We start from the raw sequence: 53,400 nt of genomic DNA on the forward strand, positions 1-53,400 counted from the left end.
ATGGGAGCGCCCGTCTCGTCGCGCACCACTTGCTGCCGGTCGTGAACCCAGAAATAGGAGCCGTCGGGCCGGCGGATGCGATATTCGATCGAGCGCGTATCGTTCTCGAACATCACGTCGACCCACGCATTGATGCGCTGAACATCGTCGGGGTGAACGAAGTCACGCCACAGATACGGGTCCGCGAGATACTCGCGCGGCGAGCAGCCGAACAACCGGCTGATGCTGTCGCTGACGAAAGTCGGTGCGTAATCGCCTTCGGCCGACCGGCAATAGATCACCGCGGGCGATGTATTGAGCAGGCGGCTGAGATGAGCGTGCGCCGAAGCCTGCACCTCGGCGATATGCTCCAAGCTGCGCTTTTCCTGCTCTTGGACCGCCTGGCAGAGCGCCTGCTCGATGAGCAGCGTCACCGACTCGGTGTCGGCTTGTGCCGAATCCCCGCCCAGCATACGCATGATCGCGGCGGCGACCGTCCCCGCTTGGTCCCGAGCGGCCGACATGACTGACACCCTCCAGGAGGCAACCTTCGGTAGCGCCTCTCCCGGCGAGTAGCCTAACGCCTTCTAGCGGTTGTGCAAACGGCATCGCGCCCCGGCGGAGCCGCCGGGCTGGACGCCACGGACGCCTTCCGCACCGGGAACTGCCCGTTTCCCGGGTTGCGGGCGCCTCTAGCCTCCTCTAAATCCAGAGAGAGCCATCCCAATGGCCCCGTAGCTCAGTCGGATAGAGCATCAGATTCCTAATCTGAGGGTCACAGGTTCGAATCCTGTCGGGGTCACCATTATCAATGACTCAGGCTCCGACCCGGGGAGGCCACTGATTGAGGGAGGCTCCCACCACGAGGCGCGGCGCATTGCCGTGAATGCTGCTAAGCTGGTGGGGCTGATTGGGGCGACCTAGACGGTCATCCAATCGGCGGCGGGGGTATCCGGTCTGGTTCGTTTTGGCATTTCGCGAAAAGGTCTGCGTAGGCCCTTTGCCGTCTATCCATGGCCGCACGCCATTCTAGATAGGCATTAACAAGCATGACGAAGCTGAAAAGGAACATCGCGGCGGTTAGCACTGCGACGCCGACTGCCCCCAAGATCACAATCCAGCTAACCAAGCCAGCGGGCGTGCCGATGACGGCGGACGCGGCAATCAAAATGCCGATTGCTGCAAGCAACAATACTGCCGAGACTGTCGCCGCCGCGGCCATCGCAAGCATGGCGGCGAAGGCGTCCGCAAGTTCAAGCTGTCGCAGCTGGTATTCCGCGAGAGCGGTATCGCAACTTTCGGACATCGTGACCCCACTCAATCTAGTAGGTTCCGTATGCCTTAGGACTATAGCATCGGCGAGAGCTTTTGCGAAGTTGAGGCTGGCGGCAAATCGAAATGCTCCAATGGAAGACCAAACCGACGCCGCACGCATGATTGGAGACGGGGCTTGATCTTACCCAGGCGTGCCTGCCGGCTCGGGCTTCTCTTCGCTACGGCGCCCTTCCTCGCTGGTGTCTTTAGCGCATACGAAACGGTCGCTCGGAAGTCGGAGCAGCAGGCGCTTGGCTGGTTCGACACCCTCGCCTACGAGGTTTTTCCTCGCGTGGGTCTCGGTCTTCTCCTGGCGGTCGCGGTCTACCTTCTCGTTCACGCAGCAAGTTCGTGGCTTTCAAGACTTGGCGACATTGCCTTGGCGGCTCAGACCGCGACCCGGGTCCAGTCGTGCAACCTTGCAACGCTCGGCGCTTACTTCCGATGAGGCGCGGCAAGCGGGCGCTCTCCCGGCTTTAAAACTCTCCTCTAGAGCAAGGCTGCGCGGCACCTCTTTGACGGACAACGGAGCCATGGACTTTTCCCATGGCAAAATGAGCAAGCCTGGCATCGCGGGGGCCCAGCGCCTCGTGTAGACGATGAGATCGTCCATCCCCCACGATGAGTTGCCCCGATGCGTTTTCAGATGAGTTCTCCCCTGTCGCCTCGCCTATCGCGCGTCCGGCCGCTCTCGCTGGCCTTCGCGCTCCTTCTGTCACTCGCCGCGCCCGCGGCGGCGCTGGCGCAAGCCGCGCCCGGCGGCGGCTTCGACCCTGCCGACATCGACAAGATCACCGCCTCCGTGCGTCAGGTGCCGTTGACCGCGGACATGGTCGACCGGCTGATCGCGTCCTTCCCCGACATGCGGCGCGTAGCCGCCAAGTTCGGCGGCACCGAGTTGCCCGCGCAGGCCGGCGCCGCCGGTATCGCCGCGATGCCGGCCGCCAAGCGGAAAGCTCTAGAGGCCGTCGCCGCCGAGCACGGCTTCGAGAGCCTCAACCAGTGGACCGACGTCGCCTCCTCGGTGACCATGACCTACGTCTATGCCATGCAGGGCAAGAAGCCCGGCTCGCTCGACGAGGCGGTCAAGGCGAACATCGCCCAAGCCGAACGCGACCCGACCCTGAGCGCCGAGCAGAAGCAGCAGACCGTCGCCCAGTATAAGTTGATCGGCGACAAGCTGGCGCGGCTCGAGCCGCTGCAGGAGAATTACACGCTGATCGTCGAGATGAAGGACAAGATCACGCCGCTCATGGACCCGAACTGAGCGGCGCGTAGCCGAGCGCCCGCGCCGTCTCCAAGATGAAGTCGCGATTGGCCGAGATCGCCGCGGCCGCGCTGCGCCGCGTCGACGCCAGGGCGAAAAGCTCAAGCGGCAGCCCTCGCCGCACCGAGATCACGCCCACGTAAGAGAGCTTCCCATCCGCCGCCTCGACGAGAAGCGCGCCGCCGCTATCGCCCGGCATGGCCGCCGATTCCATGCACCACATGGCCCCCGGAAGACCCGCCTCTCGCTCGCGGCGGCTGGGGAAACAGTCGGCGCCGTCCTTGATCACCACCGGCAGCACCCGGCGGACGCCCGCATCGTCGCATTGACTGTAGGAGGCGCAATGCTCGCCGCCGAACGCCACGAGCACGCCCCGTCGTGACGCCTCCGGAAGCGAAGGCTGCGTGTCCAACACGAGCTCGCTTTCCGGCGCTCCCACTTCGATCGGATCCTCCGTCACGAGCAGAGCTAGATCATATGGCAGCCGCTTGAACGCGCCCGCGCCCGCGCCATTCGCGAGCCAGCCCGGCGCGATCGCCGTCTTCGTCACCTTGTAAGACGTGTTGCGGCCCATCCGCACCACATCACGCCGAGCGTGCCCGGCTCCACATAGGAGTCCACGTAGATGCGCGTACCGCCCACGCTGACCGACTCTTGCAGGCAATGCGCGGCCGTCACCACGATGCGGGGATAGACGACCGTGCCAGAGCAGATGAGCCGGCCCTGATAGGTAATGGCCACCACGAAGGGAAAGCGGTCGGCGCCGTCGGTGGTGGCACCGGACAACGCCAGCGCGCCCGATGTTCCGAGCAGCGGCAGCAGCCAAAGCCCCAGCCTCCATTGCCAATGAAGATGCCTCGCCGCCTCGATCATCGCGCGAGCCCGCTAGCCGGAGGGAACGATCGCGAGGCCGCGCGCGCCCTCGCCGGCGTCGAGCCGCTTCAACTCCCGGCCGGTCTCGCCATCGAGCACGGAGATGTCCCCGGACATCCAGTTGACCACATAGGCCTTGCTGCCGTCGGGAAGCATGACGATGCTCTCGGGATAGCGCCCCACCTTGGCGCGATAGGTCGCCACCAGAGACGCGGCATCCACCACATTCACCGTGCCCGACTGCTGATTGGCGACGAAGATCCGGTCGCCGCCGGGCGCGACGGCGACGCCGTAGGGCATGGCGCCAACACGCACGGTTCCGATCCGCGCCAGGCTGTCGGCGCCCAGCACCGAAACGTCGCCACCCTGCACATTGGCCACATAGACTCTGTTGCCCGCCGGCGAGACGGCGAGCGCGAAAGGCGCATGGCCGACCGCGACCGTGGCGATCACGATCAACCGGTCGGTGTCGACCACGCTCAGGCTGTTGTCCTCGCGATTGGCGATGAAGGCACGCCGGCTCTGGGGCGCAGCGCCACATGCGCCGGCGCGTGTCCGACCGAGATCTCGGCGATCTTGCTGCCGGTCTCGCCGTCGAGCACGAGGAGCAGGTTTCGGTTCCAATCGCTGACGAACAAGCGGCCGTCGCTCGCCACGGCGATACCGAACGGCGCACCGCCCACGTCGAGCAGTCTCGGCACACCGAGCCGATGCCCATCGAGGATGGAGATCTGCCCAGCTTCGGGATGGGTGATGTAGATATGCCGTCCTCCGGGCGCGGCGGTGATCATGGCCGGCCCCGACGCCACGGCGAGCGTCGCCACCTTGGCGTCGCTGCCGGTATCGATCACCAAAACGCTGTTATCGGTCTGATTGGTGACATAGAGAAGCGGCGCCGCGGCCTGCGCTGAGGCGGCAATCGCGGACGCCAGGACCAGCGGCGCAACCGCCGCGGCCAACCTCTTGAGCGTCGCGAGCATGGCGTCCTCCTCTATTGCGCTTCGACCTGCTCCTTCAGGGTTTTCAGGCCTTCCTGAAAGTACCGCGTGACCGCCTCGATGGCCGCCTGGTCGTTCTGTGTCTCGGACGGGAAGTTGCCTGTGTCGGCGCGATAGAGCCGCGCGTCCCATATGACTTCGCTGCCGCCGTTGGCGCCCGGCTTCACCATGAGCGTCGACGAATAGAAGCTGGCGGGGAAGGACTCGATGTCTGGCGTAGCCAGGCGATAGGAGTAGGACATCTCGTCATCGAGATACTCGTCGAGACTGTCGATGAGCTGACCGCCCGATTTCAGCACCACGACGCGTGTGCCGTCCGCGGCGTTGCCGCCACTTCCCTTGCTTGACTCCACCAGCGGGTTCCACCCCGCGAGCCCGTCGAAATCCTTCACCGCCGCCCACACCGTCTCCGGCGGCGCGGCGATGGCGATCGACTGCTCGACCTTCTGGGGGGTCGGCCCATGCGCGGCGGCAGGCGTCACGGCAAGCAGGGTAAGGACGGCGAAACACGCCAAGACGTGGGACAGACTCATCAATGCGCCTCTTTCGGTTTGACGTTTGCGGAATGGAAGCGGGACTGCGGTGCGCTCGCGACGCGACGCGCCGCCAGACGGTCGCGCAGCGGCAAGGCGCCGTAGAGAAGAACGAGCAGCAACAGCGCCAGCGCCGCCGGGTAAGGCCTGATATCCGTGGCGACCACGACGGCGCGCGGACGGGCGACCGTCTCGAAGGCGCGGAGCAGCGGCCCGGCACCGTCGAGATGTGCGTAAGCGAGGCCCGTCTGGCTGGCCAATCCCTTCAGATGGTCCTCCTTCACCGAGGTCATGTGCTCGTTGTTGTTTGCGCGCATGTCGCCGAACGGCGCCCATTTCGGGTGCCAGCCCGGACGCGAGGACGCATCGGGCGGCGGCTGGCCGGAGCGATTCTCCTGGAGCACGTCGTCGACGCCGAGCACGCCGATCTCGCTTCCGGAATCGTCGAATTTCTGCAACGGCACCAATGTCTTACCGCCTACGCCGACAAGCAGTCCGGCGACCTCGCCGGGCTTTCCCTCGAAGGGCGGCATACCCGTCCAGGGAAGCGGCGGCGCCTCGTGCCCGTCGGTGAAGAACACAAGATCGGTGTCGAGCCCCTTTGCCACGGGGATGGCGTCATGCACGCCGGCCGTGATGTAGCTGTCGCCTTCCCAGGCCATGCGCCAGTCGAGCCCGCTGATCGCGGCGTCGATGCCGGCGAAGTTCTCGCAGACCTCGACCGGCTCGAACAACACGAACACGCGGCGCGCGGTGAAGATCCCAAGCCCGAACTTGGAGCGGCACGGCAGGCTCGCCACGAAGCCGCTCAAGCGCTCCTTGACGAGATCGAGCCGGCTCGCCGGCTTCCCGTCGAGCGAAACGTCGCGCGTGTTCATGCTTGAGGTGATGTCCACGAACGCATGACGTCATAGGCCTCGCGCGTGAGCTTGACGCGCGGCAATGCGAGCCCCGCGACGATCAGTAGGAGCGCGGCGACGAGGAGCCAGAACCGGAGCTCATGAAACGCAGGACGGTTCATGGCGCGCCCCTCGGCACGCCCGGCAGATCACTCCACAGATCCTTGCGCGGTTCCTGCTGAAGGGGCTCCTCGCTCGGCGCGATCTGCGGCAGGTCGCGGACAAGGCGCGCGGCCACGTCGAGATTGTATTTCACGTCCCAGGCTTGCGGATCGAGGCGAAGCGCCTGATTGTAGTCCTCCTTGGCGAGATTGACGAAGGACGTCGCCTTGTCGAACTTGCCGCGCTCGATGGCTTCGAAGCTGGCGCGAAGCCGTGTATTGCCGGCGTCGTAGAGCATCGCGACGCGCGTTTTCTTATCCGCGCGGAATTGGCCTGGTCGACAAGATCTGCGCCTCGTCGATCCGGTCGCGCCACAGGAGATAGTAGGCACGCGCAAACAACACCGCGGGCGATGCGCGCTCGGGATCGATCGCCACATTGTCCCCAGCGGCCAGCGCCTTGATCGTCGCATTGTCCCGCGTATCGGCATACCAGCGCCAACCGGATGCAATGGTCAGGGCGAGCCCCAAGGCGAGCAGGAACCACATGAAGACGACCCGCGCGGCGTAGAGCGAGCCGAGCACGCGGCGCGGAAGGCCCGGTCTTCCCAAAGGCTTCATCGCACGCCGCATCATTCCGCCTCCGGTAGGCCGACGGCGCTGTCCGCCCCTTTGAGATCGGACAGGGTAGCGCCCGACAAATCCGCATTGGCGAAGTCCGCGCCCGCCACGTCGGCGCCGTCGAGATGCGCGCCCGACATCTTGGCCCAGTTGAAGCGCGCCTTGACCAGCGTGGCGTTGCGCAAGCTCGCGAAGATGAGCACGGTATGGACCATGTTCGCGCCGGTGAGATCGGCGCCATCGAGCTCACGCCCGCCATGTCGAGCCGGACCGGCACCATGCCCTGGTTCGCCGGGTCCGCACCGAGATCGGCGTCGACAAGCTTGGCCCCGTCCATGCGCGCGTTACGCAGCTCGCCGATGATGCGGGTCTTGGAGAGGTCGGCGCCAGTGAGGTTCGATCCGTTCATCACCACGGCGAACATCTCCGCGCCGGTGAAATCCGCATCGGCGAAATCGGCCTCGTTGGCGACCATGCGATTGAGATTGGCACCGGCGAAGTTCGCCCCTTGCACGGCAGACCCGCTCAGATTGGCGGCGAAGAGATCGGCCCGCTTGAAGTCGATGCCGGACAGATCGAGGCCCGTCAGATCGCGGCGCGACAGATCGGGCCGGTCCTCGCCCGACGCACCGAGAATGACCAAGAGCTGCTCCCGGGTAATCTCTCCGGCGGCCGCGTTCTCCGGCAGCACCCCAAGCGCCGTCGAGAGAAGCAGGGCAAGTCCGAGGAGCGCGCGCCGCGAGACGCCGCGCCCGGAGACTTTCACCTCGGCAAGCTTGGCGAGAACCAAGAGAAGAAGGCCGACGCCCGCGATCCCATAGGCCACGCCCGACAAGTCCTTCTGCGGAATCCGCTCGTCGTAACGCATGGGCCGCCGCTCGAGCTTGTCGATCGCGGCGACCGCCTCGCCCACCGCGGCGGGGTTCTCCACCTCGAAGGCCTTGTAGGGGATCTTGAGATTCTCGAAGAACAGGTGGAGGTGCCGCTCGGGCATGGCGAAGGGCGTGTCGGTGTCGTCCGGCCCCGGCTTGTCGAAAATGCCGCGCGAATTCTCCGTGCGCAGGAATATCCAATAGAGATTGACCGGCCGCTTCAGGAAGGCGGCCTCCAGCTTCTGCTGGACCTTGCGATTGATCACCGCCGCGCCGTCGGACACCAGCACGATAGCGCGGCTGGCGATGCCGCCGTCCGCACCTTGCGTGGACAGGATGTCGGCGTCGTGCATGGAGAGCGCCATGGCGAGGCCCTTGCCCACATTGGTGAGGGCGAGGCCGGGCTGCTCGATGGCGTCGATCGCGCCGAGCGTCGCCTCCTTATGATCGGAGAGCGGCAGCACATACATCGGCGCGGTCGAGAAGGCGGCGACCCCGAAGCGGTCGTGCTCGCGACTGGTGACGAACTGCTTGAGGAAGCGCTTGGCCGCCGCCGACTTGGACTCTTCGCCGCTCTTCGTCGGTGCTTGGCCCGCGAAGGTGTCGTTCATGCTGGCCGAACGGTCGAACAGCAGCACGATATTGGCCCCCTCGCCCAAGCGCTCGATGCTTTGCCCAAGACGATGCAGTCCGGCGAGTCCGAGCACGAGCGACGCGATGGCAACGGCGCCAAGGAGCCTCAGCGCAAAATCGACGGCAACCGACAGCGGATCCGGCTTCCCGTCTCGCAACGAGGGATAGCCTTCGGCATCTTGCGCCATGGCAAGCAACGGCAGCACGGCAAGCGGGAGGAGAAGCAGCACATAGGGGTAGGTGACGGCGAGGTTCATGCGGCCCTCCGTTCGGCGGCGCCGAAGCTCCGCGCCGAGCGCGCAACGGGCGGAAGCGGCATGGCATCTGCCGCGCCCGCCATGTCATTGCCGAAGACGCGCGGCGCGAGCTGGCGAAGAACCGGCCGATTTCGGCTTCATAGGGTCGGAACTGAACTCGGCCTGAAAGGAAGTCCGGCACGTCCTCCGCGAGCAGCCTGCGACCGGCCGACGCATCGAATGCGCGATGGAGATCGAGGAGACCCGTGCGATAGGCGTCATCGTCCGGAACGCGCGACAAACGCCGTAGCCTACGCGCCGCTTCGGTGAAGGGGCGCGTGGCCCGCCTGCCGAACGGGCCCCAGGCATGGTGATAAGCGAGCAGTCCAATCCCAATCAGAATAGTGACGACCCCTGCGCCGAGGCCGGCACGCGCTTGGCGGGTCGAGATCGTGCGCGGCAGCGCATCGGGCCTCAGATAGCCCACCGGTCCCTCCTCCGGCTGCTCGGGCAACACCTCGCGTAATGGCGCCATGATGAAGCGGAAGGGCGGCACTTCGGCCGCGGCCGTCTTGTCGCCGGCGGCAAAGCGCAAGGTGATGGCCGGCAGGCTACGCGCCTCGGGCGACAGCGGCACATAGAGGGTCTGGTAGAGAAGCTTGAGACGGTAGCGGGTTTGCCCGTCCGCCTCGCGCGCCGAGACGTCGGCCGCACGCAAATCGAGCCAATAGGAAAGCCGCCGGGCTGTGGGCTGCGACGCGGGCTCGAGCTTGTAGGGTTCGGCCACCGTCACCACGATCTCGCGCGTCAGCAGATCACCGACGAAATATCCGAAACCGCGCGGGTCGATGGTGCCAACGGAAAGGACCGGCGAGTCCGCCGCCAGCGCCGCGAGCGGGGCCGCGAAGCAAAGGAGTACGGTGAGCAGCCGGATCACGCGGCTTCACCCATGAGATACGCCCCGAACTTGTCCCAATCGACCCGCCCCATGACTTGGAAGGGCGGACGGCCATAGCGCACGGCCAGCGCGCGCAAGGCCTTTGCCGCCATCGCCTCCTCGTGCATCAGCGCCGCGCGCAAAGAGGGCCGCATGACGTAGAGCCGCTGGCGTCCGGTCTCGAGATCGGCGAGCGACACCAGACCATAGCGCGGCAGGTCGCGCGTCTCCCGCGGATCGCGCAGCACGATGGAGATGACGTCGTGCGCCGACAGCGCCTCGAACACCGCCTCCATCAGATCGCGTGGCCAATAGAAATCGGAGATGACGAAGACCAGCTTGCGCCGCCCGGCGAGATAGGCGGCGCCTTCCAGCAGCCCCTCCGCGCCGTGGCCCGCGGGCAAGTAAGCCCGCAAGTCCGCCACCATGTCCGCTTCGGTGCCGCGCGAGCGCGTAGCCGGCAGCAAGAATTTCGGCAGAATGGTCTCGTCGCAGCCGATCAAACCGAAAGAATCGCCGATGCGACGGGCCGACGCGGCAAGCGCGCCGCAGAGATTCGCTACGACATCCATCTTGTCGACACTGCCCGCGAAGCCCATGGAGGCAGAGAGGTCGACCAGCGCATACACGGTGATCGAGGTCTTCTGCTCAAAGCGCTTGACGTAGAGATTGCCGAAAGGATCGCGCAACGACATGCGCAGATCGATACGGCGCGGGTCCTGCGAGCGCACGAGGAGGTCGTGGTCACGGAACAGCCCGCCCGCCCCCTCGACCTTGCCGCGATGGGCGCCAATCCGCACGCCGGCCGCGCGCCAGTCGAGCCGGTACGGCACATCGACTTGTGGAACGCTTGAGCCGGAGTGCGGGTCGCTCATGGGGCCGGCACCGTGGCGAACACTTGCTTGAACAATGCCGTGACCAGTGCGTCACGCCGAAGCTCATAGATCGGATCGAGGAAGACGCGATGCGACATGACCTCGGTGAACACCGCGCGCAGATCCTCCGGCACCACCATGTCGCGGCCTGCGAGCCACGCGGCCACGCGGCCCGCGCGGACGAGATAGGCCATACCGCGCGGCGAGGCGCCGCCCTGCACCAGCCGCGTCATGTCCACGCCGTCAATGTCGATGCCCACAGAGAGCGGATCGCGAGCCGCGTTCCAAAGATCGAGTGTGTAGCGCTCCAGCGCCTCACTCGCGTGGATCTCCGACTGGATGGCGCGCGCCACGTCGCTCAAAGCGCGATAGTCGAGCACATCCTCGGGAACCGCGCGCACCAGCGCATCGGCGTCGTAGAAGCGCGGATCGAAGGCAAGCGCGCGGCGAATGTCGCGATCCTTCGGCGTCTCCATGGTGATCTCCATGAAGAAGCGGTCTCGCGCGGCCGCCGGCAGCTCGAACGTCTCTTCGCGCTCGATGCGGTTGCGGTCGGCGAAAACGAGAAGATAGGGAAATTCGTGCTCACGATTGAACGCGGTCACGCTGCGCTCGGCCATGAGCCGCAGCAGAAGCGAATGGACTTGCGGCCTTGCGCGATTGATCTCGTTGAAGAAGAAGACCGTAAGGTCCTCGCCATGGCGAAGCGCGGGGCCCGGATCGACGCGTGGCCGGCCGTCCTTGTCGAGATAGGTGTAGTAGACGAGATCGGCGGGCATCAGGTCGATCGTGCCTTCTACGCGCTCGAACGCGCCGCCCAGCGCCCTGGCCGCGGCGCGCAGCAACGTGGTCTTGCCGACGCCGACATCGCCTTCCAGCAGAACATGGCCGCGGGCGAAAACAGCGATGGTAAGAAGCGTAACGACGCGGTCCTGACCGATGATCGCCTCGTGCAGCGCGGCTTCGAAGGCTCGCGCGCGGTCGCGCCAAACAGCGAGGTCGACGGCCTTGGCCGGGCGATCCGACTCGATCTGGGAAGCCTGACGGCGCGCCATGCGAAAGCCCCTCTCACGTGGACCCGGGCCGCTATTCGATGCCCCTCGTGCCGGATGGGTCGAAGCAGCGGGTCAAAGACGATGGATCAAGACGACCGGATCAAAGACAAAAGGGGGGTGCAGCCGAAGCCGCACCCCACCCCCAAAGAACAGTGATGGACCTGTTCCGAGGGTTAGCTCTGGGAGAAGCAGACAGAGCTAAATCTTCGAAACGTCGTAGACCCACTTGCCGGTCTTCTTGAAGTGCTCGGAACGCTTGGCGTTGCGCGCCTCCATCGCCCGCTCGGACTCAGCCTGCTTGGCGATCTCCTTCGGGTCGTGCTTCGGGTCGTATTTCGAGCCCTTCACCTTCTCGGGGTAGCCGGGCTTCGGCTCCCAGCAATTGCCGGGGGCTTTGCACTTCGTGCCGTCATAGGCCAGCGCGCCGCCGGCTGTGAGGGCCAGCGCGACAGCGCCAACAAGCGCCGCGCCAGTGATGCGGATCGTCTTCGTCATGGGTCAGTTCCTCCGTGCTCAGTCGCTACTCTTGGCGGGTTCCCGCCTTTGTCTCCGCGCCTGATCGATACCGTCGAGGCAGCGCGCCTCTATCCGTGGCGTTCGATCATTGCGCGGGGATCTCGCATACCAACGTCTCCGTCGGAGACACTGGATTCTCTGGGTCGTAAGGGACGAAGGCGGCCTTCTGCTCGTCGGTCAGCCAGTCCGCGTCCTCCGGCGAATCTTTGTAAAAGTGACGGATCCACGCGATGGCGAGCAGCATCTCGTCCATCGTGCGCAGCGACCCTTGCGGTCCCATCTGACCTCTCGCGCCTCCGTAAATGGTCTCGAAGAGGCCCTTGTCGGTCGTGTTCTTGGGATAGGTCCAATAATTGTCGTTTAGGCCGGGGCCGATCTTGCCTTCGCCCACATGACCGTGACAGCCGGAGCACGCCGTGAGGAACATCTCCTCGGCCTCGTGCATGCAGCTCTCAACCTGGTTGTATGGGTTGTGTCCCGTCTTCAGAAACTGCTTCACCGCCGGCGTGTCTTGCCCCTCCTTGGGCGACAGGCTGAGGTCAAGCGGCATGCCGGTGATCGTGTGGACAAGATCGATCTGCTGCGCCACGGCAAGCATTGGGATAAACGCAAAAGCCACAACGACCGCCGCGAACTTTACAAACTTCCTCATCTCCCGCTCGTTTCCTCTCACTTCTTATGTTGCTTCACACGCACGTCCGGTTCGCTCCGGTGCTTATGATTTCGTGCCGCTCGGCGGCTTGGTGGCTTCCTCGACCGGAATGCCTTCCTCGACGAGGATGTCGTGGATCTTCGGCTTCGCCTCCTTGAGCGCCGCCTCGATTTCCTCGAGCAGCTTCTCGTTGTCCTTACGGACGCCCATCGACTGATCGAAATGGAACAGCACGGGCTCGCCGTCGGTGCGGAAGTTGTTGTCGGGGACGGCCGTCATCTTGAGTTTGCCGTCGGACTCTTTGACGTAGCGCGCGACGGACGGCGCGAAGGCGATGGCCACATCGGATTTGTCGCTCGCGACGTTGCCCACCATCAGCGCGGGATCGATGCGAAGATACTGGTTGCGCGAGCTCTTGAAGTTCGTCAGCGACTTCACGTAGTTGAAGTTCTTGCTGAACAGCCCGTGCTTCACCATCATCACTTCGGCGGGGCCGCCCGGCTCGTAGCCGACATTGTCCGCCTTGGCGAGATCGGGACTGTCGAAGGCGGCGATCTCCAGCGGCGAATCGGACCGCGTCACGAAGACGTATGGCGCCCGATAATAGGGCGTGGTCGAGAGCACGCGCGGATCGCCCGTATCGACGCCGATCACCACGTCGCAATTGTCCTTGTCGAGCTGATCGCGCACGACGTAGATCGCCGGCTTGTCCTCCCACACAAACTCGACCTTGCGGTCCATGGCCTCGCCGAGAGCCTTGGCGATGCGGTTCTCGAAGCCCTCTTCGTTGCGCATCGAGTAGGGATTTTCCTTCGCGCCGGCGCAGACTCTCAACGGCGCCTTTTCAGCGAGCGCATCGGGAACGGGACTGACGAGGAAGGCCAGAGCCGCGGCCATCGCCACCGGTGCTGCCTTGCTGAGAAGATTGGTCGTGGTTTCCATCATTGTATTCCTTGCAACGCGTGCTTCTCGCGGTCGGGAGACGGATCGGCCAGGGAGTCGGCTGGGCACCTGTCCAGACTCGGCTGCGCGGATGCGCAAGCGGTATGACCTGGAGGAAGATTCGGCCCGGACATTTCGACACCTGGACGACAGCGCCACCCATGGAAAGTTCAGGGGGGAGGCAAAAGCGTCCCGCCAGGCCGCGAACACATCGCAGCCTGGCGGAACAGTCGTCTGACTAGGTCCCGTCGGTCGTGATCTCGTTCGAATACTCGTCGAGATTCACGTCGTCGGAATACGGGCTCTTGCCGTCGAGCGAGAACACCAGGAGGCCACCGCCCTGCTGCGTCCAATTCTGCAGGTTGCGGAAGGCACCCACGGCGCCCAGACCGGCGGTCGGATCCTGGAGGTCGAACACCAGACCAACACCCGGCCAACCACCGACGCCGTAGTACACACCAATGTACTGCGTGCCGTTGTGCTCGTAGGTCATCGGATAGCCGATACCGCCTGAGGGCATCTTGAACTTCCACAGAAGCTCACCGCTGTCGGCGTTACGGGCTTTGAAGTAACCGTCAAGCGTCGGGTAGAATACCAGACCGCCCTTGGTCACCATCGTGCCGCCCCAAGCTGCGAAGCGCTCCATGACGGACCACTTGTACTTGCCGGTGACGGCGCTGTACGCCTTGACCTGGCCGAGGCCGAGATAGTTGGCGCGATCGCCCTTCGGTCCCGGGTACATCGACAGGGTCGCACCGACGAAGAACTGGCCGGCACGATACGGAAGCATGAAGGGCTCCCAATCCATGCAGATGTGGTTGATGGCGAGGTAGAAGAGACCCCGCTCCGGGTCATAGGAGTCATGGGCTTGGTCGTGATAGCCCATGGCCGACGGGCAGATGTCCTTGCCCTTGTGGTCCATCCGCGTGCCGTACTCAGGGTTACGGACCGGGATGCCGGTTTTCATGTCGACATGCGTCCACACATTGACGGTGTCGTCCAAGAAGTCGGCGCGGACCAAGTCGCCGTTCACGCGGTTCAGCGTATAAATGATGCCGTTACGATCAGGATGGGTGACCAGCTTCAGGTCCTTGCCATCGACCTTCTGGTCGGAAAGCATCATCACGTTGACGCCGGCATAATCCCACTCATCGTGAGGGGTCTTCTGGTAGCCCCACTTCAAGTTGCCGGTGTCGGCGTTGCGGGCCATGATCGTCATGGTCCACTTGTTGTCGCCAGGACGCATGGTCTCGTTCCACGGCGAGGGATTGCCCGAGCCGTAGTAGACAAGATCGAGGGTCGGGTCGTACGCGTACCAACCCCAGTTGGTGCCGCCGCCGATCTTCCAGGCATCGCCTTCCCAGGTCGCCAGGCCAAGGCCCTTCTGACCGTATTGGGGGTTAGCCTCGTTGAAGTCGTCGCCGATACCGATCTCGTTGTCGGGACCAGTCGCGTATTTGCGCCACACCATCTCGGCCGTCTTCACGTTGTAGGCCGTGGTGTAACCGCGTACGCCAAGCTCCGCGCCGGACGAGCCGACCAGCACCGTGTCCTTGACCACATAAGGAGCCACGGTGAGCGTCGAGCCGACCTTGATGTCGGAGTTCTCAACCTTCCAGTATTCCTCGCCAGTGTCGGCGTTGAGCGCCACCACATGGCCGTCGAGCTGGTTGGAGAGGATCAGATTGGGCGTCTTGCCCGTATCGTCGCTCGGCCAATAGGCCAAGCCACGATTGACGAGGTCGCAACAAGCCACCGCGCGGGCCGCGGGGTCCTGCTTCGGCTTGTACTGCCACTTGATCTTGCCCGGGTTGTTGAGGTCGAGCGCGTATACATTGTTCGGGAAGGAACTGTTGATGTACATCACGCCGTCGATCACGAGCGGCGTACCCTCGTGACCATTCAGCAGACCCGTGGAGAACGACCAAGCAACCCGGAGATTCTTGACGTTCCCCGTGTTGATCTGATCCATCGTGCTGTAATTGTCAGCCGTGTAGTCGAGGCCGGGCATTGGATAGTTCTGCGGGTCCTTCGCCAACTCAATCAATTTATCGTTGGCGACGGCCGCGGCTCCAAAGAGGCCGCTAAGGGCCAGCGCGACGCAAGACGCCGACGCAAACCCACTGATACTGAGAGATCTCCTCATATACGAACCCTCGCGTTTTCGCTCCCATAGGTGCGGAGTCGAAGACAGCGCCCTACGCCGATGCCGGCGAATGGGTCGCCTTCCTCCGCTTCACTGTGCGCCAGGGGCTTGCAGCTTTTGCTGCCGCTAGGCCCTCGCGCAGCCGCTGGCCGAATGTTGACATCCGGCCGTATTGCGAGAAGCGAACGCCTTGCACTGCAAGCCGAACACATCTTTTGCGGTGGCTGCACTCTAGGGCTGCGTCCGACGAGGCGTCTTTGGCTCGATAGCCAGAAAGGGTGCTGGACCATTGCTCTAAACCGGCAGGGCGATTCTCGTCCGAACGGGCCAGGAGAAGTCCCCACCTGTGGCGCGACAAGTCCATGCCATTCGCCAGATCAATCGCTGACCCGTGTCGGAATCGCAGACATGTGCTCGGGAACAAACGGCAAATGTATTGAGTGTCCCTGGCAATCCCCCCGGTGGCATCATGTGTGACACATCAACGTCGATGTCACCGGCCGCGCGCCCGGCAGCGCTCGCGCCGGTGCGTTTTGCGTGCAGCCAGAGCAGCTTAGAAATGCCGTCTATGAGATTATCTCCATTGCCCGCGGTCGCCGCTTTCGCGGCGCGTGTTCTGACGCTCGCACTTCTGGGGGTCCTCGTGCTCGGTTGCGACGATGTCACCGAGTCCGAGACAGCCGTCACGGCCACGCCGCAAGCGTCGCGCGCTCCGGCGCTGCCGCGCATCAAATGGCTCGACGCCGATGGCGGCGTGACGCCGGAGCGGTGGCTGGCGAGCGCGGCGGCGCAGGCGGATCTCGCCGAGACCGATCCCTCCGTCGCGCCATGCATCAAGCGCTCGACGACGCCGCCAAGCAGTTCAGCGATCCGCCGCGCATGATCGCCAATCGCGCCGTGCAGCTCGAGGGGATGCTGGCCGCGCAGGGTATCGACGAGAGCGCACCGGAGCTCATCGAGACGTTGTCGCGCGCCGTCGCGCGTGCCGATCGCAAGGAAGGCTTCGGCTCCGTATGCCAGCATTATTTCTATCTGCGCCAACAAGGAGTCGGCCGCGAGGCCGCGCTCCAGCAACTCAAGGAAGCGCGTCTCGCGCGGCCCGGCAATCGTGTCCTGCATGGATGATGTGCGCGGTCACGCCGCCGCAAGTCGACAACGGCCGACAACCGAGAAGCTCGGCCAACTGAAGGTGGGCAAAGTGCTGAACAAGATCTGGTACGACCAAACCATCCGCACCCAACTGCTGATCGCTGTCGGCGTCATCAACCTCGTCGCACTCATCTTCGCCGGCGTGATCTGGGTCGCCAACGCGCGCCAAGCGACGCGCGTCGAGATGGAAGCCTCCGTCGACATCGCCAAGAATTTCGCGCGTGTCGCCATCTTGTCACTGGCGCCGAACGGCCAGTCGGGCGGTCTCGCCAAGAAGAGCACGCAACTCGCCAGCCGTCTCAAGATCGGCCGTTTGCGCCACGTCCGCATTTACATGGCCGACGCGCAAGGCGCGCTGGTCCAGCTTTCGCCCGAGCCCAATGCGGCGCGCGATCCGGATCGGCCGGCCGCAGCCCCCGCCTGGTTCAGCGCCTTGGTCGAGCCGGAAGTGACGCCACACACGTTGAGCGTGGTGCTGGCGGAACCGAGGGCGGGCTCCGTACTCATCGTCGAGCAGCCGGTCGCCTCCATGCCGCAGGTCTGGGACCTGGGCACCGTCGTCATCGCCGGCGAGCCGGCCGACGAGATCGCCGAAGTGTGGCACGACGTGTCATCCCTGGCGCTCGTGTTGCTGGTGCTCGATATTCTGGCGCTCGTCATGCTTTATGCCGTTCTTGGCCGCATGCTCGATCCTATGGCGAGCGTCGCCCGCGGCCTTCTGCGTCTCGAGGATGGCGACTACGCCGCCCGCCTCACCCCGCCGCGGGTCATGGAGCTCGGCGCCATCACCGAGCGCTTCAACAAGCTCGCCGAGACTCTCGGCCGTGCCCGTGCCGAGAATGGGCGGCTCTACGGTCAGCTCATCACCGTGCAGGAGGATGAACGCCGCGAGATCGCCAACGAGCTGCACGACGAGGCGAGCCCCTGCCTGTTCGGCATCATGGCCAACGCCATGTCCGTTCAGCGCCTGACCGGCCGCCGCCGCGACAGCCGCAGCAACGACATCCGTGGCCATATCGGCGAGATTTTGCGGGTCACCGAGCGCCTGAAGATGATGAACCGGGTCATGCTGAAGAAGCTGCGCCCCGTCTCCCTCGGCCGTGTGGCGCTGTCGGAACTGTCCGGCGACCTGCTGGGCGAGCTGCAACGCCGCTATCCCGAGGTCGACATCACCCACTCGCTCAGGACTCGCGGCTCCCGCTACGGCGATGCCGTCGATCTCACCATTTACCGCTGCATTCAGGAGGCCGTAACTAACGCCATCCGCCACGGGAAGGCCGACATGGTCAGGGTCGATCTGTTCGAGAAGCGTGCGCCCCGCGACGGCGACGACTCCGCGAAAAGACCGACGCTGCAACTCCTGATCCAAGACAATGGCCGGGGCATCCTGCCGGACACGCCCCTCGGATTCGGACTGACCGCTATGCGGGAACGAGTCCATGCCCTGGGCGGGTCATGCGCCATTCAGAGCGCGCCGTCGCAAGGCGCCATCCTGCGCGTGATCATCCCCATCAGCGCCGTCACCGGCGCGAAGTCCCACAAACAGTTTGAGAGAATAGAGGCATCCTAAATGCAAGTGCTTGTTATCGACGACCATCCGATCGTGCTTGAAGGCTGCCGGCAGCTTCTGAAATTCGCCGGCGTCAAGCGCATCATCCAGACGGAAAGCCTGGCCGAAGGCTTTCGTCTCTACCGCAGCAAGAAGCCCGACGTGATCATCGTCGATCTGGCCATGCGCACCGGCTCGCTTGGCGGCCTGTCCTTCATCCGGCGTCTGCGGCTGCACGACACCCGCACGCCGATCCTGGTGTTCAGCATGCACAACGACCCGTTCATCGTCAGCCGGGCGCTGAAGATCGGCGCCAATGGATACATCCTGAAGGACACTTCGGGAGAGGAGATCGTCAAGGCGTTCGAGCACATCCGCAGCGGCACGCCATATCTCAGCCATGAGCTCGCCTCGGAAGTAGCCTTCATGGAGGCCAGGGGGCGCACCACCAATCCGTTGCGGTCGATCACCGTGCGCGAGCTGCAGATCCTGTCGCTGCTCGCCGAAGGCAAGCCCTACGCTCAGATCGCGGCCGACCTCCATGTCAGCTACAAGACGATCGCCAACACCTGCAGCCAGCTGAAGACGAAACTCGGCGTACACTCTCTGCCGGAGCTGATGCGCATCGCCATCGAGTATCTGCCCTCGGCGCCAAGCAGGAGTCTCAGAGCGTAAGGGTGTCTCCTCCCGGATTCCCGCCTAGATAAAGGCCCCCAGTTCGGCTACGGCATGCGCGCAAGAGCCAGCCATGCTAGGCAGGCACGCGCACGTGCGTCAGTCCGAAAGGAGTCCCGAAATGTCCCTGAACATGGAAAAGCTGGAGCCCCTGCTCCATATGATGGTCGGAGAACTGGGTGCGGCCGCCAACGCCGCGCTGGTGCTCGTCGGCGACAAGCTCGGGCTATACCGGGCTCTGGCCGAGCATGGACCGCTGGATTCGCAAGGCCTGGCGGAGAAGACCGGCACCCATGAGCGCTATGTCCGCGAATGGCTGTCGGCGCAGGCCGCCTCCGGCTTTATCGACTATGACGAGGCGACCGGCACGTTCTCGATGACGCCGGAGCAGGCAGCCGTGCTCGCCGATGCCGACAGCCGGTTAACATGACGGGCGGCTTCTACTCGCTGGCCGCGGTGTTCGCCGACGAGCCCAAGCTGACCCGCGCCTTCCAGAGCGGCGACGGCGTCGGCTGGGGCGATCATAGCGAGTGCCTATTCTGCGGCACCGAGCGCTTCTTCCGTCCCGGCTATAAGGCGCATCTCGTCGACGAATGGCTGCCGGCCTTGGATGACGTCACGCCCAAGCTTGCGAGCGGCGCCAAGGTCGCCGATGTCGGCTGCGGCCACGGCGCCTCCACCATTATCATGGCCGAGGCTTTTCCAAGCTCCGACTTCATCGGCATCGACTTCCATGCGCCGTCGATCGACCATGCGCGCGCCGCCGCCAACGGTCAGGGAAATTTGCGCTTCGCGGTGGCCAAAGCTCAGGACTTCGACGGCGCGGGCTTCGATCTGGTGACGGTGTTCGATGCCTTGCACGACATGGGCGACCCGGTGGGCGTCGCCTCGCATATTCGCCAGACCTTGAAGCCCGACGGCACGCTGATGCTGGTCGAGCCGCTGGCCGGCGATACGCTCGAGGACAATCTCAATCCGGTGGGACGCATCTATTACGCCTTCTCCACCAACATCTGCGTTCCTGCCTCGCTGAACCAGCCAGTCGGCACGGCGCTCGGGGCTCAGGCCGGCGAGAAGCGTCTCACCGAGGTGCTGAAAGAGGCCGGCTTCACCCGCGTCCGCCGAGCCGCCGACACGCCCTTCAATATGATCATCGAGGCGCGCCCTTAAGCGTCCTGACAAAAAAAGGCCGGGCCCGTGTTTCCGGGTCCGGCCAAGGTTGCAGGCGGGGGTAGAGGAGAAGTTCAGGCGTTAGCCGCCGAGGCGCGCGGTGCCGGAGCGGCCGTCATTGCGCACCCAGCGCACGGCGTTGCCGTTCTGGCTGAGCTTGTAGCAATAGGTGCGGCCTTCCATCCAACTAGACCATTTCTGGCAGAGCTGGTCGTCGGCGATCCACCACTTGCCGTGATCCGAGGAGCCGTCGCCGCGGGAGAAGGCGGCGGCGACCGTGCCCATGCTGCCCTTCATCGTGCCGCCGGCGCGATACTGGATCGGCAGCTCGAACCCGGAAATCTTGAGATAGACGGTCTTGCCGGTCACGGCGCCGCGCAGGGCGTCGCCCGCAAGCGCGGTCTCCGCGGCGTTGGCGGCGAGGGGGGTGCCGAGCGCGAGCGTGGCACAGGCGGCGGCGGTCATGAGTGCGGTCTTCAACATCGGAGCAACCTCCATTTTGATGCGCCCTCCTCACGAGTGGCGCGGGCTCTATTGGGAGAGCGGAAGCAACCCCCCGCTCGTGTCAGGATGCTGTTTTCGCAAATCCCGGCTGAACCGAAGCTGAGGGCCCCGTTCATCTGGCATTCACGGGAAGAACGCCGGGAAACTGGGGTTTTCGTGATCGGTGGCGCCTTGCAATTGACACCGAACGCGGTCTTAATTCGCCGACAGGAGCATCGATCATCCAAACTTCGGAGAGAAGAATGTCGACGAAAGATGCAAAGCTCAGCTACGCGATCCTGGCGATCGCTACCCTCGCCGTCCTCGCCCTCGTGGCGATCTATGCCGGCCGGTCCGGGAACACGACCTTTACGGAGAACGCGGTCAGGAAGGGCACGCTGCCAGCCGGCGCGCGCTCGGTGCCAAAAGAGACCCAAGGCGTAAGGGCCGCGCAAGGTTCGAGAAGCTCGGGACAAGCCGCCTCGCAAGCGAGCCTGTCGCGCACGCTCAAGGTGCAACGCCACAAACCCGCGCCCACGGCTCAAGATGGCTCGGAGCCTGCGCCGATGCGCTCGGCCACCATCCAAGCCGCACAAGGGGCGAAATCGGGCGCCAGCCAGGGCGCAACCGACGGCCGGACCAGGTCCGCCAGCACGCAACCAGCCGGCACGCAGCAGGTGCAAGCCGCCAACCCGGAAGCGGCGCCGGTCTCGGCGGTGAACGGGGCACGCTCGGCCTCCAATCCGGCCGCCCGAGCCGCGAAGCCCAGCACCGGCGTCAGCGCGAGCCTGACGCGGGCCGCCACCGCGCAAGCCGCCAAGTCCGCGAAAGCCAAGTCCGGCGGCGGCCAGCCGTCGCGCAGCGCCTGACGCGATCGGCAGCCACCCAATCGGCAAAGGCCGGGAAGCCTGACGGTCAGAGCCCGGATCGTAATCGGGTGCAGACGGCGCCCACGCAGGTCGCCCAGCTCGCGGCGCAGCCGACGGCGATCCAGGCTCGAAAGGCCATGTCACGGTCGGCCGCCGCGCGGGCCGCGCAAGGGGCAAGATCCGGCCAGCAGATGACTGGGCAAATTTTCGTGCGCTCGGCGGCATCAACCCAAGCCGCGCAAGGCGCACTTGCCAGCAACGGCACGCGCGCCACCACCCGCGCCGCACCGTCGGATTTGAGCCGGGCGGCGCAAGCGCCAATCGCGCTGCAAAGAAAATGGGATCCGGCCCGAAGCCTGAACGCATCACCCGACCAGGACGTTCAGGACCCGGAAGACGTGGACATTCAAGAACTCTGAGCGCGGCCGGCTTCTCCGGACCACCAGACCGGAACGAAATCAGGCCGCTTCCGGCATCCCGGCAGCGGCCTGATTTGATTGGCGATGAGTGGCGGCCGGCCTATTCGTCCGGCACGCTCACGATGAAATTGTCGAATTTGAAGGTGGCCGGGGCATCCGACGGGGACGTGGCCGTAATGCCGACGATGCCGCCATCCTTGGGCTGAATGCCTTTGAAGCGCTGAACCTTGGTTCCGTTGACAATGATCGTGGCATCACGCGGTTTCAGCTGAAGCTCGATCTGGTTGGTCTCGCCGACGCCCTTCTTCAGCGCCAGGGTCTCCGTGGTGAAGACGACCGACGACTTACCCTTAAAGATGCGCCGAACCTCGAGGCCGCCGTCGGGCCACACCCACACATAGTAGTAATTGTCCCAATCGGCCCACCAGAACACCAAGCCCATGGGACTATTGGCCGGCTTGGAGGTCTCTACGACGGTGAGGTCGGCGCAGACATTGGCGCCTTCGTTCTGCGTGGTGAAATTGACCTGATCGCGCCACCCCTTGACGACCAAGGCGTCGTCCTCGACGAAGATATTCTCGTTAGGCTCGCCCCATGAGACGTCCATGAACTCGAAATTGTCTTCAAACAAGGCGTTATCGGGATTGCACTTTGCGAGCGCCGGGCTCGCCGCCACTGTCAGGCCGAATGCCAGTGCCAAAGCCGTACCGACAGTGAAACGCATTTGGAACTTCATCGATGATCTCCCATCTGGTGATGGCGGCCCACCAACCGCCACGCGAGGAAATGTATCGCTCCAGGGCGGACCTTAGCGATGATCGATGACGTCTTCAAGCAAGCGAGACCACCGAAGATGCTGTCGGCGGCACATGAAAGCGCTGGCTGAGGGTTCGCTAGCGCGTGGGCATCGGCGATTCGCCGCGATAATCGTAGAAGCCCCGTTTGGACTTCCGCCCGAGCCAGCCCGCCTCGACATATTTCACCAAGAGCGGGCAAGGCCGGTACTTGGAATCGGCGAGCCCCTCATACAGCACCTGCATGATCGACAGACAGGTGTCGAGGCCGATGAAATCGGCGAGCTGCAAGGGCCCCATGGGATGATGGGCGCCGAGCCGCATGGCCGTATCGATGGCGTCGACCGACCCCACGCCCTCGTAGAGCGTGTACACCGCCTCGTTGATCATCGGCAGCAGGATGCGGTTGACCATGAAAGCCGGGAAATCCTCCGACACGGCGGTCGTCTTGCCGAGCGACTCGACGAAGTCCTTGGCGCGGGTGAAGGTAACGTCATCGGTGGCGATGCCGCGGATCATCTCGACCAGTTCCATGACCGGCACCGGATTCATGAAATGCATGCCGATGAAGCGCTCGGGGCGATCGGTGGTGGCCGCGAGCCGGGTGATGGAGATGGATGAGGTGTTGGTGGCGACGATGGCGTCGGGCTTGAGGAAGGGGCAGATCGCCACGAAAATCTTCCGCTTGACCGCCTCGTCCTCGGTGGCGGCTTCCACCACCAAGTCGGCGTCGGCAAGGGACTCGTAGGTTTCGCCGAAAGTGATGCGAGCCAGCGCTTTTTCCCGATCCTCGTCGGTGATCTTGCCGGAGGCCACTTGGCGCGTCAGGTTCTTGTCGATGTTCTGGATCGCCGTGTCGAACCGCTCCTTGGCGAGGTCGTTGATCACGACGTCGTGGCCGCCGAGCGCCACCACATGGGCGATACCGCTGCCCATCTGACCCGCGCCGATCACGGCGATCTTGTGAATGGGCTCCACCTTACGCTCCTGCTTCGAGGTTGGGTCGGCGCGGAGATCCGAGCCTTGAACTATGTCGTCCATCGGTGTTCCTCATGAACTCCACTTACGCTCCATACCCTGCCTTTTTCAGCTCGGTGTCGAGCTCAGGCAGGACGGTGAACAGGTCGCCCACCAGCCCGTAGTCGGCCACCTGAAAAATCGGCGCGTCGGCATCCTTGTTGATGGCGACAATCACCTTGGAATCCTTCATGCCGGCCAGATGCTGGATCGCGCCGGAAATTCCGACGGCGATATACAGATCCGGCGCCACGACCTTGCCGGTCTGACCAACCTGATAGTCATTGGGCATGTAACCGGAATCGACCGCCGCGCGTGAAGCGCCGATCGCCGCGCCCAGCCGGTCGGCGATCGGTTCGATCAGCTTGGTGAAATTCTCGCCGGATGCCATGCCGCGGCCGCCCGAAATGACGATCCCCGCCGAGGTCAGCTCCGGACGCTCGCTCACGGTGATATCGGAGCCCGCGAAAGTGGAGAGCGCAACCGCGCCGGCCGGGGTTACGGTCTCGACGGTAGCCGAGCCACCCTCGCCCGTGGCGGCGAAGGCCGTCGTGCGTACCGTGCCGACCACGGTCTTGTCGGAGGTTTGCACCGTCTCGAGCGCATTGCCCGCATAGATCGGCCGCACGAACGTGTCGGGCGACTTCACCTCGATGATATCGGAGATCTGGCCGACATCGAGCAACGCCGCCACGCGCGGCAGCACATTCTTGCCCGTCGTGGTCGCCGGAGCGAGCAACACGGTGTAATTGGCCATTAGCGGCACGATGGTCGCCGCCATCTCCTCCGCCAGGCGGTTCGCCAACTGGGGGGCCTCGGCGAGCAGGACCTTGCCGACGCCTTCGAGCTTGGCCGCCTCGTCGGCGACGCCCTTGCAGCCCTCGCCGGCAACCAGAATATCCACGTCGCCGCCGAATTCCCGCGCGGCGGTCAGCGCCTTGGCCGTCGCCGGCGCCAGGGCCTCATTGTCGTGCTCCGCCAGCAACAACACCGCCATTAGAGCACCCCCGCCTCGTTCTTGAGCTTGTCCACGAGCTGGGCCACGTCGTCCACCTTGATGCCGGCCTCGCGCGCCTTCGGCTCGGCGACCGAGATCACCTTGAGCCGCGGCGCGATATCCACGCCCAGCGTCTCCGGCGCGGTCTCGTCGATCGGCTTCTTCTTCGCCTTCATGATGTTGGGAAGCGAGGCGTAGCGCGGCTCGTTGAGCCGGAGATCCGTGGTGATCACCGCGGGCTTGGACAGCTCGACCGTCTCCAGCCCACCGTCCACCTCGCGCGTCACCCTGACCTTGTCGCCGGCGAGCTCGATCTTCGAGGCGAACGTGCCTTGCGGCACGCCGAGCAGACCGGCAAGCATCTGACCCGTTTGGTTGCAGTCGTCGTCGATGGCTTGCTTGCCCAGGATGACGATATCGGGCTTTTCCGTCTCGACCACGGCCTTGAGCAGCTTGGCCACGGCGAGCGGCTCGACGGCTTCCTCGGTCTTGACCAGAATGGCGCGGTCGGCGCCCATCGCGAGCGCCGTGCGCAGCGTGTCCTGCGACTTGGCGTTGCCGATAGAAACAGCGACCACCTCGTCGGCCTCGCCCCGCTCCTTGATGCGGACGGCTTCCTCGACGGCGATCTCGCAGAACGGATTCATCGACATCTTCACGTTGGCAAGGTCGACCCCGCTGCCATCGGATTTGACGCGGACCTTGACGTTTGAATCGATGACCCGTTTGACGGGTACAAGTATTTTCATGCGGCTTTATGTTCCCCGCACTTGTGTTGACTAGCCCCCCAAAAGCCAGCATCTCGCACTTGCGAAATGGCGGCGACCGTACTGCCCGAAATGGCCGAAGTCAATGGTTCCCAGGGTTTTCCAGAGGCCCCTCAGGCCCCGCCCCGGGTGCGGTCGAACAGAACTACACCGCGCCGCCGCATAAACAGGATTAACACCGCCCCGGCCACCAGCCCGCCCACATGGGCCCACCAGGCGATGGCCTCCTCGCTCTCGAACAACAAGCTCACGAATTGGGCCGCGATCCAGATGCCGAGCGCCCAGGCGGCGGTGATTTTGATGGGGATGCGCCATAGCGCCAGCACCCAGACCTTCACCTTGGGGTGGAGGATCAGATAGGCGGCGATCACCCCGGCCACGGCGCCCGAGGCGCCGATCAGCGGCAGGTCGGAGTGCGGCAGCATGTAGGCATGGAGCATCGCCGCGAAGATCCCGCACATCAGATAGAACATGATGAAGCGGATATGCCCCATGGCGTCCTCGATATTGTCGCCGAAGACCCACAAGAACAGCATGTTGCCGATGAGGTGGAGCCACCCGCCATGCAGGAACATGTAGGTGACCAGCGTCAGGCGCTCCGGCACGAGAACCGCGCCATTGGCGAAAAACGCGGTGCCGCCGCCCGTGCTGGCCAAGAGCTTGGCCGGGACCACGGCGAAGGCCGTCACGTCTTCGTCGGCGAGCGGGATGAACCATCCCGTTTGGAAGATCACATAGATCGCGACATTGAGGGCGATCAGCCCCACCGTCACATATTGAAAGCGGATCTTCTTGAGAGGGTTGGTGTCGTGGAGGGGGACGAACACGAGCGCACCGCCGATCGCATCAGCGGTTCTTGCCCGGCACCCACATCACATCGGACTTGCCCTTGCCGTTCGCATAGCGCGCGGCAACAAACAGAAAGTCCGACAGCCGGTTGATGTAGCGGAGGGCCGCGTCGCCGACCGGCTCATCCGGACGCGAGCGCAAGGCGACAATCAGCCGTTCCGCCCGGCGCGACACTGTACGGGCGAGATGCAGGAAGCTGGCGGCAGGGGTGCCGCCGGGCAGCACGAAGGATCGCAACGGATCGAGTGCGCGATTGAGCGTGTCGATCTTGCCTTCGAGCCATTCGACTTGTGCGTCGGTCACTTGCAGGCGAGCGCTGCCGTCCTTGGTCTCGTCGGGAAAGCAGAGATCGGCGCCGAGGTCGAACAAATCGTTCTGAATGCGCGCGAGCACGGCGTCGAGCTCCGGATCGTCCGTGCCGGTATGTATGCGTGCCAGTCCAATGACGGCATTGGTCTCGTCCAGCGTGCCGTAGGATTCGACCCGCAGATCGTATTTTGCCACGCGGCGGCCCGAGCCGAGCGCTGTCGTGCCGTCGTCGCCGGTGCGCGTATAGATCTTGTTGAGGATTACCATGACCACCCGCCCTGCCCGCCAGGGCCACCCGCGGATCGCAAAGTCCGCTTTAGAGCTTAGCGTAGCCCGGACCCGAGGCGGGTCAAGCCTTCGTTATCCTGGCCTCAACCAGCGTTACCCGGCTCGCTGTCCCGCCAAATAGACAATGGCCATAACGATCAGGATCGCCACGAGTTGCAGGATCACGCGCGCGCGCATCAGTTTCTGGCTGAAATTGGGGTCTCCCCCGCGCATCATGTTCCACAGGCCGATACCAAGCACGACCGCCACGAGGGCTACCGCGAACGGCAGAATCCAACGAAGATAATATTCCACCTGGCCCCTCCCGGGTCTCGTTGGGCGTCGATTTCAACGCCAGGACGGGACTTTAGTTGCTTGCCGCCACCGCGTCGAGCACACGGGTCGGCAGCAAACGCCGCAGCCACGCCACCGCATAAGTCTGAACCGTAACGTAGTAGCGCGGTTTCGGCCGCTTGGACTCCAGCGCGTGGACGAGCTTTTTGGCCACGGCCTCGGGCGGCAGCTTGAAGGTCGTTTGGCCGCCCTGCTCCATCTGTGCCAGCCGCGCCCGGTAGATGTCCCGGTGCGGGGAGTTTTCCAAGTCGATATTGCGCCGGTACGCCTCCAAGGCATGCTCGATGAAGCGCGTGGCGATCGGTCCCGGCTCGATCAGCGAGACGTAAATGCCCGTGCCGGCCAGTTCGATGCGCAGCACGTCGGTCAGAGCCTCGACGGCGAACTTGGAGGCGCAATAGGCGCCTCGATAGGGCGCCGCGATCAGCCCGAGCACCGAGGAGCACTGGACGATGCGCCCCTGTCCCTGCGCCCGCATCGCCGGGATCACGCGGCGCGTCAGGTCGTGCCAACCGATGACATTGGCCTCGAACTGAGCCCGCAGCACCTCGGGCGTCACGTCCTCGATGGCGCCGGGCTGGCCATAAGCCCCGTTATTGAACAGTGCATCGAGCGCGCCGTCCGTCGCCGCGAGCACATGGTCCGCGGCTGCGGCGATCGACTCCGGCTCCGTATAGTCGAGATAGAGGCTCTCCAGCCCGTGCTCGTCCTTCAACCTTGCGAGGTCCTCCGGCGTCCGCGCCGTGGTGAACACACGCCAGCCGCGCGCCTTCATCGTGCGCGCAGAGGCGAGCCCGATGCCCGAAGAGCAGCCGGTGATGAGGACGGAGCGTTGGATCATGAATCCGCGCTGACGGTTACGCTGCCTGTTGGCTGAAATCGTAGCCGCTGTTCAGCACCCAGATGGTGAAATTGAGCCCCGCGGCAAAGCCGACCCACAGCAGATAGGGGATCAGCATCAAGGCCGCCGGGCGGCTGACCCTGTCGAACAGGATGAGGGTGATGAGAATGGCGACGATGAGCGCCATGATCACGCCGAAGCCGTAAGCCGGGCTGTGCATGAAGAAGAAGGCGAAGGACCACAGCACGTTGATCGCAAGCTGAATGCCGAACCAGACAAGCGCCGTCTTCTTGTCGCTCGCGTCGGCCCGCGCCCGCCACACCAGCCACGCAGCGACCGCCATCATCGCGTAGAGGAGGGTCCAGACGATGGGGAACACGGCGTTCGGCGGCGCGAAGCCGGGCTTCGTCAGCGTGGCGTACCAGTCGAGATTAGGCCGGGTCAGCGCCCCACCGATGGCCGACGCGGCGAAACAGACCGCGAGCGCGACGGCAAGCGCGATGATCGAGCGCTTGGAGAAGGCCGGCTCCGCCGCGGCGCTCATTGCTCGAGCAGGCGCCGGGCGATGACATGCGCCTGGATCTCGGCCGCGCCTTCGAAGATCGACAGGATGCGCGCGTCGCACAGCACCCGGCTGATCGTGTATTCGAGGGCGAAGCCGTTACCGCCGTGGATTTGCAGGGCGTTGTCTGCTGCCGCCCAGGCGATGCGCGCGGCGAGCAGCTTGGCCATGCCGGCCTCCAGATCGCAGCGGTGCCCCGCGTCCTTTTGCCGGGCGGAGTAATAGGTGAGCTGGCGGGCCAGTAGGATCTCCGCCGCCATCATGGCGAGCTTGTCGGAGACGCGCGGGAAATTGATGATCGGCTTGCCGAATTGCATGCGCTCCATGCCATAGCGCAGGCCGATATCGAGTGCCGATTGCGCCACGCCGATGGCGCGGGCCGCCGTCTGGATGCGTGCCGCCTCGAAGGTCTGCATCAATTGCTTGAAGCCCTGGCCCTCGACGCCGCCAAGCAGGTTCGCCGCCGGCACCTCGAAGCCGTCGAAGGAGAGTTCGAACTCCTTCATGCCGCGATAGCCGAGCACCTCTATCTCGCCGCCCGACATGCCTTCCGCCGGGAAAGGATTATCGTCGGTGCCGCGCGGCTTCGGCGCCAGGAACATGGACAGGCCCTTGTAGCCCTTCTCGTTGGGATCGGTGCGCGCCAGCACGGTCATCAGGTCGGCCCGCGCCGCATGGGTGATCCACGTCTTCTGCCCGGTGATGCGGTAGACCTCGCCGTCCTTCACCGCGCGCGTCGTCAGCGAGGCGAGATCGGAGCCGGTATTCGGCTCGGTAAACACCGCCGTCGGCAGGATCTCGCCGGATGCGATCTTCGGCAGCCACTCTTGCTTCTGCGCGTCGGTGCCGCCGTTGAGGATCAGCTCCTCGGCGATCTCCGAGCGCGTGCCGAGCGAGCCCACGCCGATATAGCCGCGCGACAGCTCCTCGGAGACGACGCACATGGCCTCCTTGCCGAGACCGAGCCCGCCATATTCCTCGGGCAACGTCAGCGCGAACACGCCGAGCTCCGCCATCTGATTGATCAGCTCGAGCGGGATGTAGTCGTCCTTGAGATGCCATTCCTGGGCGTGCGGCACCACTTCCGCTTCCGAGAAGCGGCGCATCTCGTTGCGGATCTCCTCAAAGGTCTCTTCCAGGCCCGGATCCCCGAAATTGGCGGCGGCCGCGCCCTGCGCATCCTGGATCAGCGACACGACGCGGGCGCGAATCTCGGGCGTCACGCCTTCGATCAAGGCGGTCACGTCGTCGGTGAGGAATTCCGTGCGCGCGGAGTCCGCCACTCCGAGCTCATGCAAGCGGACGACCTCGCCCTGGCTCATGATGACGCCGCCCGCGAGCTGGGCGAGATACTCGCCCGCCGCGATCTGGCTGAGCAGGGACTCAAGCTCGCCGAACCGGCCCTCGCCGTCCACGCGCTTGGCATAGTCGGCGAGTTGGCGGATGCCTTCCGCGTAGGTGGCGAGCCAGGCGAGCCCATGGGCCACGTGCTCCTCGCGCTCCAGTGCCGCGTTGTCGATCTTGCCGCTCCCGGCCACCTTGGCCTTCACGGCCTCCGTGGCGCGGGCGCTCAGGGTCCCGGCGGCCTCGGCGGCGGATTCCAGGAGGGGGATCAGCTCGGCGGGGCTCAAAGCCTCGCGGTCGGTCAAGGTCTCGGCAGCGGTCAAGTCTCTGGCTCCTCGGACGATTCTGGTCGATTTCGGGCTCAACGAAGCCTGACGCGGGACCAGAGTCAAATCCGATCTTCAGGCCTCCAAAGGCCTCCGAAGCGCCTCGCCCATCGGAGCCCGCCCCCGTGGCGCGCCCGTCGATCCGCCGCCGCCGGAAGCGCTGAACAAGCCTTGCAAGCCGCGCTCCCACGACGACGATCCCTTCACCGTGTATGAGCGCTATTCGGCCTGCGATTAGAGGCTAGTCCTGCGGCGTGCTCTGCAAGAGCGCCTGCGCGCGCTCTTTGTAGTTCATGCCGCGGTCCGGCATGAGCCCGGTCGAGAGTAAAGCATGGGCTATCGCGTCTGTTGGAGCATGTCGAAGGCTCCCAACTATGTCAGATCGCGCGACGGATGCCTCGGGGATTATCAGAAGCCCCGAATTAGCGCGACTCTTTCAAGCCAATTTTAAGTTGCTCCGGCTATGTGTTGCAACTGGCCCCCTCATGCGACGACGCAACCCGGTGGGACGAACCGGGCTCAGCTATGGAACGAGACCATGCCAATCATTGATGCGAAGCCATTCCATTACGATTTCAGTTTCGACCATGTTGCCCTGGTCTGCATCGATATGCAGCGGGACTTCTGTCAGCCGGGCGGATTTGCCGAGTCGCTCGGCGACAACATCAAGAATCTCCAGCCCTGCATCCCGGTCATCGGCAAGCTCCAGGAAGCCTTTCGCAAGGCCGAGCTGCCGATCATCCACACCAAGGAATGCCACAAGCCGGATCTCTCCGACCTGCCGACCGCCAAGCGGAACCGCGGCAACCCCAAGCTCAAGATTGGCGACAAGGGGCCGATGGGGCGGATCCTGATCGATGGCGAGCCGGGATCAGACTTCATTCCCGAATGCGCGCCCGCCCAATGGGAGCTCGTCATCTCCAAACCAGGCAAGGATACGTTCTACAACACCGAGTTCGACGACTACATGAAGCTTCGAAAGATCACCCATCTGGTGATCACCGGCGTGACCACCGAGGTCTGCGTGCAGACCACCATGCGCTGTGCCAACGACCGCGGCTACGACTGTGTGCTGGTCGAGGACGGCACCGACAGTTACTTCCCCGAATTCAAGGCCATGACGCTGAAGGCGCTGGTTGCCCAAGGCGGCATCGTCGGCTGGACCTGCAAGTCCGACGCCTTGCTGGAGCTCTTGGCAAAAGAGCAGCCGGGGCAGGTGAGTTCGGCCACCTCCTTCGCCGCATAGGATCGCGTTACTGCCGGCGACGGAGCCGTCCGCCTCTGCACTCAAGGACATGACCGGCCCCTAGTCTATGTTTGGGGCTGACATGAAGTGCGTGAATGAAAGAGCCCGTCGACTACATCTTTCCCCCCGCAGCGCCGGGTCAGGTGCCGTACTGGCGGCTCGTTCTGCGAGGCACCTCGCAGATGTGCTTCCAGAGCAACGAGCTCACGGGCCTTTTCTTCCTGGCGGCCGTTCTCGTGGCGTCACCGATCAGCGCCGCCTATCTTCTGGTGGCCGGCATCATGACGCCCGCCGGCCGCATGCTGCTCGGCGACAGGGGCGTCGTGCTCTCAAGCGGGCTTCCGGGTCTCAATCCCTCCCTCATTGCGATCGCGATCCCGGCCTTCTTCGAAACCGGCTGGACCAATGTCGGCATGTGGGCCGTGCTCGTAGTCTGCGTCGCCATTACCATCATGCTGGTGCGGGTCTGCGTTGCCATCCTGCCCTTCCCGACTCTCGCCCTGCCGTTTCTGATCGTGTTCTGGACGCTCTACGCCTTGGCGCCGCAAATCGACGTCGTCCAACCGCTCCATTTCACGGCAACAGCGCAAACCACATTCCATCCCGTGATGGCGGTGCTGTCGAGCCTGGGGGAGGCCGTGTTCGCGCCCATGGTCTTGCCGGGCGTGTTGTTTGCCAGCGGCGTGCTTCTCAGCAACTGGCGGCACGGCGTGCTGGCGATCTGCGGCGCCGCCATCAGCACGGCGGTGGCCTACTATTACGGCAACGTCGACCCGGGGAGCGCCGATCTCGGTCTCTACGGCTTCAACGGCGTTCTGACGGCCGTGGCGGTGTTCGTGACCTGTGGCGGCAAGCTCAGGCTTTCTATCCTAGGGGCCCTGATCGCCACCATGATGATCCCGGCGATCGGCGATCTGGGCTTGCAAACGGTCTCCGCGCCGTACGTGTTCACCACCTGGCTCATGCTCGGCTTAGGCTGGTTTGAAGACAAATGGTTCGACGCTGAGCCGCCACGCACCTCGAAGCCAGCACCAACGACACAGCCCGCGCGCACGACAAGGCCCCGGGCTTCTGCGCAGATCGCACAACGTCCCGGAGACTAATGCATGATTACGCTCCCCGCCTCCCTGGTCATCCTCAACCTCATGGCATTCGTAGACAGCTTGAGTGAGGCTGAATGGCATCCCTTCCGTCCCGGCGTAACTGCCCATTGGTTCTATAAGGAAGGGGACGGCGGGGCGTCAGCGGTATTGCTGCGCTACGAGCCCGGCGCCCGTGTCCCCGAGCACGAGCACATCGGCTATGAGCACATGCTCGTGCTCAAGGGCGACCAATACGATGAAGATGGTACCTATCCTGCCGGCAGCTTCATCATCCACCCACCGGGCACGCGTCATTCGCCCGGCAGCCACGGCGGCTGCGTGGCGCTTCTGATTTACGAGAAGGCCGTCCGCTTCACGGCGCCAGACTAAGGGCGGCACCAAGCATAAAAAAACGCCCCGGACGGTTGGTCCGGGGCGCCGCGGGCCGCGTGGCGGCCGAATTCGATTGTCGGCGCTTACGAGCCGCCGTGCATTTCCTTGCTGGCTTCGAGCACGTCCTCGAAGGTCCGCAGGCCCGTGACCGGCGCGCTCACCAGCACCGACATGTTGCCGGGGCGATGCTCGTTCTTCCACATGCGCATATGCGCCTTGGGGATTTGCTCCCAGGGGAACACCTCGGACATGCACGGGTCGATGTGCCTCTCAATGACGAGCTTGTTGGCCTGGCTTGCCTGCAGCAGATGGGCGAAATGGGAACCCTGGATGCGCTTCTGATGCATCCACACATAGCGGGCGTCCATCGTGAGGTTGTAGCCGGTGGTGCCGGCGCAGAACACGACCATGCCGCCGCGCTTCACGATGAAGCAGGAGACGGGGAAGGTCGCTTCGCCCGGATGCTCGAACACGCTGTCCACATTCACGCCCTTGCCGGTGATCTCCCAGATCGCCTTACCGAACTTGCGGACCTCTTTGTTCCACTCGTCATATTCCGGCGTGCCGACCTTGGGCATCTGGCCCCAGCAGTTGAAGTCCTTGCGGTTGATCACGCCCTTGGCGCCGAGCGACATCACGTAGTCGCGCTTGTCGTCCTCGGACACCACGCCGATGGCGTTGGCGCCGGCCGTGGCGCAGAGCTGGATGGCCATGGAGCCGAGGCCGCCGGAGGCGCCCCATACCAGGACGTTATGGCCGGGCTTCAGCGTATGCGGACGGTGTCCGAACAGCATGCGGTAGGAGGTGGCGAGCGTCAGCGTGTAGCAAGCGGCCTCCTCCCAGGTGAGATGCTGCGGCCGGGGCAACAGCTGACGGTCCTGAACGCGGCAGAACTGCGCGAACGAGCCGTCGGGCGTCTCGTAGCCCCAGATGCGCTGGGACGGCGAGAACATCGGATCGCCACCGTTGCACTCCTCGTCGTCGCCGTCGTCCTGGTTACAGTGGATGACGACTTCATCGCCGACCTTCCAGCGCTTCACCTTGGCGCCCACCGCCCACACGATGCCCGAGGCGTCGGAGCCGGCGATATGATAGGGGTTCTTGTGAACGTCGAGCGTCGACATCGGCTGGCCGAGCGAGGCCCACACGCCGTTGTAGTTCACGCCGGCCGCCATCACGAGCACAAGCACGTCATGGGAATCGAGCTCCCATGTCGGCACCACCTCGACCTGCATGGCCTCATCCGGCGGGCCGTGGCGCTCCTTGCGGATCGCCCACGCATACATGTTTTTCGGCACGTGACCGAGCGGCGGAATCTCGCCGATCTCGTAAAGATCCTTGATCTCGCCCCGTGGGGCAGCGGTTTCTGGAGAAACTGCAGTTAAAGACATTTCATTCATCCGGTTGTTCCCCCAGTCCTCTTGTTCGGTCTCTTTTTGCACTGCGGCAATTGTCTTCGATCCATCTCGCGACCGCAACATGTTTGCGGGCCGCAGACTTAACACACGCCCGCCCCAAAAGTGCCGGGGCTTCCCTGAATTTGCCCTATTTCCGGCAGGGCGACCTCAATCGGGGAGGAGGGTTAGCAAAAAGAATCGGGTCTGCCCAGGGGTCGATTCGCGCAAGGCGCACGGTGGGCGCGGCACCGCGCCGCTGGCCAAGCGCATTTGCCCGCTGGCGGTAATGGCCTAAACCCAGGCCAAACGCGTCGAACGAGCCCATCAAACGCCTAACGGGAGCAGCAACTGACCGGCAATATCATCGTCTTCGTGGTCCTGGCGGCCGCCTGGCGCTTCTGTTCTCGCCGAGGCTCACCGCCTCGCCCGTGTGGCGGGCGACCGTCACGCCGCTTACCTCCATCATCGGCTCGGGTTTTCTCGTCTCGTTTCCGCTGCTGACCCACGATCTCGGCTCCTATTCCGTGATCGCCATGGCCGGACTCGTGGGGTTCGCCTATCTGCTCGGCGGCGCCATCCGCTTCAACATTCTGCATGGCGAGCCGCTCTTCGCTGAAGGCGGCAGGCGATGGCTCGGCTCGATCGAGCGCCTATCCCACCTCGCGCTCGCGGTCGCCTATTTCATCTCCGTCACCTATTACCTGACGCTGCTCTCCGCCTTCCTGCTCAAAGGGCTTGGCGCCCCACATCCGCTCGCGGCCAAGGCGCTCACCAGCGCCATCCTGGTCGGGATCGGCGCGCAAGGTCTGCTGCGCGGCCTGCACGGCCTCGAAAGCATCGAGGAATATGCCGTCGGGCTGAAGCTCGCCATCATCGCCGCGGCGCTCGCCGCACTCGCGTGGTTCAATATCGACATGGCTGCGGAGGGCACCTGGCATGTCGTCGAGCAGACGAAGCCCTTCGACTGGCAATCCTTCCGCGTGGTGCTCGGCCTGCTCGTGGTCGTCCAGGGCTTCGAGACATCGCGCTTCCTGGCCGGCGCCTATCCACCAGAGCTTCGTGTCCGCACCATGCGCTATGCGCAGTGGCTGTCCGGCGCCATCTACATGGCCTTCTTTCTCCTGGCCATGGCCGCTGTCGAGGATCCCAAAGCCTTGAACGACGACGCCACGGGCATCATCGCGGTGATCGAGCCCGCCGCCTCGAGCCTGGTCTATCTGATCGTGATCGGCGCGGTATTCGCCCAGCTCTCCGCCGCCGTCGCCGACGCCATCGGCGCCGGCGGTCTCATCGAGCAGGTCAGCGGCCAACGCATCGACCATCGCCACGCCTATCCGGTCATCGCCCTGATCGGCATCGCCCTCACCTGGACACTGGACGTTTTCGCCGTCATCACCCTAGCCTCTCGGGCCTTCGCGCTCTTCTACCTGCTGCAATGCCTGGTCGCCGCGGGCGTGGCGCTGAGGAGCCCGGATGTCCGCCGCCGCCGGCTCCACGTCGCCGGATTCCTGACGCTCGCCGCCATGGCGCTCGCCGTCGTCCTGTTCGGCATCCCCATGGAAGGGATTTGATATAGTTTCCGCTCCATGGAATACGGGCGTGACGCGGCCCCCCGGTGAGTTGCCACAAGGCGGGTGCCCGTGCTTCGATGAGACATGCGCGCGCGACCGGACGCGCCCGGAGACAGCGAATGGCAGACGGCACCACACGCGATAAACCTTGGATGTTCCGCACTTATGCGGGCCATTCGACGGCGAAGGCTTCCAACGAGCTCTACCGGAAGAATCTGTCCAAGGGGCAGACCGGCCTCTCCATCGCCTTCGATCTGCCGACCCAGACCGGCTACGATTCCGACGAGGCGTTGGCCCGCGGCGAAGTCGGCAAGGTCGGCGTGCCGGTCTCCCATCTCGGCGACATGCGGGCCCTGCTCAAGGACATCCCGCTCGACGCGATGAACACCTCGATGACGATCAACGCCACCGCGGCGTGGTTGCTCTCGCTCTATGTCTCGCTGGCCGACGAGCAAGGTGCCGACCGGACGAAGCTCACGGGGACAGTACAGAACGACATTCTGAAGGAATATCTGTCGCGCGGCACCTATGTGTTCCCGCCGGCACCGAGTTTGCGGCTGATCAAGGACATCATCGTCTTCACCAACAGCGAGATGCCGAAATGGAACCCGACCAATGTCTGCTCCTATCATTTGCAAGAGGCAGGCGCGACGCCGGCCCAGGAGCTCGCTTTCGCGCTGGCCACGGCGATCGCCGTGCTCGACGAGGTGAAAAGCTCGGGCGAGGTTCCTGACGAGAAATTCCCGCGCGTCGTCGGCGCCATCAGCTTCTTCGTCAATGCCGGCGTGCGCTTCATCACCGAAGTCTCGAAGATGCGCGCCTTCGTCGATCTGTGGGACGAGATCGCGCGCGACCGTTATGGCGTCACCGATCCGAAGCTCCGCCGCTTCCGCTACGGCGTGCAGGTGAACTCGCTCGGCCTCACCGAGCAGCAGCCGGAGAACAATCCCTACCGCATCCTGCTGTCGATGCTCGCCGTGGTGCTGTCGAAAAAGGCGCGCGCCCGCGCCGTGCAGCTTCCGGCCTGGAACGAGGCGCTCGGTCTGCCGCGGCCCTGGGACCAGCAGTGGTCGCTCCGCCTTCAGCAAATCGTCGCCTACGAGACCGACTTGCTCGAATATGCCGACATCTTCGACGGCTCCGAGGTGATCGACCGCAAGGTCGAGGAGTTGAAGGAACAGGCCCGCGCCGAGCTCGCCAAGCTGGACTCCATGGGCGGCGCCGTTGCCTGCATCGACTACATGAAGGAGGCGCTGATCGCCTCGAACGCCGCGCGCATCGCCGATATCGAGCGGGGCGACCAAGTGCTCGTCGGCGTCAACCGCTATACCGAGACCGAGGAGTCGCCGCTCGACTCCGGCGCCGAGGGCATCCTCACCGTGCCGGAATCGGTGGAGATCGAGCAGGTCGCCGCCCTTCAGGCCTGGCGCCGGAATCGTGACGAAGCCGCTGCGAAGAACGCCCTGCGCGATCTGAAGGAAGCCGCCTCGGAAGGCCGCAACATCATGCCGCCGTCCATCGCCGCCGCGAAAGCCGGCGTCACCACCGGCGAGTGGGGTGCGGTGTTGCGCGAGGTGTTCGGCGAGTATCGCGCGCCGACCGGCATCGGCGCCGACCATGCGGTCGACACCGAGCGGCTGGAGCAGGTGCGCAAGCTCGTCGAGGAGGTATCCGGCAAGCTTGGCCGCACGCTTACCTTTGTCGTCGGCAAGCCCGGCCTCGACGGCCACTCCAACGGCGCCGAGCAGATCGCCGTGCGGGCGCATGATTGCGGCATGGAGGTCGTCTATGACGGCATCCGCCTGACGCCCGCCGAGATCGTCGAGCAGGCGAAAGAAGCGCGCGCCCATGTGGTCGGCCTCTCGATTCTCTCGGGCTCCCACGTGTCCTTGGTGCGCGAGGTGTCGCAGAAGCTGCGCGAAGCGGGGCTCGGAGACGTGCCCATCGTGGTCGGCGGCATCATTCCGCCCGAGGACGTCAACATCCTCAAGCAATGCGGCGCCGCGGCCGTCTACACGCCCAAGGACTTCCAGCTCAACGACATCATGACCGGCATTGTCGGTCTCGTGGACAACAAGGTGGAAGTGTTGGCCGAGGCGGGCGTGCCGGTGCCACCGTTGCGCGCCAAGGAAAAGGTGCGGCTCTAGAAATCTCCCCATGGTCTGGGCAGAGACAGTCTAGGCAATGGCAGCAGACCCGCTTTGCCGCTAGAGTCCCGGCAACGTCGCGATTCTCTTCGCGCGTCCTGGCCAAGGGGGGAGCTACCCATGAACTTCAATTTGAGCACGCCGCGCCGGGAGACCTTCCTCGTCTCCGTCGTCATCGCCGTCCTGGTCGTCATCGGCATGATCGTGCCGCTGCCGATCTTCACGGGCTACGGGCTCGGCCTATTGCTGATCGCCTATCTGATCCTGCTCGCCGGCGTTCTCATGGACAACGTCTAGGCGCCGTCCATCCTCCGCGCGGGCCTCAGCTCGCCTTGGCGAACTCCATCGGCGCGCCGAGGAAGGGCACGAGGCCGGCATAGAGCGCGCGGCCCTGGATCGGCTTCGATACGCAAGCGTTGATTCCGGCGGCGACATAGTCCTGGTCGTCGTCCGTGGCGCCGGGCGCGGTGATCGCCACGATCGGCACCTCCGACGACGGCGCATGCATGGAGCGGATGCGTTTGGCAATCTGCATCCCGTCGTAGTCAGGCAGCACCGTATCCATGAGCACCAGATCGTAGCTGCGCGCGGCAAGGCACATGACGGCCGCGGCACCGTTCTCGACGCCCTCGTAGGTCAGCCCGAACTCGTCCAAGTAAGCGCCGATCAGCATGCGGTTGACGGTATTGCCTTCAACTACGAGCACGTGACCGGAAAGCGTGTTTCTCGGAGCCACCTCTTTGGGAGCCGCGACCTTGGCCACGATCTCGCCTTGCTCGACCGGGGCCTCGTCCGTCTCGCCGTCATCGTCGGCGGCCAGCGCCTGGAGCGTGAACCAATAAAGCGTGCCCTGGCCGAGCGCGCTGTCGCAGCCGGCTCCGCCGCCCATCGCCTCGGCAAGCCGGCGCGCGATCGGCAGGCCGAGCCCGCCGCCGACGCGTGATTGCTCGGCCGAAGGCCGGAACAGGCGGTCCTGTTGCGCCTCGGTCAGACCTTCGCTCGTGTCCGTGACGTCGAAGCGCAAGGTGAGCGGGTCCGTCGCATCGTTGACGCTGACATAGAGCCGCACCGAGCCCTCGCTCGTTGCCTCCAGCGCGGTCTCGATCAGGCCCATGAGCACCTGGCGGACGCGCACCTCGTCGCCGAGTAGGAAGCGCGGACAATTGGCGCCCATGTCGACGCCGCTGGTGAGCCCCTTGGCGCTGGCGCGCGCCTGAAGCACCGAGGCGGCGCTCCGGACCAGCGCATGCAGATCGAAGCGCTGCAAAGAGAGCTCGGCCTCGCCGGCTTCGAGCTTGGAGAAATCGAGGATGTTGTGCACCGCGCCGAGCAGGCTCCGGGCGGAATGGGCCAGGGTCTCGACCTGACGCCGCTGCGAGCCGTTATGCTGTCCGGCGAGCAGACGCTCGGTCATCGCCACCAGCGTCTCCATCGGCGTGGACAGCTCGCGGCCGATCACCGCGAGAATTTCGGCCTTGGCCGCGTCGGCCATTTCGGCCGCCTGGCGCGCGCTCCGCTCGGCTTCGAGCCCGTCCACAAGAATTTGGATCTGCGCAAATAGATCGTCCGGCTGGAAATCTCTGGTCTGCATGGTCGGCCCCCGCCTGTCGGATTTTCCCCTTGTTCAGCGGCGAACATGGCAGACACGACTTAAAACTCGGATAAATTGCTTGGTTTATAAGGCCCTAAGCACCGGCCCTGTCAGAAGCTCCCGGTCTCTTTGGCGGGCGTTTCGCTTGCGGACCCGTCCATTCTACTTTAGAATCATCCTAATCTGAGCGTCCCCTCCTGATCGAACCCCAGCTCTCCGCATGAGTTTGTTTTTCGCGCAGGACCTGACGACAAACCGGCCGCGCCGCCTTAGAGAGAGGCATGATTGTTTGTTCTTGCACGATGATCACGTCCCAAGACATTCACGAAGCGGTCTCGGCGCTCCGCACCAAGGATCCGTTCGTGGTGCTCACGCCAGGTCTCATTTATCGCACGCTCGGCAAGCGCCCCTCGTGTGGCAGCTGCCTGCCGCTCATGTCCAAGCTTATGGTCGGTTACGACGAAGAGGGGCCGAGCTCGGCGGCTTCCCTGCCGCACCGCTCCGCCAATGAGCGCCGAGACTAGCGGCACACAACAGATCACGTCACAATGAACATCGAGGTTGAGAGGAGAATTACGCAATGAAGGGCAATCCCACAGTCATCGAATATCTCAATAAGGCGCTGACCAGCGAGCTCACCGCCGTCAATCAGTATTGGCTGCATTATCGTCTGCTCGACGATTGGGGCTACAGCAAGCTGGCCAAGAAAGAGCGCGAGGAATCGATCGAGGAGATGCATCACGCCGACAAGCTGGTGACCCGCATCATCTTCCTCGAGGGCTTCCCCAACATGCAGAAGCTCGATCCGCTGATGATCGGCCAGAACGTCAAAGAGATCCTCGAATGCGACCTCAAGGCCGAGTACGGCGCCCGCGCCCTCTACATGGAAGCGCGTGCTTGCTGCCGGAAGGAAGAGGACTATGTCACCATGGATCTCTTCGAGGAGCTGCTGTCTGACGAGGAAGGCCATATCGACTTCATCGAGACCCAGCTCGGCCTGCTGAACGACATCGGCGCTCAGATGTACGGCCAGTTGAATGCCCATTCGGCCGACGACGTCCCGGAGGGCGACTAGGTGCGGGCGGATCGGGTCTCCGCCTAGATGACCTCACCGCAGCTCGACGGACCGCGCCTCGACCCGGCCGCGGGTGGGCCTCCGCGCCAGCTCGTGGTGTTCCTGCACGGCTATGGCGCCGACGGCAACGACCTCATCGGCCTGGGGCGCGAATGGGCGCCCGCCCTGCCCACGCGCTTCGTCTCGCCGAACGCGCCGGAGCCGTGCGGCATGGCACCCATGGGCCGGCAGTGGTTCGACCTGTCGCTCGGCGACATGGCGCTGATCGCCGAAGGCGTGAAGCGGGCGTCGCCCGCGCTGCAAGCCTTTCTCGATGCGGAGCTGCAGCGCTACGGCCTGCCGCCGGAAGCGCTGGGCCTCGTCGGTTTCAGCCAGGGCACCATGATGGCGCTGGCCGCCGGTCTGGCCCGTAAGCCGTCGCCTGCGGCGATCGTCGGCTACTCCGGCGCCCTCGCCACTCTCGAGGCGCTGCCCGCGCCGGGCACGGGCCCCGACATCCTGCTGGTGCATGGCGACATGGACGAGGTGATCCCCGTCGACGCCATGCTCATGGCCCGTCAGGCGCTGGCGCAAGCCGGCCTGCCGGTGGAATGGCATGTGGCCGAAGGCATCGGCCACGGCATTGACGGCGAGGGCTTGCGGCTCGGCGGTGCATTTCTGAAGCATGCCTTCGCCACCGCGCAGCACCGCCACAGCCAAAACTCATAAGCAGCGCGGCACCGCCTAGGGGCCAAGGCCAATGGGGACCACATCATGTGGGGCCCTTCACATTCGTGACACGTCCTTATAGTATCCGGCCATCGAGAAGGAGGGCCCGAGTGCGACGGGCAAGTTGAAGGACCGTTTGGCCTTGAACGTCGCAACCGCATCGGCTGCCCCCGGCACTTACCCGGCGCTCGTACTGAATGCCGACTATCGGCCGCTTTCCTATTATCCGCTTTCGCTTTGGGGTTGGCAGGACACGGTGAAGGCCGTGTTCCTCGACCGGGTCAATATCGTCTCCGAATACGAGCACGCGGTTCACTCGCCGTCCTTCGAGATGAAGCTGCCGAGCGTGGTGTCGCTCAAGAGCTATGTGCGCCCGGCGCTCTATCCCGCCTTCACCCGATTCAACGTGTTCCTGCGCGACCGCTTCACCTGCCAGTATTGCGGCGACAACCAGGACCTGACCTTCGACCATCTCATCCCACGCTCACGCGGCGGGCTGACCCGCTGGGAGAATGTCGTGGCGGCCTGCGCGCCATGCAATCTCAGGAAGGGCGGCGTGATGCCGGCGCAGGCCAAGATGTGGCCGGCGCAGAAGCCTTACCGCCCCACGGTGTTCGAGCTACACCGCAATGGGCGGCTGTTCCCGCCGAATTACCTGCATGAGAGCTGGCTCGATTATCTCTACTGGGATACCGAGCTGGAGCCGTAAGCCACCGCATCGTCATCCACGCCGTTACGCCGCAGCGCGTGAGAGGCCTGTGGATTGGATTGCCGGGTCAAGCCCGGCAATGACGAGGGGAAGGTTTCGCGCTCAATATTGCGTCGTGAGATTGGTCAGCCAGTCGGGCGAGATGTTCACCAGAAACGTCTCGAGCCGCTTGTCGGCGCCGGTGGCGACCAGCAAGCCGACCGCGACCAGCAGCACGCCGAGCAGCATCTTGCCGCCCTTGCCCGCCTCCATCAGGCGTCCGCGCCAGCGCATCATCGCCTCGCGCGACACGAAGCCGAGCACCATGAGGGGGAGCGCCGCGCCGATGCCGAAGGCGAGCATGGTGAGCGCCACCTGGCCGAGATTCTCACCCTTGGCGGCGAGGATCGACGCCGCCCCCAGCGTCGGCCCGACGCAGGGCGCCCAGACCGCACCGAGCAACAGCCCGAGCCGAACTGGCCGTAAAGGCTGGTTCCTGAGAACCCGCCGAAGCGATCGTCGACCCAAGAGCCGACCGGGCTCGCCGCCACCGCGAATTGCTCCTGGAAGCGCGGCACCAGCAACACCAAGCCGACGCCGATGAGCAGGACGGCCGAGATGGCGCGGAACACGTCGGTGTCGAGGCCAATGGCGAAGCCGATGGTGGCGACGAACAGGCCGATCGCCGTGAAGGACACAGCGAGCCCGGCGGCCAGCGCCACGGGCCCGAGCCGATGCTCGCTCTGCGCCGTGCCGAGCACGATCGGCAGCAGCGGCAGCACGCAAGGGGACAGGATCGACAGCACACCTGCTAGCAGCGCCAAGCCGATTGTGCCGATCATCGCGCTTACCTCGCCGACGTCACGCCCTAAAGCGTCTTGTCGAGCATGCCCTCGATGGAGATCTGGCTGGTGTCGCCCGCCGAGCGGTCGAGCTCCTTGCCGCCCTTGAACACGATGAGCGTGCTCTGCGACCGCACATTCAGCGCCTTCAGGTCATCCTTCTGGGTATCGAAGTCGGCCTTGAACACCACGAGGTCCCTGTATTTCGGCTCGCGGGTCAGCTTCACCAGGATCGGGTTCTGCGCGCGGCAGACCGAGCACCACGCCGCGAACACGTCGACCAGGATGGGCTTGCCGTCGGCTTGCGCCGCGGCGAGCGCTTCGGGGGTGAACTCCTTCCACTCCGCCGCCGAAGCGGGGACGGAGCCAAGCAAGGCGATGGCAACGAGGCCGGCGAAAAGGGCGCGGATCATGGTCATTTTTGGAACCTCCAAGGGAGAAAACCTTCCCTTCCGCTATAGCAGCGGGCCCTTGGCAAGCGCCAATCACCACCCTTGAAACTTTCGTGAGCGGGATGATCCGGTTCAACGCGCCCGGGCGGCGCCGAAGGCGGCGAGCGCCGCCAGCACGGCCGAAACCACCGCGTTCCAGGCGGCGAAGGATAGGCCGAGGAACCACCAAGTCGCCTCGTCGCAGCGGATGACCGGCGTATCGACGATGCCGTCCTTGCCCCATTTGAGGTCGAAGCCACCGCCACAGGTGTCGGGCCCGGGCCACCATTTCCACTCCGCGCCGGCGTGATAGACGCCGAGCGCGGCATTGGCCATGAACGCCAGCGCGATCAGCACGAGCAGGACGCGCGCCGCCCCGGCCAAGCCCATGCGGGCGAGAATCAGCGCCAGCAAGGCGGCGGGGACGGCGAAGTAATAGGCGTAACGCTCCTGCAGGCAGAGCTGGCAAGGCGCATAGCCGCCCAAATGCTCGAACCCGAGCGCGGTCAGGATCGTGGCGAGCGCCAGCACGAACACCACACCGCTCACCATCATCACCGGCCTTGGAGCTTGCGCCATCTTTCGCCTCCTACATCACATATTTGATGAGGACGAAGCCGCCGATCAGCAGCACCACGAACAGGATCGACAAGAGGCCGAGATATTTGTCGATGAAATCCTTGATCGGCGGGCCGAACCAATAGAGCAGTCCGGCGACGACGAAGAATCGCAAGCCCCGCGCCGCCACGCTTGCCAGCATGAACACCAGGAAATTGAGCTGGGTCACGCCGCTGGCGATGGTGATGACCTTGTAGGGAAAGGGCGTAACGCCGGCGATGAACACGATCCAGGCGCCGTAGTCGTTGTAGCGCTTGGCGAAGTCCTCGAACGCCTCGCCGTAGCCGTAGAAGCTGAGGATCGGTTGGCCGATGGTCTCGAACAGGAAATAGCCGATGATATAGCCGAAGATGCCGCCGACGACCGAGGCGACGGTGGCAATAGCGGCATAAAACCAAGCCTTCCGCCGCTCAGCGAGCACCATGGGGATGAGCACGACGTCGGGAGGGATCGGAAACACCGAGCTCTCGACGAAGGCCACGCCCGCGAGGGCCCAAGGCGCATTGCGATGAGCGGCGAGCTCCATGGTCCGTTCGTAGGCTCGCCTCAACATGGCGCTTGCTTTAGCCGGGGACCCGCCCCTTGTCCATCGGCTCTCGCGGGGCATGCAGCGAGAGTTGACCGGGCCGCAACGTTACCCCATGTTCCCGGCCCGAAAGCCCCAGTGGCGGAATGGTAGACGCGACAGACTCAAAATCTGTTATCCGCAAGGGTGTGCTGGTTCGAGTCCGGCCTGGGGCACCATCTTCACGTTCGCGATTGGAAGGGTGGTCGCGGTTGCTCTCAGCCGCGCCGCCGGTCGAGTTCATTCTGCACAACGGCCGCCACCTGGGCGGCATCCGGCACGTCCCAGAAGCCGAACTTGCCGGTGTAGTCGGTGTAGCGCCTCCGGGGCGCCAGACCCGAGACGAATAGGACCGTCCCTCCCCCGCCTTCGCCCTGGAGAGTCTCCACCCGCTTGTCGGCGGCGCTAAGGTCCACGCTCGAAAGCGCCCGGTGCCCGATCGACTTGCTGAGGATCATCGCCCGCCGGTCGGTGAGTCCATAGATCGTCCGCCGCGCCATCAATGCAGCCACGCCCGGGCCCAGCAACAGCGCGAGGCCCGCCAGCACGGCAAACTGCGCGACGAGGAAATCGCGGGCGAACCAGGCGGCGATCGCTACAACCGGTCCGCCAACCCAAATGAGCCAGAGCAGCTTGCGAAACACGGCGCGAGCGTCCGGATGCCCGGTCCAGACGAGGCGTTCGCCCGGTTCCAGCTCACTTGCGATCTCCGCCTGAAGCGATGCTCGGCGCGATGGCGATTTCATGCGGCAGTTTTCCCCGGCTCACACTATCAGGCGCCCGCGTTAGCCTCTCGGACGAAAAATTGTTGCCGAAAAAGGGCCCTGCTGCTTCAAGACCCTTGCGAGATCAATGTTTGCTGGACCCGCGGGACCCGGACCTAATGCAATTGCACGCCTATCGCTTGGCGGCTGCCCTCTTCGCCGTCGTGGTCACGCTCTGGCCCGGACCCGCGCCGGCCCAGGACGCGCCGCGCCCGGTGATGGAGGCCATTCAAGCGGCGGCCACGCCGGCGAACCCGCAAGAAGTGATCGTGGGCGCCTATATCAACGATATCCAGCAGCTCGACTTCAAGACCAACAACTACGTTATCGATCTCTATGTGTGGTTCCGGTGGAAGAACGCGGACATCGATCCCTCCAAATCCATGGAGTTCATGAATCGCTTCGCCTCGGACGACAACCGCCGCGACGAGTTGATCGACACGCCCGAGACCATGCCCGACGGCAGCCTCTACGCCATCATCCGCTATCAGGGCCTGTTCGCCGCGAAGTTCCCGCTCGAGGCTTATCCCTTCGACAAGCAGGAGCTCAAGGTCATCATGGAGGACACGCTGGCCAACGCGCGCGAACAAGTCTACGTCGCAGACGGCAAGCATCCCGTCATCATCGATCCCGTCATCACCCTGCCCGGTTTCCGGGTCGGCAAGCCGACCATGCGGATCATCACCAATACCTATCCGACGAATTTTGGCGATCTGTCCGTCGGAACAGCCGATCCGTACTCGCGCATCGTCATCTCCGTTCCCGTGACGCGGCCCGTCATCGCCATGTCGCTCAAGACATTCGTGCCGATCCTGCTGATCGTCGTGTGCGCCTCGCTCGTCTATTTCGTCCGGCCGCGCTATGTGGAGGGGCGTATCGGCCTCGGTATCACCGCGCTTCTGACACTCGTCGCGCTACAGTTGACGGCAACCGCATCGCTGCCCGACGCGACTATTTGATGATGCTCGATAAGATTTTCCTGCTCGCTATCTCTTCATCATCATCGCCTTGGCGCGGGTCGTGGCGACCTCCTGGCGCGGCGCCGAGCCGGACGCCGAGACCGCGGTCAAACGCGCCGACCGACGCTGGGCGGCCGCCGTGCTCGGCATCTATTTTGTCGCGAATATCGCCGTCCTGTGGACCACGCTATCGTGACCGGCGGCGAAGTCACGACGAACGACGGCGTGACCCTTCGCTACCTGGAGGCCGGTTCCGGCTCGCCGCTGCTCATGATCCCCGGTTGGTCGCAAACCGCCGCGCAATTCAAGCATCAGCTCGAAGGACTGGGCGACCGCTACCATGTCATCGCGCTCGACATGCGCGGTCACGGCGATAGCGACAAGCCCAGCCACGGCTATCGCATCTCACGCTCGTCGCCGACTTCATCGGCTAGCGTGCGGGAAAGACCAACGTCGCCGCGAAGCCGTCCTTCTTACCCGGGGCTGGCGACGCGAGGTCAAGACGGCCGCCGGCCTGACGCATGATCTGATCGACGATCGACAGACCAAGTCCCGTTCCCGGCGCCCGTGTCGCCCCGGCGCGCGTGAAGCGCTCAGTGAGGTCCGCCAACTCGTCGGAGCCAACCACCGGCCCTTCATTGACAATGTGAATGCGCGGTCCCGGCCCGACCGCCACTGAGACCGGCGTGCCCGGACGGCCATGTGCAAACGCATTGTCCATGAGATTCTGCAAGGCGATGCCTAACGCGTCCGGGTCGATGGCGACGATAACCGGCTCGGCTGTGCCGGGATCGAAGACGACACGTTCACCGAGCTGCGGCCGCCGTGCGTAGTCCGCCGCGACCAGCTGCGTTACGGCGAGAATGTCCGTTTCCGTGCGGTCGAGACCTAGACCGGCTTCGGCGCGAGCAAGCTGAAGCATCTTTTCGATGCGTTTGCCAAGCTGGCCCAGCACGCCGACAAGCTGGATGGCGCGGGCGTGGTCCGGACTTCCACGCAGATTTTCGGCGATGAGCTCGGCTTGCGCCCGCGCGGCGGCGATCGGATTGCGCAGCTCATGCGCGCTGTTGGCGGCGAAGGCCCGCTCCGCCTCGAGCGCCGCTTTGAGCCGCTCGAGCAGACGGTTCATATCCTGGATGATGGGCACAAGCTCATCAGGCAGGCCGCGAGGGTCGATGGGCTCGAGATTCTCGCCGCTGCGCTTGGCAATCTGCTGCTGAACTTGCGTGATCGGGTGCGTCGCGCGTCTGACAGTCCAGTAGACAACGAACGCAGCGATCGGCAGCAGGCCAAGCAGTGGCACCGTCAGGCCGAGCCCCAGCGCGGAAATGGCCTCCTGCCGTTCCGCGGGCAGTTCGGCCACCTGCACTAAGATCGTCCGGTCGGGCGCGACCTCGGTGAAATAGCGCCGGTCCCCGTCATCGAAATAGCCGCGCTTGAGAGGGGCCGGAAAAGGCTCGGCCGAGGCGTCGTGCGACCGGAGCAGAACGTCTCCTTGCGCGTCGCGAACCTGGTAGTGGAGATATTCCTCATGCTCTTCGGCCGAGAAAGGGTTGACCAATGTCCTTTCGCTCTCTTCGTCATCCTCGCGGTCACGCCGGCGAAGGTCGTCGAGCGCCAATGGCAATAGGCGTTGCGCGGTCTCCTGCAGCGAACTGTCGAAGACCTCGTCGATCTCGTGACGGATCATGAGCGCCGCAATGCCGCTGCCGGCGAGCCAAATCCCGCCAATGAGGACGACAAGAGTGACGACGAGCCTGCGGCTTATGCTCCAAGAGCGCATGGACTACCGCTCCAGCCGGTAGCCGAGACCGCGAACCGTATGGATCGCGTCGGCGCCAAGCTTCTTGCGCAGCCGGCTGACGAACACCTCGACGGCATTGCTCTCGACTTCCGCACCGAAAGCGTACAGCGCTTCCTCGAGCTGCGCCTTGGACAACGTCGCCCCCGCGCGCTGCGCCAAACATTCAAGCAAGGCCCACTCACGCGCCGTGAGCTGCACCTCGTCTCCGTCGCGCCAGACCTTGCGCGCGGCTTGATCGATGGTCAGGTTGCCGGCACGGAAGGTCGGACTGGCTTTCTCCGCCGATCGCCGCTGCACCGCTAGAATGCGCGCGACGAGCTCGTCCAAATCGAATGGCTTGACGATGTAATCGTCCGCCCCGGCGTTGAGGCCTTCGATGCGGTCCCGGATCTGGTCGCGCGCCGTAAGTATGATGACCGGCCGCTTGTCGTCCGCCTTGCGGAGCTGCCGTAGGAGGTCGAGCCCCCGGCCGTCGGGCAGGTGCAGATCCAGCAGAACCAACCCGTAATCGACCGCGCGCAGGGCCGCGTCGGCGTCGTCAAGCCGCTGCACCCAATCGACCGCGTGATTGGAGCGCTTCAGGTGCGTGGCGACGGCATCGCCGAGCGCAGGCTCATCCTCGATCAGTAAAATGCGCATTGGACCTTCGATACCCGCGATCCACTGCCATGCGCCGACAACCTTACAACAACCTGAAAATCGGACTGTTGCGCCGTCAGGTCCGTGTCAGGCGGCATCTCTATCTTTGTCCCCATCAACAACCCACGTCGATGGAGACAGATCATGAAACGCACTCTTCTTTTGATCACCGGTCTGACCTTGATTTCGAGCGGCGCCGCCTTCGCGAACGAAGGCTGCTCGGTGCCGAAGGCCGAATGGCAACCCGAGCAGGTGCTCCGCCAGAAGCTCGAGGCGGAAGGATGGAAGATCAACCGCATCAAGATCGATGCGGGTTGCTACGAGGTCTACGGCTTTGACGGCAAAGGCCAGCGGGCGGAGACCTATTTCGATCCCAAGTCGTTTGAGGTCGTCAAGGAGGGCTAAGCGCCATGGCGACGACAAGGGTTTGGGACATCTTCGTTCGCGTGTTCCATTGGAGTTTGGTAGCGAGTTTGGTCGTGGCCTGGCTCTCGGGCGACGACTGGAAGACGCTGCATCTCTGGGCTGGCTATTCGGCGGCAGCGCTGATTGCCATGCGCCTCGTCTGGGGCGTAATCGGCACCCCCCATGCCCGCTTCAGCCAGTTCGTCAAATCTCCCCTTGCCGTCGCCAGCTATCTGAAAGAGATCGCCACCGGCCGGGAGGCACGCCATCTCGGCCACAACCCGGCCGGCGGCGCCATGATCGTGGCCCTGCTCGCCACGTTGATCGGCTTGTGCCTCTCCGGTTGGTTGCTGACCACCGACGCCTTTTGGGGCTCGGAGATGATGGAGGACATTCACGAGACCCTCGCCAATCTCGCGCTCGTCCTGGTCGGCTTGCACGTGGGCGGCGTTTTGTGGGCGAGCTTCCGGCATCACGAGAATCTGATCCGCGCCATGGTGACCGGCCGCAAGCGGGCGCCCGAAACCGGTGACGTGTTGTGACGAGCGCGCGCCGCCCATCGGCGCCGCACCGATAGCGCAGCTTCGGGTTGCCCCTTCATGTCCATCTCCGTAAGCTGATTTCAGTGGGGGGGCGGTTTCGCATCGTGAGTTCGCGCCACTCGTTCATTTCGCGGAAAAGCAGAGTCAGCGGAGTCACGACATGTCGCCCAAGTCATTGCTCTTACCCATTTTTTTGCTTTTCAGCCTGTGTCTTTGGCCGGCGCTCACGACGCCGGCGTTCGCGCAAGACGGCGATATGACGTGGCAGTTTTCCGAAGCCAACGATCCTGACAACAAAGGCGCCATGACCGCGCGGCTCGTCTATGGCGTGCCCGAGACCGACAATGTGCAGGTGATGGGCGTCTGTGACGCACGGCCCAGCACCGGCGTCAAGTTTTCCAGCATGACCTTCGGCGCCGACATCGGCGATCTGGCCAATGGGGCCGATGCGGAGTTGCGCTTTTCCGGCGGAGGCTTCGAGCAGACGCTGAAAGGCAATGTCCAGCGCGCCGCCGAAGAAGGCTTGAACGGCGTCCATCTCGACATCGAGCACGGCGACAAGCTGTGGACTGCCTTCGCCGAGAAGGACATGCTCGACTATCAGGTGCCGGGCTACCGCGCCGCGCCGCTCAAGCTCGAGCCCGGCCGCGACAAGATCAAGTCCTTCATCGAGGCCTGCCGCACTTACGAGAAAGCCGTTCTTGGCGATCAAACAACCAGCACCGCAGAAACCGGCGACGAGAGCCCCGAGCTGGACGCCTTCAACAGCGCCAAGGAGCTCGGCACGGTCGCCGGCTTCGAGGCCTTCCTGTCGAACTATTCGTCGGGCTTCTATGCGGACTTGGCGCGCGCCTATATCGACAAGCTCAACGCCGCCAGCAAACCGCAAGCCGCCGCGCCGCCGCCTCCCCCGGCTGCGCCGCCTGCGCCGGCCGAGGTGACCACCGCGCCCGGCCCGGACCCGTCCTGCCGGAGCCTCTCGTCATTGCGGTCACAAGGGTCTAGCGCGAACGCGAAGCTCATCGTCATCAACAAGTCGGGCATGTATCGCAGCGTCATGTGGATCGATTTCAACGGCCAGCCGAAGGACTATGGCGGTCTCAACACCGGCGATCAGATGACACTCGACACCTTCGTGGGTCATCCGTGGATGATCGCCGACGGACCGGGCGATTGCATCGAGATCGTCATGCCACACCCCGGCACCCGCGTGGTGACGCTCACCGGACCGGGGGGCACGGTGCAGACGGCCCCGGCGCCCCAGAAGAAGGCGGCGCCAGCACCGGCGCCGGCGCCGAAGAAGGCCGCGGCACCGAAATGCCGCTCGCGGTCCGTCCTCATCGACGGCAAATGCATCCTGAAGAGCAACGCGCCAGGCTATTGCGGGCCCGGCTACCGCGTGAAGAACGGCAAATGCGTGCCCGGCGCCTATGTCCCGCCGAAGCGGTCGAAGCCGTCAGGGCATGGCTGCCCACCTGACCAATCTGGAGCCCGCAGGAGCTCTGTCACTACGACGATTAGCCTAGGCGGCTTTGCGCGATTGGCTGACGTTGAGCCGCACCGGCAGCGCCTTGACGCCGCGTAGGCCGAAGCGCTCGATCCATTGGATGTCGCCCGGTGCAGCCAGCGCCAAGCCGGGAAAGCGTCCATACAAACGGCCAAGCGCGGCCTGCGTCTCGACGCGGGCGAGTTGCATGCCGAGGCAGAAATGAATGCCCGAGCTGAACACCACATGCGGGTTCGGAAAGCGGTCGAGCTTCAATGTCTCCGGCTCATCGAACACCGCCGGGTCGTAGTTGGCGCCGGCCAACAGGCCCATGACGATGTCGCCGCGCCGAAGCTCCTGACCGAAGAAGACGCAATCCCGCGCGGCGTAACGCGGCTTGGTGCTCTGCACCGGCGAGCTGTAGCGCGCCAGCTCCTCCACCGCGCGCTCCATACGGGTCTCCGGATCGGCCAGTAGATAAGCCTTCTGCTCAGGGTTCTGCTCGAGCGCGACGATGCTGTCCTCGATCAGATGCGTCGTCGTCTCGAAGCCCGCGAAGAGCAGGAGAAAGACCATGGAAACGAGCTCGTCCTCGTTGAGCTTGTCGCCGTCCTCCTCCGCCCGAACCAGTTCGGCGATCAGCCCCTCGCGCGGCTCGTGCCGGCACGCCTCGATCTGATCGCGCACATAAGTGATGACGCTGCCCATGGAGAGAAAGGCACGGAAAATGCCGAAGCTGCTGCGCATCGACATCGCCGTCTTCGCCCAGGCCGAGAAGATGTCACGGTCGTGGTCCGGCAGACCGAGCAACTCGCAGATCACCTCGAGCGGCAGACGGCGCGCATACGCGCTGGCGAGATCGGCCTCGTCGCGCCCTTCGAACTCATCGAGGATCGTATCGGCGATCCCCTCGATATTCGCGCGCATGTCCCGCACATGGCGGCGCTGGAAAGCCTGATCCACCAGTTTGCGCAAGCGCCGATGATCGGGCTCGTCCTTCAGCAGCATATTGTTGGTGAGAAGCTTGAGCGACCGCGGCATCCACCAGCTCATGCCCGCCACGCCGGACTTCCCCGCATGCCGCGACTCCTGCACGAACGCCGCGTTGTCCTTGACCATCGCCAACGTCGCCGCGTGGGTCGTGGTGACCCAGACCTTGCCGACAAAGGGAAGCTTCACGGGGACGATCGGCCCCGCCGCGCGCAACGCCGCGAACAGCGGAAACGGGTCCGCCTTGGTGCTTGCGCTTTCGAAGTCGAACTTGAGCGGCGCGCTCAATCGATAAGGCATGGGCCAATCTTCTCTGGGACCGGGAATTCAGCCGAATATCGAACGATTCCCCGATCCTGACAAAGCAAAGCGGCCCCGGAATGACGATCCCAGGGCCGCTTCAAGCACGTCCGAATTCGAAGGCGCGGGGTTAGCGCCCCAAATCGCGCCAGCTCTGCTCGCGCACGTCGACGCCGTAATAGGACGCCGCCTTCTTGATGTTGGCGAAGGCCAGGTCGCGGTCGCTGTCCGAAACGCCGTCGACCTGATCGAAGCGCGCCAGGGCATCCCTGACATGGTTCGCGTCCGTCAGCGGCTCTTTGCGCTGCAGCGGAAAGGCGAAGACGCTTTCGGGCAACTCCGCGCGATTGTGAATCTTGCCGTGCTCCGTATCGGGGCTCCAAGTGGCTTGCATGGACTGACTCCTCCTAGGGTTGGGACTTAGGCTTCGTTCCCTGCAAATTCTCTTGCGTCAGCGCTTTCGCGTTTTCGGTCCGCTAGCCTCGCCGAGGTCCGGAACATCCTCGCCGAGCGCCGTGGCCAAATCGATCAGATGATCCTGCTCCTGGACGAGAATCTCGCGAATCTGCTCCGCCATGGCGAACTCGCCCAGCGCCTCGCACTGGCGGACCCGCGTACGGTAATTGCGAATGGTTTCGGCCTCATTATCCAGGTCGAATTTCAGCATATCCCGCGCTTTTTCCGAAGTTTTGACCGGCTTTGCGGTGACGCTCGGCATCTCGCCGAGATAGTCGATCTGCCGGGAGATTGTGAGAGCGTGCTGCAGCTCCTCGTGCGCATGCTGCTCCAGCTGACTGGAGATGCTCATATACTCCGCGCCCTTGAGCACCTGCGAGTAGACGACATAGGCGATGATCGCCTGGTACTCGCGCGAAAGGTCCTCGTTCAAAAGCTTCGCCAATTTGCTGCGTGTGACGCTGTCTCCAGCCATGTCTTCCTCCTTGGGTGCTCGGCTCGTTCGCCTGCA

At 64.4% G+C, this 53,400-nt stretch carries 62 protein-coding genes, 2 tRNA genes and 2 pseudogenes (1 of these 66 only partly in view); 26 read left to right on the top strand and 40 right to left on the bottom strand.

Annotated features, from left to right (window positions below; all coding sequences use genetic code 11):
- Positions 1–503: the 5' portion of a response regulator gene (locus AUC69_RS06965; protein ID WP_069441497.1), read on the bottom strand. Its footprint begins 2,050 nt before the window's first position; only the first 503 of its 2,553 coding nucleotides appear in the window; it begins with the start codon at positions 501–503; the stop codon falls past the left edge of the window.
- Positions 504–707: 204 nt separating this feature from the next.
- Here AUC69_RS06965 and AUC69_RS06970 point away from each other — a divergent pair.
- Positions 708–784: transfer RNA gene (locus AUC69_RS06970), tRNA-Arg, on the top strand.
- Positions 785–907: 123 nt separating this feature from the next.
- Here the strand turns inward: AUC69_RS06970 and AUC69_RS06975 are convergent.
- Positions 908–1,285 carry a hypothetical protein gene (locus AUC69_RS06975; protein ID WP_069441498.1) on the bottom strand — a complete coding sequence of 126 codons (378 nt, stop codon included), beginning with the start codon at positions 1,283–1,285 and terminating at the stop codon, positions 908–910.
- A 642-nt stretch (positions 1,286–1,927) separates the two neighbouring features.
- Between AUC69_RS06975 and AUC69_RS06985 the strand changes: the two genes are divergently transcribed.
- Entirely contained in the window at positions 1,928–2,560 is a 633-nt protein-coding gene (locus AUC69_RS06985) for a hypothetical protein (RefSeq protein WP_069441500.1), read from the top strand.
- Here the strand turns inward: AUC69_RS06985 and AUC69_RS06990 are convergent.
- From AUC69_RS06990 to AUC69_RS07045, 15 genes are all read right to left on the bottom strand, one after another.
- Entirely contained in the window at positions 2,544–3,140 is a 597-nt protein-coding gene (locus AUC69_RS06990) for a trypsin-like serine protease (RefSeq protein ID WP_158008042.1), read from the bottom strand. The two genes, AUC69_RS06985 and AUC69_RS06990, sit on opposite strands and share 17 nt — an antisense overlap.
- The gene (locus AUC69_RS06995; RefSeq protein ID WP_069441502.1) at positions 3,107–3,433 is read right to left on the bottom strand and encodes a trypsin-like serine protease; all 327 of its coding nucleotides are present in this window, start codon (positions 3,431–3,433) and stop codon (positions 3,107–3,109) included. The genes AUC69_RS06990 and AUC69_RS06995 overlap by 34 nt, the downstream gene beginning before the upstream one ends.
- 12 nt (positions 3,434–3,445) lie before the next feature.
- Positions 3,446–3,910 (bottom strand): YncE family protein, encoded by a 465-nt coding sequence (locus AUC69_RS16165; RefSeq protein WP_244500145.1) that lies wholly within the window; start codon positions 3,908–3,910, stop codon positions 3,446–3,448.
- 2 nt (positions 3,911–3,912) lie between these two features.
- A complete protein-coding gene (locus AUC69_RS18430) occupies positions 3,913–4,413 on the bottom strand; it encodes a YncE family protein (protein WP_083239183.1) in 501 nt (166 codons plus the stop codon).
- A gap of 11 nt (positions 4,414–4,424) precedes the next feature.
- Positions 4,425–4,964, bottom strand: coding sequence for an SRPBCC family protein (locus tag AUC69_RS07005; protein ID WP_069441503.1), 540 nt, complete (start codon positions 4,962–4,964; stop codon positions 4,425–4,427).
- A complete protein-coding gene (locus tag AUC69_RS07010; RefSeq protein ID WP_069441504.1) occupies positions 4,964–5,842 on the bottom strand; it encodes a hypothetical protein in 879 nt (292 codons plus the stop codon). Before AUC69_RS07010 ends, AUC69_RS07005 begins: the two co-directional genes overlap by 1 nt.
- Complete coding sequence (locus AUC69_RS18435; RefSeq protein ID WP_244500146.1) at positions 5,839–5,985, bottom strand: hypothetical protein; 147 nt, start codon at positions 5,983–5,985, stop codon at positions 5,839–5,841. Before AUC69_RS18435 ends, AUC69_RS07010 begins: the two co-directional genes overlap by 4 nt.
- Positions 5,982–6,119, bottom strand: coding sequence for a hypothetical protein (locus AUC69_RS18440; protein WP_244500147.1), 138 nt, complete (start codon positions 6,117–6,119; stop codon positions 5,982–5,984). Before AUC69_RS18440 ends, AUC69_RS18435 begins: the two co-directional genes overlap by 4 nt.
- Entirely contained in the window at positions 6,116–8,347 is a 2,232-nt protein-coding gene (locus AUC69_RS19305) for a pentapeptide repeat-containing protein (protein WP_342018547.1), read from the bottom strand. The genes AUC69_RS18440 and AUC69_RS19305 overlap by 4 nt, the downstream gene beginning before the upstream one ends.
- A 912-nt stretch (positions 8,348–9,259) precedes the next feature.
- Positions 9,260–10,138, bottom strand: a complete 879-nt coding sequence (locus tag AUC69_RS07020) for a DUF58 domain-containing protein (RefSeq protein WP_069441505.1) — start codon at positions 10,136–10,138, stop codon at positions 9,260–9,262.
- Positions 10,135–11,193: an AAA family ATPase gene (locus AUC69_RS07025; protein ID WP_069441506.1), complete on the bottom strand. Its 1,059-nt coding sequence runs from the start codon at positions 11,191–11,193 to the stop codon at positions 10,135–10,137. Before AUC69_RS07025 ends, AUC69_RS07020 begins: the two co-directional genes overlap by 4 nt.
- A gap of 198 nt (positions 11,194–11,391) precedes the next feature.
- On the bottom strand, positions 11,392–11,688 hold the full coding sequence (locus tag AUC69_RS07030) for a methanol dehydrogenase [cytochrome c] subunit (protein ID WP_069441507.1): 297 nt from the start codon (positions 11,686–11,688) through the stop codon (positions 11,392–11,394).
- Between the two features lie 106 nt (positions 11,689–11,794).
- Complete coding sequence (moxG, locus tag AUC69_RS07035; protein ID WP_069441508.1) at positions 11,795–12,361, bottom strand: cytochrome c(L), periplasmic; 567 nt, start codon at positions 12,359–12,361, stop codon at positions 11,795–11,797.
- Between the two features lie 63 nt (positions 12,362–12,424).
- Complete coding sequence (gene moxJ / locus AUC69_RS07040) at positions 12,425–13,306, bottom strand: methanol oxidation system protein MoxJ (RefSeq protein ID WP_083239184.1); 882 nt, start codon at positions 13,304–13,306, stop codon at positions 12,425–12,427.
- Positions 13,307–13,541: 235 nt separating this feature from the next.
- A complete protein-coding gene (locus tag AUC69_RS07045) occupies positions 13,542–15,449 on the bottom strand; it encodes a methanol/ethanol family PQQ-dependent dehydrogenase (RefSeq protein WP_069441509.1) in 1,908 nt (635 codons plus the stop codon).
- Between the two features lie 568 nt (positions 15,450–16,017).
- Here AUC69_RS07045 and AUC69_RS07050 point away from each other — a divergent pair.
- The 5 genes and pseudogenes from AUC69_RS07050 (at position 16,018) to AUC69_RS07070 (ending at position 19,992) form a co-directional block, all read left to right on the top strand.
- Positions 16,018–16,332, top strand: coding sequence for a hypothetical protein (locus AUC69_RS07050; RefSeq protein WP_141700642.1), 315 nt, complete (start codon positions 16,018–16,020; stop codon positions 16,330–16,332).
- Entirely contained in the window at positions 16,329–16,574 is a 246-nt protein-coding gene (locus tag AUC69_RS07055) for a hypothetical protein (RefSeq protein ID WP_141700643.1), read from the top strand. Before AUC69_RS07050 ends, AUC69_RS07055 begins: the two co-directional genes overlap by 4 nt.
- On the top strand, positions 16,567–18,168 hold the full coding sequence (locus tag AUC69_RS07060) for an ATP-binding protein (protein ID WP_069441512.1): 1,602 nt from the start codon (positions 16,567–16,569) through the stop codon (positions 18,166–18,168). Before AUC69_RS07055 ends, AUC69_RS07060 begins: the two co-directional genes overlap by 8 nt.
- Positions 18,169–18,822, top strand: a complete 654-nt coding sequence (locus tag AUC69_RS07065; RefSeq protein WP_069441513.1) for a response regulator transcription factor — start codon at positions 18,169–18,171, stop codon at positions 18,820–18,822.
- A 121-nt stretch (positions 18,823–18,943) separates the two neighbouring features.
- Positions 18,944–19,992: pseudogene (locus AUC69_RS07070) on the top strand (class I SAM-dependent methyltransferase).
- A gap of 81 nt (positions 19,993–20,073) precedes the next feature.
- On the opposite strand, the gene AUC69_RS07075 reads toward AUC69_RS07070, so the two are convergent.
- The gene (locus AUC69_RS07075) at positions 20,074–20,475 is read right to left on the bottom strand and encodes a hypothetical protein (protein WP_069441514.1); all 402 of its coding nucleotides are present in this window, start codon (positions 20,473–20,475) and stop codon (positions 20,074–20,076) included.
- A gap of 263 nt (positions 20,476–20,738) precedes the next feature.
- Here AUC69_RS07075 and AUC69_RS07080 point away from each other — a divergent pair, with 263 nt between their 5' ends.
- Positions 20,739–21,344: a hypothetical protein gene (locus AUC69_RS07080; protein ID WP_069441515.1), complete on the top strand. Its 606-nt coding sequence runs from the start codon at positions 20,739–20,741 to the stop codon at positions 21,342–21,344.
- A gap of 68 nt (positions 21,345–21,412) precedes the next feature.
- On the top strand, positions 21,413–21,763 hold the full coding sequence (locus tag AUC69_RS07085) for a hypothetical protein (protein ID WP_069441516.1): 351 nt from the start codon (positions 21,413–21,415) through the stop codon (positions 21,761–21,763).
- Positions 21,764–21,863: 100 nt separating this feature from the next.
- Here the strand turns inward: AUC69_RS07085 and AUC69_RS07090 are convergent, their stop codons facing one another.
- From AUC69_RS07090 to AUC69_RS07135, 10 genes are all read right to left on the bottom strand, one after another.
- Positions 21,864–22,487: a hypothetical protein gene (locus tag AUC69_RS07090; protein ID WP_141700644.1), complete on the bottom strand. Its 624-nt coding sequence runs from the start codon at positions 22,485–22,487 to the stop codon at positions 21,864–21,866.
- A 169-nt stretch (positions 22,488–22,656) separates the two neighbouring features.
- Positions 22,657–23,598 (bottom strand): 3-hydroxybutyryl-CoA dehydrogenase, encoded by a 942-nt coding sequence (locus tag AUC69_RS07095; protein WP_083239185.1) that lies wholly within the window; start codon positions 23,596–23,598, stop codon positions 22,657–22,659.
- 22 nt (positions 23,599–23,620) lie between these two features.
- Entirely contained in the window at positions 23,621–24,571 is a 951-nt protein-coding gene (locus AUC69_RS07100; RefSeq protein ID WP_069441518.1) for an electron transfer flavoprotein subunit alpha/FixB family protein, read from the bottom strand.
- On the bottom strand, positions 24,571–25,320 hold the full coding sequence (locus AUC69_RS07105; protein WP_069441519.1) for an electron transfer flavoprotein subunit beta/FixA family protein: 750 nt from the start codon (positions 25,318–25,320) through the stop codon (positions 24,571–24,573). Before AUC69_RS07105 ends, AUC69_RS07100 begins: the two co-directional genes overlap by 1 nt.
- A gap of 131 nt (positions 25,321–25,451) precedes the next feature.
- A complete protein-coding gene (locus AUC69_RS07110) occupies positions 25,452–26,165 on the bottom strand; it encodes a rhomboid family intramembrane serine protease (RefSeq protein ID WP_069441520.1) in 714 nt (237 codons plus the stop codon).
- 19 nt (positions 26,166–26,184) lie between these two features.
- Complete coding sequence (locus tag AUC69_RS07115) at positions 26,185–26,763, bottom strand: cob(I)yrinic acid a,c-diamide adenosyltransferase (RefSeq protein ID WP_069441584.1); 579 nt, start codon at positions 26,761–26,763, stop codon at positions 26,185–26,187.
- Between the two features lie 114 nt (positions 26,764–26,877).
- Positions 26,878–27,078, bottom strand: coding sequence for a twin transmembrane helix small protein (locus tag AUC69_RS07120; protein ID WP_069441521.1), 201 nt, complete (start codon positions 27,076–27,078; stop codon positions 26,878–26,880).
- 52 nt (positions 27,079–27,130) lie between these two features.
- On the bottom strand, positions 27,131–27,958 hold the full coding sequence (locus tag AUC69_RS07125) for an SDR family oxidoreductase (RefSeq protein WP_069441522.1): 828 nt from the start codon (positions 27,956–27,958) through the stop codon (positions 27,131–27,133).
- 16 nt (positions 27,959–27,974) lie between these two features.
- Entirely contained in the window at positions 27,975–28,502 is a 528-nt protein-coding gene (locus AUC69_RS07130; protein WP_069441523.1) for a TspO/MBR family protein, read from the bottom strand.
- Positions 28,499–30,187 (bottom strand): acyl-CoA dehydrogenase family protein, encoded by a 1,689-nt coding sequence (locus tag AUC69_RS07135; RefSeq protein ID WP_083239186.1) that lies wholly within the window; start codon positions 30,185–30,187, stop codon positions 28,499–28,501. Before AUC69_RS07135 ends, AUC69_RS07130 begins: the two co-directional genes overlap by 4 nt.
- 541 nt (positions 30,188–30,728) lie before the next feature.
- On the opposite strand from AUC69_RS07135, the gene AUC69_RS07140 reads away from it, so the two are divergent.
- The 3 genes from AUC69_RS07140 (at position 30,729) to AUC69_RS17910 (ending at position 32,908) form a co-directional block, all read left to right on the top strand.
- Positions 30,729–31,436: a cysteine hydrolase family protein gene (locus AUC69_RS07140; RefSeq protein WP_069441524.1), complete on the top strand. Its 708-nt coding sequence runs from the start codon at positions 30,729–30,731 to the stop codon at positions 31,434–31,436.
- Positions 31,437–31,531: 95 nt separating this feature from the next.
- On the top strand, positions 31,532–32,539 hold the full coding sequence (locus tag AUC69_RS07145) for an urea transporter (RefSeq protein ID WP_069441525.1): 1,008 nt from the start codon (positions 31,532–31,534) through the stop codon (positions 32,537–32,539).
- 3 nt (positions 32,540–32,542) lie between these two features.
- Positions 32,543–32,908: a cupin domain-containing protein gene (locus AUC69_RS17910; RefSeq protein ID WP_069441526.1), complete on the top strand. Its 366-nt coding sequence runs from the start codon at positions 32,543–32,545 to the stop codon at positions 32,906–32,908.
- A gap of 86 nt (positions 32,909–32,994) precedes the next feature.
- Here the strand turns inward: AUC69_RS17910 and ccrA are convergent, their stop codons facing one another.
- Positions 32,995–34,311: a crotonyl-CoA carboxylase/reductase gene (ccrA, locus tag AUC69_RS07155; RefSeq protein ID WP_069441586.1), complete on the bottom strand. Its 1,317-nt coding sequence runs from the start codon at positions 34,309–34,311 to the stop codon at positions 32,995–32,997.
- Between the two features lie 425 nt (positions 34,312–34,736).
- Here ccrA and AUC69_RS07160 point away from each other — a divergent pair, with 425 nt between their 5' ends.
- The 3 genes from AUC69_RS07160 to AUC69_RS17385 all read left to right on the top strand — a co-directional run bounded on the left by AUC69_RS07160 (position 34,737) and on the right by AUC69_RS17385 (position 38,323).
- Positions 34,737–35,879 (top strand): hypothetical protein, encoded by a 1,143-nt coding sequence (locus AUC69_RS07160; protein WP_083239187.1) that lies wholly within the window; start codon positions 34,737–34,739, stop codon positions 35,877–35,879.
- Positions 35,880–35,998: 119 nt separating this feature from the next.
- Positions 35,999–38,026 (top strand): protein meaA, encoded by a 2,028-nt coding sequence (locus tag AUC69_RS07165; protein ID WP_069441528.1) that lies wholly within the window; start codon positions 35,999–36,001, stop codon positions 38,024–38,026.
- A gap of 120 nt (positions 38,027–38,146) precedes the next feature.
- Positions 38,147–38,323 (top strand): hypothetical protein, encoded by a 177-nt coding sequence (locus tag AUC69_RS17385; protein ID WP_158008043.1) that lies wholly within the window; start codon positions 38,147–38,149, stop codon positions 38,321–38,323.
- Between the two features lie 25 nt (positions 38,324–38,348).
- On the opposite strand, the gene AUC69_RS07170 is transcribed toward AUC69_RS17385, so the two are convergent.
- Positions 38,349–39,617 carry a response regulator gene (locus AUC69_RS07170; protein WP_069441529.1) on the bottom strand — a complete coding sequence of 423 codons (1,269 nt, stop codon included), beginning with the start codon at positions 39,615–39,617 and terminating at the stop codon, positions 38,349–38,351.
- Positions 39,618–39,898: 281 nt separating this feature from the next.
- Here AUC69_RS07170 and AUC69_RS07175 point away from each other — a divergent pair, with 281 nt between their 5' ends.
- The 4 genes from AUC69_RS07175 (at position 39,899) to AUC69_RS07190 (ending at position 42,109) form a co-directional block, all read left to right on the top strand.
- Entirely contained in the window at positions 39,899–40,141 is a 243-nt protein-coding gene (locus AUC69_RS07175) for a (2Fe-2S)-binding protein (protein ID WP_141700645.1), read from the top strand.
- Between the two features lie 56 nt (positions 40,142–40,197).
- Complete coding sequence (gene bfr / locus AUC69_RS07180; RefSeq protein ID WP_069441531.1) at positions 40,198–40,692, top strand: bacterioferritin; 495 nt, start codon at positions 40,198–40,200, stop codon at positions 40,690–40,692.
- Positions 40,693–40,719: 27 nt separating this feature from the next.
- Positions 40,720–41,400 (top strand): alpha/beta hydrolase, encoded by a 681-nt coding sequence (locus tag AUC69_RS07185; RefSeq protein WP_069441532.1) that lies wholly within the window; start codon positions 40,720–40,722, stop codon positions 41,398–41,400.
- Between the two features lie 142 nt (positions 41,401–41,542).
- Positions 41,543–42,109: an HNH endonuclease gene (locus tag AUC69_RS07190; protein ID WP_069441587.1), complete on the top strand. Its 567-nt coding sequence runs from the start codon at positions 41,543–41,545 to the stop codon at positions 42,107–42,109.
- Between the two features lie 102 nt (positions 42,110–42,211).
- Here AUC69_RS07190 and AUC69_RS07195 read toward each other — a convergent pair.
- From AUC69_RS07195 to AUC69_RS07210, 4 genes and pseudogenes are all read right to left on the bottom strand, one after another.
- A pseudogene (locus AUC69_RS07195) lies at positions 42,212–42,930 on the bottom strand (cytochrome c biogenesis CcdA family protein).
- Between the two features lie 26 nt (positions 42,931–42,956).
- Positions 42,957–43,349, bottom strand: a complete 393-nt coding sequence (locus tag AUC69_RS07200) for a thioredoxin family protein (RefSeq protein WP_069441533.1) — start codon at positions 43,347–43,349, stop codon at positions 42,957–42,959.
- 105 nt (positions 43,350–43,454) lie between these two features.
- The gene (locus AUC69_RS07205) at positions 43,455–43,940 is read right to left on the bottom strand and encodes a disulfide bond formation protein B (RefSeq protein ID WP_069441534.1); all 486 of its coding nucleotides are present in this window, start codon (positions 43,938–43,940) and stop codon (positions 43,455–43,457) included.
- Between the two features lie 10 nt (positions 43,941–43,950).
- The gene (locus tag AUC69_RS07210; protein WP_069441535.1) at positions 43,951–44,532 is read right to left on the bottom strand and encodes a YqaA family protein; all 582 of its coding nucleotides are present in this window, start codon (positions 44,530–44,532) and stop codon (positions 43,951–43,953) included.
- A 105-nt stretch (positions 44,533–44,637) separates the two neighbouring features.
- On the opposite strand from AUC69_RS07210, the gene AUC69_RS07215 reads away from it, so the two are divergent.
- Positions 44,638–44,723: transfer RNA gene (locus tag AUC69_RS07215), tRNA-Leu, on the top strand.
- 39 nt (positions 44,724–44,762) lie between these two features.
- Here AUC69_RS07215 and AUC69_RS07220 read toward each other — a convergent pair.
- A complete protein-coding gene (locus AUC69_RS07220; protein WP_069441536.1) occupies positions 44,763–45,290 on the bottom strand; it encodes a hypothetical protein in 528 nt (175 codons plus the stop codon).
- A gap of 137 nt (positions 45,291–45,427) precedes the next feature.
- Here AUC69_RS07220 and AUC69_RS07225 point away from each other — a divergent pair, with 137 nt between their 5' ends.
- The 3 genes from AUC69_RS07225 (at position 45,428) to AUC69_RS19310 (ending at position 46,792) form a co-directional block, all read left to right on the top strand.
- A complete protein-coding gene (locus tag AUC69_RS07225) occupies positions 45,428–46,267 on the top strand; it encodes a ligand-gated ion channel (RefSeq protein ID WP_069441537.1) in 840 nt (279 codons plus the stop codon).
- Positions 46,268–46,328: 61 nt separating this feature from the next.
- Positions 46,329–46,463, top strand: a complete 135-nt coding sequence (locus AUC69_RS18985) for a hypothetical protein (protein ID WP_280136626.1) — start codon at positions 46,329–46,331, stop codon at positions 46,461–46,463.
- A 74-nt stretch (positions 46,464–46,537) separates the two neighbouring features.
- A complete protein-coding gene (locus AUC69_RS19310; protein WP_342018551.1) occupies positions 46,538–46,792 on the top strand; it encodes an alpha/beta fold hydrolase in 255 nt (84 codons plus the stop codon).
- On the opposite strand, the gene AUC69_RS07230 is transcribed toward AUC69_RS19310, so the two are convergent.
- Both AUC69_RS07230 and AUC69_RS07235 read right to left on the bottom strand, forming a co-directional pair.
- Positions 46,698–48,050 carry a HAMP domain-containing histidine kinase gene (locus AUC69_RS07230; RefSeq protein WP_069441538.1) on the bottom strand — a complete coding sequence of 451 codons (1,353 nt, stop codon included), beginning with the start codon at positions 48,048–48,050 and terminating at the stop codon, positions 46,698–46,700. The two genes, AUC69_RS19310 and AUC69_RS07230, sit on opposite strands and share 95 nt — an antisense overlap.
- A gap of 3 nt (positions 48,051–48,053) precedes the next feature.
- Positions 48,054–48,710, bottom strand: a complete 657-nt coding sequence (locus AUC69_RS07235) for a response regulator transcription factor (RefSeq protein WP_069441539.1) — start codon at positions 48,708–48,710, stop codon at positions 48,054–48,056.
- Between the two features lie 144 nt (positions 48,711–48,854).
- On the opposite strand from AUC69_RS07235, the gene AUC69_RS07240 reads away from it, so the two are divergent.
- The 3 genes from AUC69_RS07240 (at position 48,855) to AUC69_RS07250 (ending at position 51,242) form a co-directional block, all read left to right on the top strand.
- The gene (locus AUC69_RS07240) at positions 48,855–49,115 is read left to right on the top strand and encodes a PepSY domain-containing protein (protein ID WP_069441540.1); all 261 of its coding nucleotides are present in this window, start codon (positions 48,855–48,857) and stop codon (positions 49,113–49,115) included.
- A 5-nt stretch (positions 49,116–49,120) separates the two neighbouring features.
- Entirely contained in the window at positions 49,121–49,657 is a 537-nt protein-coding gene (locus AUC69_RS07245; protein ID WP_069441541.1) for a cytochrome b/b6 domain-containing protein, read from the top strand.
- Positions 49,658–49,913: 256 nt separating this feature from the next.
- Positions 49,914–51,242, top strand: coding sequence for a VHL beta domain-containing protein (locus tag AUC69_RS07250; RefSeq protein ID WP_158008044.1), 1,329 nt, complete (start codon positions 49,914–49,916; stop codon positions 51,240–51,242).
- On the opposite strand, the gene AUC69_RS07255 is transcribed toward AUC69_RS07250, so the two are convergent.
- The 3 genes from AUC69_RS07255 to AUC69_RS07265 form a co-directional block, all read right to left on the bottom strand.
- Entirely contained in the window at positions 51,180–52,433 is a 1,254-nt protein-coding gene (locus AUC69_RS07255; RefSeq protein ID WP_069441543.1) for a cytochrome P450 family protein, read from the bottom strand. The genes AUC69_RS07250 and AUC69_RS07255 overlap by 63 nt on opposite strands.
- A 130-nt stretch (positions 52,434–52,563) precedes the next feature.
- Positions 52,564–52,827, bottom strand: coding sequence for a DUF6582 domain-containing protein (locus AUC69_RS07260; RefSeq protein ID WP_069441544.1), 264 nt, complete (start codon positions 52,825–52,827; stop codon positions 52,564–52,566).
- Between the two features lie 57 nt (positions 52,828–52,884).
- Positions 52,885–53,364, bottom strand: coding sequence for a ferritin-like domain-containing protein (locus tag AUC69_RS07265; protein ID WP_069441545.1), 480 nt, complete (start codon positions 53,362–53,364; stop codon positions 52,885–52,887).
- Positions 53,365–53,400: the final 36 nt, after the last annotated feature.

The organism is Methyloceanibacter superfactus (assembly GCF_001723305.1).
Classification (GTDB): Bacteria; Pseudomonadota; Alphaproteobacteria; order Rhizobiales; family Methyloligellaceae; genus Methyloceanibacter; species Methyloceanibacter superfactus.

Bases quoted from the DNA above. Each gene is read 5' to 3' on its own strand.
- AUC69_RS06975 (WP_069441498.1), bottom strand. From the start codon at position 1,285: ATGTCCGAAAGTTGCGATACCGCTCTCGCGGAATACCAGCTGCGACAG.
- AUC69_RS06985 (WP_069441500.1), top strand. From the start codon at position 1,928: ATGCGTTTTCAGATGAGTTCTCCCCTGTCGCCTCGCCTATCGCGCGTC.
- AUC69_RS06995 (WP_069441502.1), bottom strand. From the start codon at position 3,433: ATGATCGAGGCGGCGAGGCATCTTCATTGGCAATGGAGGCTGGGGCTT.
- AUC69_RS18430 (WP_083239183.1), bottom strand. From the start codon at position 4,413: ATGCTCGCGACGCTCAAGAGGTTGGCCGCGGCGGTTGCGCCGCTGGTC.
- AUC69_RS07005 (WP_069441503.1), bottom strand. From the start codon at position 4,964: ATGAGTCTGTCCCACGTCTTGGCGTGTTTCGCCGTCCTTACCCTGCTT.
- AUC69_RS07010 (WP_069441504.1), bottom strand. From the start codon at position 5,842: ATGAACACGCGCGACGTTTCGCTCGACGGGAAGCCGGCGAGCCGGCTC.
- AUC69_RS18435 (WP_244500146.1), bottom strand. From the start codon at position 5,985: ATGAACCGTCCTGCGTTTCATGAGCTCCGGTTCTGGCTCCTCGTCGCC.
- AUC69_RS19305 (WP_342018547.1), bottom strand. From the start codon at position 8,347: ATGAACCTCGCCGTCACCTACCCCTATGTGCTGCTTCTCCTCCCGCTT.
- AUC69_RS07020 (WP_069441505.1), bottom strand. From the start codon at position 10,138: ATGAGCGACCCGCACTCCGGCTCAAGCGTTCCACAAGTCGATGTGCCG.
- AUC69_RS07025 (WP_069441506.1), bottom strand. From the start codon at position 11,193: ATGGCGCGCCGTCAGGCTTCCCAGATCGAGTCGGATCGCCCGGCCAAG.
- AUC69_RS07030 (WP_069441507.1), bottom strand. From the start codon at position 11,688: ATGACGAAGACGATCCGCATCACTGGCGCGGCGCTTGTTGGCGCTGTC.
- moxG (WP_069441508.1), bottom strand. From the start codon at position 12,361: ATGAGGAAGTTTGTAAAGTTCGCGGCGGTCGTTGTGGCTTTTGCGTTT.
- moxJ (WP_083239184.1), bottom strand. From the start codon at position 13,306: ATGATGGAAACCACGACCAATCTTCTCAGCAAGGCAGCACCGGTGGCG.
- AUC69_RS07045 (WP_069441509.1), bottom strand. From the start codon at position 15,449: ATGAGGAGATCTCTCAGTATCAGTGGGTTTGCGTCGGCGTCTTGCGTC.
- AUC69_RS07050 (WP_141700642.1), top strand. From the start codon at position 16,018: ATGAGATTATCTCCATTGCCCGCGGTCGCCGCTTTCGCGGCGCGTGTT.
- AUC69_RS07055 (WP_141700643.1), top strand. From the start codon at position 16,329: ATGATCGCCAATCGCGCCGTGCAGCTCGAGGGGATGCTGGCCGCGCAG.
- AUC69_RS07060 (WP_069441512.1), top strand. From the start codon at position 16,567: ATGGATGATGTGCGCGGTCACGCCGCCGCAAGTCGACAACGGCCGACA.
- AUC69_RS07065 (WP_069441513.1), top strand. From the start codon at position 18,169: ATGCAAGTGCTTGTTATCGACGACCATCCGATCGTGCTTGAAGGCTGC.
- AUC69_RS07075 (WP_069441514.1), bottom strand. From the start codon at position 20,475: ATGTTGAAGACCGCACTCATGACCGCCGCCGCCTGTGCCACGCTCGCG.
- AUC69_RS07080 (WP_069441515.1), top strand. From the start codon at position 20,739: ATGTCGACGAAAGATGCAAAGCTCAGCTACGCGATCCTGGCGATCGCT.
- AUC69_RS07090 (WP_141700644.1), bottom strand. From the start codon at position 22,487: ATGCGTTTCACTGTCGGTACGGCTTTGGCACTGGCATTCGGCCTGACA.
- AUC69_RS07095 (WP_083239185.1), bottom strand. From the start codon at position 23,598: ATGGACGACATAGTTCAAGGCTCGGATCTCCGCGCCGACCCAACCTCG.
- AUC69_RS07100 (WP_069441518.1), bottom strand. From the start codon at position 24,571: ATGGCGGTGTTGTTGCTGGCGGAGCACGACAATGAGGCCCTGGCGCCG.
- AUC69_RS07105 (WP_069441519.1), bottom strand. From the start codon at position 25,320: ATGAAAATACTTGTACCCGTCAAACGGGTCATCGATTCAAACGTCAAG.
- AUC69_RS07115 (WP_069441584.1), bottom strand. From the start codon at position 26,763: ATGGTAATCCTCAACAAGATCTATACGCGCACCGGCGACGACGGCACG.
- AUC69_RS07125 (WP_069441522.1), bottom strand. From the start codon at position 27,958: ATGATCCAACGCTCCGTCCTCATCACCGGCTGCTCTTCGGGCATCGGG.
- AUC69_RS07130 (WP_069441523.1), bottom strand. From the start codon at position 28,502: ATGAGCGCCGCGGCGGAGCCGGCCTTCTCCAAGCGCTCGATCATCGCG.
- AUC69_RS07140 (WP_069441524.1), top strand. From the start codon at position 30,729: ATGCCAATCATTGATGCGAAGCCATTCCATTACGATTTCAGTTTCGAC.
- AUC69_RS07145 (WP_069441525.1), top strand. From the start codon at position 31,532: ATGAAAGAGCCCGTCGACTACATCTTTCCCCCCGCAGCGCCGGGTCAG.
- AUC69_RS17910 (WP_069441526.1), top strand. From the start codon at position 32,543: ATGATTACGCTCCCCGCCTCCCTGGTCATCCTCAACCTCATGGCATTC.
- ccrA (WP_069441586.1), bottom strand. From the start codon at position 34,311: ATGAATGAAATGTCTTTAACTGCAGTTTCTCCAGAAACCGCTGCCCCA.
- AUC69_RS07165 (WP_069441528.1), top strand. From the start codon at position 35,999: ATGGCAGACGGCACCACACGCGATAAACCTTGGATGTTCCGCACTTAT.
- AUC69_RS17385 (WP_158008043.1), top strand. From the start codon at position 38,147: ATGAACTTCAATTTGAGCACGCCGCGCCGGGAGACCTTCCTCGTCTCC.
- AUC69_RS07170 (WP_069441529.1), bottom strand. From the start codon at position 39,617: ATGCAGACCAGAGATTTCCAGCCGGACGATCTATTTGCGCAGATCCAA.
- AUC69_RS07175 (WP_141700645.1), top strand. From the start codon at position 39,899: ATGATTGTTTGTTCTTGCACGATGATCACGTCCCAAGACATTCACGAA.
- bfr (WP_069441531.1), top strand. From the start codon at position 40,198: ATGAAGGGCAATCCCACAGTCATCGAATATCTCAATAAGGCGCTGACC.
- AUC69_RS07185 (WP_069441532.1), top strand. From the start codon at position 40,720: ATGACCTCACCGCAGCTCGACGGACCGCGCCTCGACCCGGCCGCGGGT.
- AUC69_RS07200 (WP_069441533.1), bottom strand. From the start codon at position 43,349: ATGACCATGATCCGCGCCCTTTTCGCCGGCCTCGTTGCCATCGCCTTG.
- AUC69_RS07205 (WP_069441534.1), bottom strand. From the start codon at position 43,940: ATGGCGCAAGCTCCAAGGCCGGTGATGATGGTGAGCGGTGTGGTGTTC.
- AUC69_RS07210 (WP_069441535.1), bottom strand. From the start codon at position 44,532: ATGTTGAGGCGAGCCTACGAACGGACCATGGAGCTCGCCGCTCATCGC.
- AUC69_RS07220 (WP_069441536.1), bottom strand. From the start codon at position 45,290: ATGAAATCGCCATCGCGCCGAGCATCGCTTCAGGCGGAGATCGCAAGT.
- AUC69_RS07225 (WP_069441537.1), top strand. From the start codon at position 45,428: ATGCAATTGCACGCCTATCGCTTGGCGGCTGCCCTCTTCGCCGTCGTG.
- AUC69_RS19310 (WP_342018551.1), top strand. From the start codon at position 46,538: ATGATCCCCGGTTGGTCGCAAACCGCCGCGCAATTCAAGCATCAGCTC.
- AUC69_RS07230 (WP_069441538.1), bottom strand. From the start codon at position 48,050: ATGCGCTCTTGGAGCATAAGCCGCAGGCTCGTCGTCACTCTTGTCGTC.
- AUC69_RS07235 (WP_069441539.1), bottom strand. From the start codon at position 48,710: ATGCGCATTTTACTGATCGAGGATGAGCCTGCGCTCGGCGATGCCGTC.
- AUC69_RS07240 (WP_069441540.1), top strand. From the start codon at position 48,855: ATGAAACGCACTCTTCTTTTGATCACCGGTCTGACCTTGATTTCGAGC.
- AUC69_RS07245 (WP_069441541.1), top strand. From the start codon at position 49,121: ATGGCGACGACAAGGGTTTGGGACATCTTCGTTCGCGTGTTCCATTGG.
- AUC69_RS07250 (WP_158008044.1), top strand. From the start codon at position 49,914: ATGACGTGGCAGTTTTCCGAAGCCAACGATCCTGACAACAAAGGCGCC.
- AUC69_RS07255 (WP_069441543.1), bottom strand. From the start codon at position 52,433: ATGCCTTATCGATTGAGCGCGCCGCTCAAGTTCGACTTCGAAAGCGCA.
- AUC69_RS07260 (WP_069441544.1), bottom strand. From the start codon at position 52,827: ATGCAAGCCACTTGGAGCCCCGATACGGAGCACGGCAAGATTCACAAT.
- AUC69_RS07265 (WP_069441545.1), bottom strand. From the start codon at position 53,364: ATGGCTGGAGACAGCGTCACACGCAGCAAATTGGCGAAGCTTTTGAAC.